We start from the raw sequence: 54,500 nt of genomic DNA, 5'->3' as shown, positions 1-54,500 counted from the left end.
CTGGGCGACCTGGGCGCCGCGATTGGCGCGCAGGGTCACCAGCCGCTCCAGGGCCAGCCGCTGCAGCACCTTGCGAATGCCGGTGCGGCTGATGCCGAAGGTTTCCGCCAGGGTGTCTTCCGGCAGCCGGGTGCCCGGGGTCAGGCGATGCTCGACGATGGCTTCGAGAATGTCCTGGTAGATCCGTTCGTCCCGGGGCGAGGCGGCAACGGCGAGCGGCGAGGGTACTGCACTCATGGGCTGACTCCGGCGATTTGCCTGAATTGTATACAAAGTCTCGGGCGACGACGATGGGCGAATGCGTTCCGCCCCGTGCGCCATGGTAGCGCCTCTCTGCCACCAAACGCCCCAGAGAAGTGCATCTGCGGTAACGCCTGCAGGCCTGGGTTAGAGCCTCTTTTCCTCAAAATTCTCTATCGAGCCAGGAGGTTAAGGACATTTTTCGGTAGCTGGCACGTTCTCTGCCTGGTGGATTGTATACAAAACAAGGCGAGCGCCGTATGCAGGTGCCCGCTACCACGGAGGAGGCGATTCATGAACCAGCAGATTCCCCCGGGCTACAGCCCGCGCCTGTACAACGAAGACCTCGGCCCGGTCGAGCAGAAATGGAGCTGGTACAACATCTTTGCCTTCTGGATGAGCGACGTGCACAGCGTCGGTGGCTATGTCTTCGCCGCCAGCCTGTTCGCCCTGGGGCTGGCCAGCTGGCAGGTGCTGATCGCGCTGCTGGTGGGGATCTGCATCGTGCAGGTGGTCGCCAACCTGGTCGCCCGGCCCAGCCAGCAGGCCGGCGTCCCCTATCCGGTTATCTGCCGGCTGGCCTTCGGCGTCTTCGGCGCGAACATTCCGGCGGTGATCCGTGGCCTGATCGCGGTCGCCTGGTACGGCATCCAGACCTACCTGGCCTCCAGCGCCCTGGTCATCGTGGTGCTGCGCTTCTTTCCCGCGCTGGCGGTCTATGGCGACAGCAGCTTCCTGGGCCTTTCCTACTTGGGCTGGGGCGGCTTCCTCACCCTCTGGTTCCTGCAGGCCTGCGTCTTCTGGGCGGGCATGGAGTCGATCCGCCGCTTCATCGACTGGGCCGGCCCTGCCGTCTATGCGGTGATGTTCCTGCTCGCCGCCTGGATCGTCTGGCGCGCCGGCTGGAGCAACATCAGCTTCACCCTGGCGGAAAAGCAGCTGACCGGCTGGGCGGCCTTTGGCCAGGTGATCGTCGCCATCGCCCTGGTGGTGTCCTATTTCTCCGGGCCCACGCTGAATTTCGGTGACTTCAGTCGCTACTGCCGCTCCATGCAGGATGTCCGGCGCGGCAATTTCTGGGGCCTGCCGATCAACTTCCTGGCCTTCTCCCTGGTCACCGTGGTGATCGTCTCCGGCACCCTGCCGGTGTTCGGCGAGATGATCCACGACCCCATCGCCACCGTGGCCCGTATCGACAACACCACCGCGGTGCTGCTGGGCGCTTTCACCTTCGTGACCGCCACCATCGGTATCAACATCGTCGCCAACTTCGTCTCGCCGGCCTTCGACTTCGCCAACGTGGCGCCGAGCAAGATCAGCTGGCGCGCCGGCGGCATGATCGCGGCCGTGGCCTCGATCTTCATCACCCCCTGGAACCTGTTCAACAACCCCGAGGTGATCCACTACACCCTGGATGTCCTGGCCGCCTGCATCGGCCCGCTGTTCGGCATCCTGCTGGTGGACTACTACCTGCTGCGCAAGGGCCGCATCGACGTCGATGCCCTGTTCGACGATTCCCCGCAGGGCGCCTACTGGTACAGCGGTGGCGTCAACTGGGTCGCGGTCCAGGCGCTGGTGGCCGCGGCCCTGATCGGGTTGTGCTTCACCTTCGTGCCCTGGTTCAAGCCGATCGCCAACTTCGCCTGGTTCACCGGCTGCTTCCTCGGCGGGCTGTTCTTCTATGCCCTGAGCCGGCGCAGCGCCAGCCCGCTGCCGAGCCGCGGCGTCGCCGCGGTGTGATTTGACCTGAGGTTCTGCACGACCGGCGCGGGCCACCCGCGCCGGTCGTTGCCGTTTCCGGCTAGACTAGGCGTTTTGCTCCAAGGCTTGCCGCCCATGCCCGCTCCTGTCATCAAGACGCCCTGCGTCGGCCTGTGCTCGACGATGTTCGGCGACCACGTCTGCCGTGGTTGCAAGAGATTCCACCACGAGGTGGTGAACTGGAATCTCTACGGCGAAGAGGAGCGTCGCGCCGTCTGGGCGCGCCTGGAGCTGCTGCTGGTGCAGGTGGTGTCGGCCAAGGTCGATGTCTTCGATGCGGGGCTGTTGCGCCAGCAGTTGCAGCAGCGCAGCATCCGCTTCCGGCCGGATCAGTCCGAGTATTGCTGGGCCTATCAGTTGCTGGCCCGGGGTGCGCGCCATATCCAGCAGCTGGACGCCTATGGGGTGCGCCTCCTGCCGGAATTTCGCGAGCGCCCGCTGGCCGAGTTGCGCGACGCCATCGACCGGGAATTCTTCCTGCTCTCCGAAGCCCACTACGACCGTTACATCGCCCCGCGCTTCCTGCTCGAAGGGGTCGACAGCCGCGTCTGAGCGTCAGCAGGCGAGCGGCGCTGCCCAGGCGCGCGCCTTTCTCTATAATGCGCGGCTTTTGCACGGGATTACGCTGATGTCCTTGCCCGAGATGAACGAATTCCTCGGTTGCCGTACGCCGGATGCCTGGGTCGAGGCCGCGCTGCAGGATCTGCCGACGCTGCTGCAGGACCACGCCAACAACGAGAAGAAGGCCGCCGGCGCCGCCTTTCACTACCTGTTCACCTATTCCAATCGCGCCGAACTGTCCTGGAAGATGTCGCGCATCGCCCGCGAAGAGTTGCGCCACTTCGAACAGGTGCTGCAGATCATGAAGCGCCGCGGCATCGAGCATCGCAACGTCAGCTCGGCACGCTATGCCGGCGCCCTGCGCAAGCTCTGCCGCAACCATGAGCCGCTGAAGCTGACCGACAGCCTGGTGATCGGTGCCTTCATCGAATGCCGCTCCTGCGAGCGATTCGGTGCGGTGGCGCCCCATCTGGACGCGGAGCTGGGCAAGTTCTACAGCGGCCTGCTGGCCTCCGAAGCCCGGCATTTCCAGGACTATCTCAAGCTCGCCTACCTCTATGGCGAGCGCGACGACGTCGACGCCAAGATCGCCGAGGTCCGCGCCCTGGAAGTGGAGCTGATCACCTCCAGCGATGGCGAGCTGAGATTCCACAGCGGTATTCCAACCGCTGCCTGAGTCGCGCTACTTGCAGGCCTTGGTCTGGCCCACGTAGGGATTGCCATGGCCCATGATGCAGGCCAGGCGCTGATTGCGCTGGCGCTCCCAGGCCTCGGGCGGGTACTGCTTGGTCCAGGCGGTGTAGAGCTGGCTGTCCTGCTTGGACAGCCGCAGGCCATAGCGGTCGCTCATGTAGAAATAGGTGCGGGCGACCATGCCGCGGATCTCCGGACGCGGCATGGCGGTCTTGGCCTTGAAGTCCACCACCATCTGGCAAGCGCCGTACTGGCTGGGTTTTTGCGGCAGCCAGCCAAAGGCGAAGTTGCTGCGATCGCCATTGACCTCGCCGACCACCGGCACCAGGTTGAAGAGATCGGCTTCGGCCTTCTGGTACACCGGGTCGCTGGCCGTGCAGTTCTTGCGACCGCCTTTCTGCCAGCACTGGCGCTGGTGACCGATCACCCACGCCGGCACGATGTGCTCCCACTCGATGCGGCTGGCGCGCTGGGCGCTCTTGCGCGGGACGTAGCCGCAGCTCTTCAGATCCACGGTCTTGCCGCTGTAGTGGCAGCCGCAATAGAAGTCCACGCCCTGCTTGGCATAGACCTTGGTCGCGACCACCTTGGCTTCGCTGAAGGTGCGGGGTGGCTGGGGTGTCGCCAGGGCGCTCAGGGAAGCCAGGCTCAGGCAGAACAGCAGGGCAGGGCGCAACGACATGGAGAATCCGTCCGAAAAAGCGCGGATACTACCGACCCGCCTGGGGTCGCGGTGTGACTGGGTTCACTGGAATCCGCCGCGCATTACCCGCTGGCTGAAGCGAAACACGATTCGATATCAATGACTTAGAGGTATGGCATGGCAGCCTGGGACATCTTCTGCACAGTGGTGGACAACTATGGGGACGCGGGTATCACCTGGCGTCTGGCCCATCAGCTGGTCGCCGAGCATGGACAGCAGGTCCGCCTCTGGATCGACGACCTCTATCCCCTGGCGCGGATCCAGCCGGGGGTCGATGGCACGGCCGAGCAGCAATGGCATCGCGGGGTCGAGGTACGCCTCTGGCGTGCCGACTGGACGCCGGCCGAGCCGGGCGACGTGGTGGTCGAGGCCTTCGCCTGCCAGTTGCCGGAAGGCTTCATCACCGCCATGGCGGGGCGCGCCGAGCGACCGCTCTGGCTCAATCTGGAATACCTGAGCGCCGAGGAGTGGATCGAAGGCTGTCATGCTCTGCCGTCGCTGCAGCCCACCGGCCTGAACAAGTACTTCTTCTTTCCCGGCTTTACCGCCAAGGTCGGTGGTCTGCTGCGCGAGCGTGACCTGCTCGAGCAGCGGGACGGCGTCCAGCAGGCGGCCGCGACGCGGGACGACTTTCTCGCCGGGTTGGGCGTCCGCCGGCAGCCGGGCGAGCGCCTGTTCTCGCTGTTCGCCTACGAGAATCCGGCGCTGATCGACTGGCTCGACGCCCTGAGCGCCGCTAACCGGCCGACCTGCCTGCTGGTGCCGGAGGGGCGGGTACTGGCCAACGTCGCCGCCTGGCTGGGCGTCGACTGGCTCAAGGCCGGCGACAGCCACGGCCGTGGCGCCCTGCGGGTGCAGGTGCTGCCCTTCGTCTCCCAGCAGCAATACGACCGCCTGCTGTGGTGCTGCGACTTCAATGCCATCCGCGGCGAGGACTCCTTCGTCCGCGCGCAATGGGCCGCGCATCCCTTCGTCTGGCACATCTATCCGCAGGAAGAGGACGCCCACTTCGTCAAGCTCGAGGCCTTCCTGGCGCGCTATGTGGCGTCCGGCACCCCTGAACTGGGCGCCGCGGTCAGTGCCCTGTGGCTGGCCTGGAACGGTCGTGGCGACCTGGCTGCGGCCTGGTCGGCGCTGGACGCACAGGTCGAAAACTGGCGTCTGCTGGCGCGTGACTGGAGCGATCGGATGGCTTCTCACAGCGATCTTGCCGCCAGCCTGGTGCATTTCCATACAGATTGGCTATCATATGGCGCCTCGAAATCCCGTTCTTCCATCCATACGGATAACCGCATGAAAACCGCACAAGAGTTCCGTGCCGGCCAAGTGGCCATGATCGACAACGCTCCCTGGGTCATCCAGAAAGCTGAATACAACAAGTCCGGCCGTAACGCTGCAGTGGTCAAGATGAAGCTGAAGAGCCTGCTCTCCGGCAGCGCGACCGAGACCGTCTTCCGCGCCGATGACAAGCTCGAGCCGGTGATTCTGGATCGCAAGGAAGTAACCTATTCCTACTTCGCCGATCCCCTGTACGTCTTCGTCGACGCCGACTACAACCAGTACGAAGTGGAGAAGGACGACCTGGGCGAAGCCATCGCCTTCATCGAAGACGGCATGACCGACGTCTGCGAAGCGGTGTTCTACAACGACCGCGTCATCTCCATCGAATTGCCCACCACCATCGTGCGCCAGATCGCCTACACCGAGCCGGCCGTTCGCGGCGACACCTCGGGCAAGGTCATGAAGACCGCTCGCCTGAACAACGGCTACGAGCTGAAGGTCTCCGAGTTCTGCGATATCGGTGACCACATCGAGATCGACACCCGTACCAACGAGTACAAGTCGCGCGCCAAGGTCTAAACCAGGCGTCTCGATCAGAAAGCCCGGCTTGCCGGGCTTTTTGCTGTCTGGGCTTTCGTCGCGGGCCGGTCTGGCCGGTCTCTCCAAATCCCTTTGCCGCTGGATAGAATTGCCGTGGAATCGCTGTTTACCTTGTTGATCGATGTCGTCCTTGGGGCGGTGCTGGGCGTGGTGGGTGGGCTGTTCGGCATCGGCGGTGGCCTCATCGCCATTCCGGTGTTGGCGCTGCTGTTCGGCCTCGACCAGCAACTGGCCCAGGGCACCGCCCTGGTGATGGTGGTGCCCAACGTGCTGCTGTCGGTCTACAAGTACAATCAGCGCAACCGCATCGACTGGCAGCGCGCCGCCTTGCTCGCGGCTGCCGGCATGGTCTCGGCTTTGGTGGGCACGGCACTGGCGGTGTCGCTGGATGCCCGCTCGATGCGCCACGGCTTCGTCGGCTTCCTGCTGCTCCTTGTGCTCTACAACCTCTGGCAGCTCTATCGCCGTGGCCAGCCACCGCTGACCACGCCGAGCCGTCTCGGCCTTGGCGTGCTGGGGCTGGTGGCGGGACTGGTCGGCGGGCTGTTCGGCGTCGGCGGGGCGGTGATCGCCACGCCCATCCTGGCGGGCGTGATGGGACTGACCCAGGTCGCGGCCCAGGGCATGTCCCTGGCCATGGCCTTGCCCACCACGGGCGTCACCCTGGCCAGCTATGCCTGGCATGGCGAAGTGGATTGGAGCGTCGGCATTCCCCTTGCCATCGGCGGCCTGCTCAGCGTGAGCTGGGGCGTGAAGCTGGCCCACCAGCTGCCCGAACGGCTGCTGCGCCTGCTGTTCTGCGGTTTTCTGCTGCTTTGCGCGGTGCTGCTGGCGCTGCGCTGACTACTGCCGAAAGCTCTCGGCGATATGCTCGGCGAGGGTGTCGATGATCGGCGAGGCGCTGCGTGGATTGCGCAGCAGTTCGATGGAACAGGAGGGCAGGTCGGGCATGCCGTCGGCTTCTCCCAGCCGGCGCAGTTCGCTCGGCAGCAGGCTCTCCAGCTGCGCGGTGACCGCCAGGCCTGCCTTGACGATGCCCAGCAGCGCGGCAAGGCTGGGGCTGCTGTAGGCCAGGCGATAGCCACGGTCGCGATTGTCCAGGGCGCGCCGGGCCCATTCGCTGAGAAAGCAGGAGGTATTGAACATCGCCAGCGGCAGCGGATCGCGCTGGTGGATGTCGAAACCAGGCGCCTCGGCCCAGACGAAGCGTTCCCGCCGCAACGGCAGACCGATCTCGTTGCCCGGTTCGCGGGTGACGATGGTCAGATCCAGATCCTGGCGCTGCAGCAGACCCGCGGTGGGCTCGCAGTGGACATCCACCTGCACCAGCGGGTAGGCCTTGGCGAAGCCCGCGAGGATGCCCGGAATGAACCTCATGACGTAGTCGTCAGGGGTGCCGATGCGCACCGTCCCCACCATGTGCGGCTCGCGCAGGGTGGTCATCACCTCCCCATGCAGCTTGAGGATCCGCCGAGCGAAGCCCAGCAGGACCTGGCCTTCCGCGGTCAGACGCACCTGGCGGCCGTCACGCTCGAACAGTCGCCGCTGCAGCACGTCCTCTTCCAGCTTGCGCATCTGCATGCTCACCGCCGACTGGGTGCGGTTGACCACCTCGGCCGCGCGGGTGAAGCCGCCCTGATCGGCGATGGCGACAAAGGTGCGCAGCAGATCGGTCTCTATGCTGGGGTAGTTCATGGCATCAGCTCGGTGAATGGATCGCATCAGAAAGATTCGTTGGATTGATGTTAAGTCGGCTTCCAGACTTGAGCCATACCCTCTGGAGAAGGAGATGCACCATGGTTCAGCTCATAGCTCACCGAGATTCGTCCGGGCGTTCCCCTGGTGTTGCGGGCGTCACCTCTCGTCTGCGGCAGGTCTGGGCCTGGTTGCGGCGGGCGATAGAGCTTTCCCGCCAACGCCGAGCGCTCTATCGGCTGGATGAAAACGCGCTGCACGACCTCGGCCTGAGTCGCGCCGATGCCTGGCAGGAGGCCGACAAGCCGTTCTGGCAGCAGCCCGCGGAGGAGCGCCGCCGCCGATCCTGCTAGGGTGAAAGATCCCTTCCTCTTTCAGGAGCTCGGATGGACAGCCTTTCCCTGCGCGAGGCCCGGCGTCTGGCCTTGCGCGCCCAGGGTTTCGGTAATCAACCCAAGGGTGGCGCGGGTCCCGCCGCCCTGTATCGCCAGGCCGCACGCCTGAACGTGCTGCAGATCGATTCGGTCAATGCGCTGGTGCGCTCCCATTACCTGCCGCTGTTCAGCCGTCTCGGCCACTATGCCTTCGCCGATTTCGATGCCCTGGCCTGGGGCCAGGGGCGCAAGCGCCAGCTCTATGAATGCTGGGCCCACGAGGCTTCGCTGGTGCCGGCCGAGGTCTGGGCCGAGCTGCGCTGGCGGCGCGATCAGGCGCGCCAGGGCATCGGCATCTATCGGCAGCTGGCGCGTTTCGCCGTCGAACAGCCGCAGGTCGTCGCCCAGACCCTGGAGGCGGTGGTGCAGCGCGGTGCCCTGGGCGCCGGCAGCCTGGCTCGGCGGGTCGAGCAGGCCGGTCCCTGGTGGGACTGGAGTCCGGGCAAGCTGGCGCTGGAGTGGCTGTTCGCCGCCGGTGAGGTGACGGTGGCCGGGCGGCGCGGCTTCGAGCGTCTCTATGACCTGCCCGAGCGGGTGCTGCCGGCGGAAATCCTTGCGGCGCCGGCCGTTGCGCCCGGAGCCGCCCGCCGCGCCTTGCTGCTGCGCAGCGCCCGTGCCCTGGGCGTGGCGAGCGAGGTCCAGCTGCGTGACTATTTTCGTCTCAGTCCGGCCGAAGCCCGCCAGGGCCTCGCCGAATTGCTGGAGGAGGGCAGTCTGCAGCCCCTCCAGGTGCAGGGCTGGTCGAAGCCGGCCTATGTCGCCGAGACGCCCAATCCCGGGCGCCCCGTGCGCGCCGCGGCGCTGCTGTCGCCCTTCGATTCGCTGGTTTGGGAGCGTGAGCGCACCGAGCAGCTGTTCGGCTTTCGCTATCGACTGGAGATATACACGCCGGCGGCCAAACGGGTCTATGGCTACTATGTGCTGCCCTTTCTCTACCGGGAGCGGCTGGCGGCGCGGGTGGATCTGCGCGCCGAGCGGGCGCAGTCACGGCTGGCGGTGCATGCCGTGCATCTGGAGGCGGCGGGGCTCGATGACGAGGGGTTGGATGCCCTGGCGGGGCGGTTGCGCGCCCTGGCCGACTGGCTCGGTCTCGCCGACCTGCAGTTGCACGGGCCGGCGGACGTCTTGCGCGAGGCGGTGGCGCGGCACTAGAGCGCGCCGCGCTCTTCCTTAGCGGCGAATGCCCTTGAGCGTCTCGGCGATCATGAAGGCCAGCTCCAGGGACTGGTCGGCATTCAGGCGCGGGTCGCAATGGGTGTGGTAGCGATCGGACAGGGCGTCTTCGGTGACCGGGCGGGCGCCACCGATGCATTCGGTGACGTTCTGGCCGGTCATCTCGATATGGATGCCACCCGCGTAGGTGCCCTCGGCCTGGTGCACGCCGAAGAATTCCTTGACCTCGCCCAGCACGCTGGCGAAATCCCGGGTCTTGTAGCCGGTAGAGGCCTTGATGGTGTTGCCGTGCATGGGGTCGGAGCTCCACAGCACCTGGCGACCCTCCCGCTCGACGGTCTGGATCAGGCGCGGCAGGTGATCGCCGACCTTGCCCACGCCCATCCGCACGATGAGGTTGAGGCGACCCGGATCGTTCTCGGGGTTGAGGGTGTCGATCAGGCGGATCAGGTCTTCGCTGGTGGTGGAAGGACCGACCTTGACGCCGATGGGATTGTTCACGCCGCGCAGGAATTCGACGTGGGCGCCGTCGGGCTGGCGGGTGCGGTCACCGATCCAGAGCATGTGCGCCGAGCAGTCGTACCAGTCACCGGTCAGGCTGTCGCGCCGGACGAAGGCTTCCTCGTAGTTGAGCAGCAGCGCCTCGTGGGCGGTGAAGAAATTGGTTTCCTTGACCTGGGGTGCGGTGTCCAGGCCACAGGCGCGCATGAAGGCGAGGGTCTCGTCGATGCGGTCCGCCAGCTGGTGGTAGCGGTCGGCCAGCGCCGAGTTGGCGATGAAGTCCAGATTCCAGCGATGCACCTGGTGCAGGTCGGCGAAACCGCCCTGGGCGAAGGCGCGCAGCAGATTGAGGGTCGCGGTGGACTGGTTGTAGGCCTGGATCAGGCGCTGCGGGTCGGGGATGCGGCTGCCTTCGGTGAAGTCGATGCCGTTGACGATGTCGCCACGGTAGGCTGGCAGGGAGACGCCGTCCTGGACCTCGTCGCCGGAGGAACGCGGCTTGGCGAACTGGCCGGCCATGCGGCCGACCTTGACCACCGGGCAGCCGGCGGCGAAGGTCATGACCACCGCCATCTGCAGGAGCACCTTGAAGGTGTCGCGAATCTTGCCGGCGGAAAATTCGAAGAAGCTTTCCGCGCAATCGCCGCCCTGCAGCAGGAAGGCCCGGCCCTGGGTGACCTCGGCGAACTGCCGGCGCAATTCGCGGGCTTCGCCGGCGAACACCAGCGGCGGATAGCCGGCCAGGGTGCGCTCGACATCGGCGAGACGGGCTTTATCGGGGTATTCGGGCTGTTGCTGGATGGGCAGGCCTCTCCAGCTGGTGGGGCTCCAGGGCGCGGACATGATTCTCTCTGAGTGGTGCGACGAAGCCTTCCATACTAACCGATGACGGGCGCAACGCTCGATAGACAGTGCCCATCGCGGCTACCATGGGCGGCTATAGAGGAGGGTGGTGATGGTCGAGACGGAAGTGTTGCTGGAAGAGGTCGTCGATGACCATGGCCGGATCCGGGTGGTGGAGGTGGGGCCTTATCGCTTCCTGGAGTTTGGCGAGGAGGTGGAACAAAGCTGCGTCTTCACCGCGGACCCCGCCTGGCTGGAATACGACTACAACCGCGCCATGCTGTTGGGCGCGCTCTGCCACCCGCAGCCGCGGCGGGCGCTCTTTCTCGGCCTGGGCGCCGGCACCCTGACCCAGGCCTGCCTCAAGTGGCTGCCCCTGGAGGCGGTGGAAGCCCTGGAGCTGCGTCCTGCGGTGCCGCGCCTGGCGCGCCAGCATCTGGGCCTCGACGAGGACCCGCGCCTGGCCATCCGCATCGGCGATGCCCTCGATCTGCTCGACAGCGCGGCGCCTGCCGATCTGATCTTCGTCGACCTCTATACCGATGTCGGCCCCTCCAGTGCCCACCTGGCCTGGCGCTTCCTGGAAAACTGCCAGGCCAAGCTCAACCCCGGCGGCTGGCTGATGATCAACCAGTGGAGCGCCACCGATGGCAAGCCCCTGGGCGCCGCACTGCTGCGCGGCCTGTTCCGCCATCATTACTGGGAGTGCCCGGTGGTCGAGGGCAATGTCATCCTGCTGGTGCCGGCCAGTCTGGAGCAGGAGCTGGACGAGGCGGGCACGCGGCAGCGCGCCCGGGATTTGACCCCGCGGATAGGGTTCGATGTGGAGGCCTATCTGGACAACCTGCGTGCGGCAACCTGACCACAAAAGTAGACCAAGGTTCTCTGGAGAAATGTCCAGGGTTCGGGTATCATTCGCCCCGGTCTTTTTGACCTTCCGTTCAGGAACTGCATTTTCCCGGTCCGCCGCCACGGCCACACCGGTCGTGCGTTCGCCCGACGGCGAACAATCCTAGACGCTTCACCCCTTTTTCATCCGCTATTTCGCAAAAAGCTCACACCTTGGCTGCCTGGGCGACTTCGGTCATTCGGATAAGCGCAGCTCTTGGCTTTGGGGTCTTTGCGAAGCACACGAGGCAAGACAATGACCCAGGACACCAGCGGTTTCGCTGCGCTCAATCTCAATCCCGCCATCCTCGCCGCCATCAAGGCCGTCGGCTACGAAGAGCCGTCGCCCATCCAGTCGCAGTCCATCCCGGTAATTCTCTCCGGCCACGACATGATCGGCCAGGCCCAGACCGGTACCGGCAAGACCGCAGCCTTCGCTCTGCCGCTGCTCTCGAAACTCGACCCGTCCCGCCGCGAACCCCAGATTCTGGTGCTGGTTCCCACCCGTGAACTGGCCCTGCAGGTGGCTACCGCCTGCGAAACCTATTCCACCGAGATGCCCGGCGTGAAGGTCGTGGCCCTCTACGGCGGCGCGCCCATGGGCCCGCAGCTGAAGTCCCTGCGCATGGGCGCCCAGGTTCTGGTCGCCACCCCCGGTCGTCTGTGCGACCACCTGCGTCGCGACGACAACCTGCTGGCCACCGTCCAGCACCTGGTGCTCGACGAAGCCGACGAGATGCTCAAGCTGGGCTTCATGGATGACCTCGAATTCATCTTCGAAGCCATGCCGGAATCCCGCCAGACCGTGCTGTTCTCGGCGACCCTGCCGCCGTCGATCCGCGCCATCGCCGAGCGTCACCTCAAGGAGCCGCAACACGTCCGCATCGCGGCCAAGACGCAGACCGTCGCCCGCATCGAGCAGGCGCACCTGATGGTCCACGCCGACCAGAAGCCGGCCTCGGTGCTGCGCCTGCTGGAAGTGGAGAACTTCGACGCCCTGATCGCCTTCGTGCGCACCAAGCAGGCGACCCTGGACCTGGCCGAGCTGCTGGAACGCCAGGGCTATCGTGTCAGCGCCCTGAACGGCGATATGCCCCAGGCCCAGCGCGAGAAGACCATCGAGTCGCTGAAGGATGGTTCGCTGGACATCGTGGTCGCCACCGACGTCGCCGCTCGCGGCCTGGACGTGGCGCGCATCACCCACGTCCTGAACGTGGACATGCCCTACGATCCGGAATCCTACGTGCACCGTATCGGTCGTACCGGCCGTGCCGGTCGTGAAGGTCGCGCGCTGCTGCTGGTCACCCCGCGCGAGCGCCGCATGCTGCAGGTCATCGAGCGCGTCACCGGTCAGCGCGTCGGCGAGATCCGCCTGCCCGACGCCGAAGCCGTGCTGGAAGCCCGTATCTCCCGCCTGGCCGATGGCGTGGGTTCGCTGCTGGCCGATGCTGACACCACCCATGGCGCCCTGCGTCAGGAGCTGTGCGAGCGTCTGCAGTGCGATCCCTCGACCCTGGCCGCGGCCCTGCTGGCCAAGCTGACCAGCGGCCGCGCCCTGGACATCGAGTCGGTCCGTCGCGAGCAGCCGCTCACCCCCGGCGCCGGCCGTGGCGAGCGTCCCCGTGGCGAGCGCAGCGAACGGGGCGATCGTCCCGAGCGTGGTGAGCGTCCGGACCGTGGCGAGCGTCGTCCGATGCAGCCGTTGCCGGAAGGCCGCGTGCGCTGCCGCACCGCCCTGGGCGCCCGTGATGGCGTCGCCGCCAAGAACCTGCTGGGTGCCATCATCAACGAAGGTGGCATGGATCGCGAGGCCATCGGCCGCATCCAGATCCGTGACTCGTTCAGCCTCGTGGAACTGCCCGAGGAAGGCCTGGAGCGTCTGCTGACCAAGCTCAAGGACACCCGCGTAGCCGGCAAGGCCCTGCGCCTGCGTCGCTATCGCGAGGATTGATCCCGAGGCTTTTGCCTGGCGATAAGAGGCCCCGGCGCTGCAAGGCGTCGGGGCCTTTTTGTTGCGCTGGAAGCCTGGTAAGACCAACCCTGTACTCACGCACGTATACGCTACGGGTCGCCGTTTCCCGGCGCCTGCGAAGGGACTGGTAGGTCGCCAAATCCACGGGAACGGTCTCAGGCGAGAACGGTGAGAGGAGCGGGGATTGCGAGCGCTGCTAAGGGCTAGCTGCCTCTGACAGCGAGATGTACCTGGTAATGTTCCAGAACGTACTGGACGTCTTCGGCGACTCTTCGCCGCTCGCCACAGAATACGAAAGTACCCAGGCCATCCTTGTGGCAGAAAAAGGCACCCGACGCTATGTCTCCCGGACGCGGTAGGGTCTTCATGCTCAATGTCGGAAGGCTTTCGATCGCTGCGAGCGTCAGGTGGGAGACATGGAGCGTTTCGCGGGACAGGTGCTTTTTCGGAAACATCATATAGGCCCAGGCTTCGCAGCGGCGGCTGGCCTGCAGGGATTCACAGAGGCCGAGTTGCAGGGCGAGGTGAAGCAGGCGCAGGTCCAGGCCATGAGCGAACGCTATCATCTCGGTCGTATGTCCGCCGCCCGGGCGGAAGGCGATTTCCAGCAATTCCAAACCAGCGCCTGCGTCGCCGAAGGCTTCGATGTGATAGACCCCGTCAGGGCAATCGAACGCAGCTATCACCCGTTCGGCGAAGGGACGCCAGAGCGCCTCGAGATCCTCCTGGGGAACTGAGAGATACCCCAGTGGTTGCTCGGCAAGGTAGTCGATGGGTTTCCCCAGGTATTCACCGGCACTGAGGAACGCCAGTTGCTTGCCGAGAACGATGGCATCGAGTTGATACAGAGGCTGGCTGTTATAGGTTTCGATGATGTACTGGTGTTCGCTCATGTCCTGGTAGCTGTCACCCGTATCGCGGGGGAGGCCGGAGAGCTCGCGGGCATCGGTGATGATCCTGACTCCCACGGCGCCCGCCAGCGATCGGGGTTTCAGAATGACCGGAAGGGTCGCCGCGCCGCTTTTCAGCTCGTCGAGGGTAAGTTCCTTGGCGGTGGGTATGTTGAACAGCTGGGCGATCTGTTTCATCCGCTTCTTGTCGCGAAAGCGCACAGCCATATCGAGCGTAAGCCCTGGCAAGCCCCAGCGTTCGTTGGCCCACGCCGCGACGTGCACCGCGAATTCGTCATTGGGAAGGACTGCGGTAATGGCGTAGGTGTCGGCGATTCGATCAAGGACGCTGTCAATTTCGCCATGGACGGCGAAGTCCCGGACCAGGAAGGTGTCGCTCCGCACCAGTTCCGCTCCAGCCTGGCCCAGCAGGTCCTCCAGGAGGTAGACGAATGTCCATCGCGCTAGCTCATAGGTGTCCCTGAGTCTGGCGACCACCTTATCGACATCCAGTTCGGAGGAAATGATCAATAGGGTGTTGGGCTGGTCAATTCTCATGATGAACGGGGCCTTTGGTCGTGGCGGATATCTGTGGGAGCAGCGGTCCCAGGCCGCTATCTACGGTTCAGCGTCAACAGCGACGCTGTAATGCCTGTTCAGGTAGTCGATGTCCTGAAGCACGAGATCGCGATCGCCGCAAAAGACGAATGAGCCCAGCGAGTCCTTGTAGCAGTAGAATTCTCCCGACGCGACGTCGCCGGCCTTGGGTATCGAATGGGTGCTAAGCGTTGGCAGATTTTCCAGGGGTGGTAAGGCCACCTCTGTGACGTAAAGCGGTGTGAGGGAAAGGTGCTTTTTAGGAAAGGTCATATAGCCAAAGGCTTGGGCCTTCCGCTGGATATCTAGTGAAGGTTCCAAGCCCAGTTGTGCCGCGAGATGGATTAGCTTCAGGTCCAGTCCGTAGACCATCTCTATCATCTCGACAATGGCCGCGCCGCCAGGTCGATAGGCGATTTCCAGCAGTTCTGCGCCAGCAAAGGCCTCTATGTGATAGACCCCGTCAGGCGCATCGAAGGCGGCTATCACGGCTTCGGTAAAATGGCGCCAGATATTCTCGATCATCTCCTCGGGAACCGCTATCACGCCGACCGGTTTTTCCTGCAGGAAATCCATGGGTTTGCCTAGATATTCGCCGACCGATAGGAAGGCCAGTGTTCCTTTACGGACGATACAATCAATATGGTAGATGCAGGCTGGATTATAGGTTTCGATAAGATACTGATGTTTGCTCATATCCTGATATTCAGGGTTCGAATCGATATCGATGGACGACATTTCGTCTGCTTCGGTAATGATCCGGACGCCTTGAGCGCCCGCCAGCGAACGCGGTTTGACGATGATGGGAAACTGCACCTGCCCAAGCTTGATTTCATCGAGCGTTATTTCTCTGGCGGTCCTGATTCCTGCGCGCTGAGCGATCTCTTTCATTTTCTTCTTGTCGCGAAACCTTTGCGCCTCTTCTCGGGTGATGCCTGGAAGTTGCCAGCGCTCATTTGCTGAAGCGGCTACGTAGAGCGAAAATTCGTCGAAAGCCACCGCGGTAGAAATGCTGTAGTGGCGAGCTATCTTATCAAGGGCTGCCTCTACCTCGGTGGCGATGGCGAAGTCAGAGACGAGAAAGTTTTCCGGGCGTTTCAATTCCTCTCGCGCCTCGCCCAGATAATCCTCCAGCAGAAAGACGAACCTCCAGGTCTGCAGGTCATACTTCGCCTTGAGCGCCGCTACGTTCAAGGCGACATCCAGGTCGGAAGAAACGATCAGTACCGTATGTTCGAGCTGCATTTCCAAATCCTGTCATGCTTGCGGCTATTGGTGCGCGCAGGGCCTCGGGCCCTGCGCGCTTAGAGCGCCCCACTGTTTCCAGATGGGCGCCGGAAGTCTTCAGATATAACTTTTCAGGCTTCCGCGCCGTTTGACATCCAGCGTGGCACAGTGGAAGGAGCCACCGAAGGTCTGAAAGTGCTTGAAGGGACAGAGGATGGTCTTGAAACCCCACTGGCGGAAGGCGTTGATCAGAGCCTCCTCGTCCTGCTCGACGACCACCGTTCTTTCGTCCAGCATCAGCACATTGATGTGAATCCACTTGGAAGTGATGTAAAGAGGATGGTCGTCGGGCAGGTTGGACGGCGGCGGAGTCAGGATTTCCCAATCTTTGAAGATGTCAGGAATCTGCGGTACCCAGCCCTTGTTGACGAGTACGCGGCCTGGCGCCAGCGGCAGTATCGTCGTGTCGATGTGCATGGGGCCTGGCTCTTCGAACTCATAGATATGGATGCGATAATCCGATCCGAGGGTTCTGCGCAGCCATTCGATGCCCTTGTTATTCGTTACATGGCTACGCTGGCCGATGATGTCGCGGCCCATCTTCATGAAGTCGGCAGCGTCAAATAGCGGTTCCACCTCAGTGATTATGGAGTTGAATGGAATCTCCTGATCGAAGTCATAATCCCTTTTCCAGATGTTTTCTTTCAGCATCGGCTTGGGGGCTGAGATCCATTCCGCACCTCTGCTGAAGTAATCGTTCAGGATGTCACGAAAAGCGAAGGTCTCGAAGTAACGGCTGCGCCAGGCCATGGGCACTTCAATGATCTTTTTGCCGATTGCGAAAAGGCAGTCCCTTGGCATGGCGGAGTAGAAGGTGCCACCTGTAGTGAAATGGGGAGTCACTATGGGCTGATGGTGATTGAACTCGTTTGGCCGTTTTACTCTTATGCCCTCGGCTTCCAGGATCCTGGCCAGCGTATTGACTTCCTGCCTGGCCTTGATGACCAGTTCTTCCGGAAATCGCTGTCCAGAGTATGTCTGGAAAAAGTCGCTCGACTCTCTGGGTATGATGGCTCTCAGACCGGTATCCCATTCAGGTACGCGGATGTCATCCATTATGCCAACTATGACCTCCTCCAGGGGATCCCACTCCGTATAGACTTCTACGGGGCTTTCCAGGTTGGAAAAGGATGACGGCTCTTCTGTTTGGAATTCCATGATAAATGGCCTTCGGCAGTAAATGAAGAGTATATGTTTGGCGAAAAAATAGTGGGTGGCAAGAGAGGCGGTTAGGAAGTTATATATTGTCGGATTATAAGATGACGGTATTCGTATGTGGTGGTCGGGTGCCGGTGCTAAGGGTGCGGGTGAGTGTACGCGCCTTCTGCTTAATTGATAGTTCTTGCTTGGGTGGTGATTTGTAGTGGATGTTCCTGATTACTGCTGCGTTTTTCTGAAATACCTGTGGTTGGCGGCTTGGCCTGGTTAGGCTAGTTCATATAACGAAGATACGCCGGTCCGCGCGATAGGTATTGGCATGCATGTAATAAGCAGGCCGAAAATTGATATGCTGATAGTATTTCTTTGGAAATCATGCTGCCGGCATGTTCATGGCTTATTAAAGTCGCTTCGCGAGATTCCACGTTGCGTGGAGGGGCTACGGGGCGCTATCGAAGGCCCACTGTGGAAGTTGCTCAGGAGGTTGGGCTGCACCTTGCCAGCATCGGTACCCTGTGACGCGAAGATACGCTGGTCAAGGCTGATCGCCGCCCGGCTGTGCCTTTCCTGCAAATCGGGATAGGCCGGTTCGCCAGCGGCACAAAGGGATATGCCTAATCACTGGAGTGCTCGTCCTAGAGTCACAGATAAGTCTTCGGCGTCGAATGCTCCTGGAAGGGGCAGGGCAGCCTGGGTATCGAAGGCCTGGGCCTTTCCAGCGGGGCCGCAGCAGCACGTTCGCTTCAGCTCAGACCGCCGTCTCTTTGCCGAGCCAAGATGCGATCTGTTGGGCGGCAATGAGTATTGCCAAGGGAGGGCGGGCTTGGCTGTGCTTGGTGGCTGTCAGCGATATATCAGCATCCTACCGGGCAGCGGTCCGGATGCCGCCTGCGCTAGCGGTCTGATTGCGCCCAGCCAAGGGCGCCGAGGTACGTCCAGATTCGGCCGCAGGGTCTGCGGTCGCTTTAAAGAATTACCTTGTCCTTGAGCTTTTCCGCTGCCAGCTGCAGCGCCTGGATGACCCGCTCCTTGTCGTAGTTCTGGATGTTGTTGGTATCCAGGTACATGGAGAAGCCCGGCAGTTCGTGCTCGACATAGCTGGGAGAGGCGCCCAGGTCGCGACGGAAGTCCACCACCTGATAGATCTGCACCGGCTTGCTGAAGCCCTTGACGGTGATCCAGCTCTTGTCGCGGCACATGATGGTTTCCTTGACCAGCGAGTAGGTCTCGTGGCTGATCAGGATCTCGCCGGCATCGGCGGCATTCTCCAGGCGGCTGGCCAGGTTCACTTCGCGACCGATGATGGTGTAGTCCATGCGCGTGCTGGAGCCGAAGTTGCCGACCGTGCAGTAACCGGTGTTCAGGCCCATGCGGATCTCCAGCGGCTTGTTGATGCCCTGGCTGCGCCACTGCTGGCGCAGGACCTTCATGTGCTTGCGCATGGCGATGGCCATGGAGACCGCAGCCACGGCGTCCTTCTTGGCGCCCTGGCTGTTGGCGTCGCCAAAGAACACCATCACGCAGTCACCGACGAACTTGTCGATAGTGCCACCGTATTTGACGGCGATCTTCGACATCTCGTTGAGGTAGTTGTTGAGCATGTCGGTGAGGGCTTCGGCCTCGAGTTCTTCGGACAGTTCGGTGAAGCCCTTGATGTCGGAGAAGAACACCGTGATCTTCTTGCGCTGGGTGCCCAGGGCGATGTGCTGCTTGCCGGTGAAGATGGATTCCCAGACTTGGGGCGAGAGGTATTTGGCCAGGTTGTGCGCCAGGATCGCCGACTTTTCCTGCTCGCGCTTGAGGTCGTCGTTGATCTGGATGAGGCGCTTGCGCTGGCGATGCAGGAAGTAGCCGGTGCCCCAGAGGTGCAGCATGGTGCCCACCACGCTGGTGACCGCCACCAGCAGCGGACTGGTGAGGTCGACACCCTGGAAGAAGGTGGCGCTGCCCAGCGCCGCGGCGCTGGTGGCGAACAGCAGGCACAGGCCGAGCAGGCGCGGGCCACCGCGCAGCATGCTGGTATAGCCGAGCATGAACAGCAGCATCAGGGTGGGCATCAGCGGGAAGCGCAACACCACCGCGGCCATGCCGACATGGATGGCGTCCAAGGCGGCGAGGATGATATCGGTCTGGGCGCCGCGATCGCGTCTGAGCTTGAGGCTCAGGGTCTGGGCCACATGGGGGTAGAGCAGGGCATAGGGGATCAGCCACAGGCCCACCGCATCGGCCTGGGTGTAGTACCCGGCGGTGACGCTGGCGGCAGCGATCAGATAGGCGAATACCCGGGCGTAGTAGACGCCCAGGCTGTCACCGGACGCAGCGAGGAACCGGTTGAGCGCAAACTTCATCTGTCGGGTCCGTTTCGAAAAAGGCGAGAGGTCGGGATAACTCCGTTCGCGACGATGAAAGCGGCCGGGTTTTCTAGCATTCGCGATCTTAGCCGACCGCCCCGGTAGCGGCCAAGAATGTCAGCCATTTCGCTGCTGTGACAGCCAAATTCGGCAGTCGTCCCTGGGGTACACTGCGGCATCTTTACAGGAGAGACGCTATGGATGCCCTCGAAGCCCTTTGCAATCGCGCCTCGGTCGGTCGCCTGACCGAACCGGGCCCCACGCCCGCGCAACTCGAGACCCTGCTGCGCGCCGCGGACCGGGCGCCGGACCACAAGCTGCTGCGCCCCTGGCGGCTGATCCTGGTGAGCGGCGCCGCCCGCACGGCGCTCGGCGAGCTCTATGCCGAAGCCCTGCGCCGGCGCGAGCCCGACGCCGATGCGGCGGCCCTGGACAAGGCGCGGCGCATGCCGCTGCGGGCCCCCCTGGTGATCGCCGTGGTCGCCACGCCCCAGGAACACCCCAAGGTGCCGGTCCAGGAGCAGATCATCACCGCCGGCTGCGTGGCGCATGGCCTGGTCAACGCGGCCTTCGCCCTGGGCCTGGGTGCGGTCTGGCGCTCCGGTGAGTTCAGCTACGATCCCTGGGTGCTGCAGGGGCTGGGACTGGCCGAGGACGAACAGCTGGTGGGCTACATCTACCTGGGCACGCCGGAGATGGCGCCGCGGATCCCGGCGCCGCGCGATCTGAGCGGCCAGGTCAGCCATTGGTCAGGACCGGTCTGAGCGGCAGGGTGACGGTGGCGAGAAAGCCGCCGTCCGGGTGATTGCTCAGGTGCAGCTCGCCACCATGGCGCTGGATGGCGCGGCGGGCGATCGCCAGCCCCAGGCCATAGCCGGTGGCGTGCTGCTGATCCGAGCGGAAGAAGGGCTCACCCAGCCGGGGCAGGTCGTCGACCTTGACTCCGGGGCCATGGTCACGCACCTGGATGCACACCTCGCCCGCGGCGGCTGTCGCCGAGATGACGATCGGCAGGGCGGGCGGGTTGAAGCGCAGCGCATTGCGCAAGAGATTGTCCAGGGCCCGTTCCAGCACATCGGGCCAGCCGTCTAGCCGCAGGGCGGCGGGAACGTCCAGCTCTACCCGCTGCTGCGGGGCGCTGAGCTGGGCATCCTCAACCAGGCCTTCCAGCAGCGGGTGCAATTCCAGCTGCTCGGGCGGACCGGGATCCGCTTCCTGGCGGGCCAGGGCGAGAATCTCGCCGATCAGGGTTTCCAGGCGATCGCATTCCAGGGTCAGGCGCGGCCACATGTTGCCCAGGTCATGGGGATCGGAGCGTTCGGCCAGCGCCAGGGCGATGCGCAGGCGGGCCAGCGGGGAGCGTAGCTCGTGGGACACGTCGCGCAGCAGCTGCCGCTGGCTGTCGATCAGGCGCTGCAGATGGGCGCCCATGCGATTGAAGTCTTCGGCCAGCACGCCCAGTTCGTCCTTGCGGCGGGCGAGGCGGGCGAGGGTGTCCTGCTGATAGGCGGTCTGCCCGAGATCATGGACCGCACGCCTGAGATGATTGAGCGGGCGAGTCAGGCTGAGGGTCAGCAGCAGGCTGAACAGGGTCAGTACCACCGTGGCGATGGCCAGCATGCCGACCGGCCAGAACAGGCTCTGGCGACGCCAGGCACCCAGCTCGGGGGTGGGCAGGTGGTAGATGAACAGGTAGGTCTGGCCGCTCGGGCTGGTGTATTCGTCGGTCAGGCGTCGCCAGGGCAGCGGCCGGTTGGGGTCGCGGGCGCCGGGGCCGGGGCGCTGCTGACGCTGCGGCTGGTCGAGATCCTGGTCGAAGATGCGCGGTGGCAGGGTGCCGCGCACCAGGGGCGAGCCGTTCTCGCCCAGCACCAGCACATCGATGCCGTAGCGGCCCTTGCGCTGTTCAAGCAGGCCTTGGGCGGCGGCGGGACCGTCGTTTTCATAACGTTGCACCCACTGTTCGGGGAGGTCGCGCAGGCCGGGATGCTGCGCGAGGATCCAGGAATCCTGGTCGGCCAGGTGGCCGAGCAGCATGGTCAGACCGACCGCGGACAGGATGGCCAGCCAGAAGGTGGCGAAGATGCGCCAGAAGAGGGAACGAAAAACCATGCAGTCGCCTTAGAAGCTGCTCAAAGTCTGCTGCGCGTCAGCCAAACGGCGTTGAAAATGCCTGCGGAATGCTCATTTACCACTCGTAAACTCCGCTTCCTCAGGCATTTTCGCCTTGTTTGTCTCTAGCTCGCGAGACTTTGGGCAGGTTCTTGGTCAGACGCTGCGCCGAGGACCATCGGCGCAGCGATCGGGGATCAGGAGGACTTGTGGTCCTGCTTCCACTGCTGGAACTCGGCCCACTCCTTGGCGCGATCCTCACGCTTCTTTTCCATTTCGTCGAAGCGCTTCTGCTGATCGGGCTTGAGCAGGGCGCGAATGGACTGACGGGTCTTGTCGCGACTGCCATCCAGCTGATCGTGCAGGGCCTTGCGCTGATCCTCGGGCAGCTTGTCGAGGTAGCTCTTGACGATCTCGCGCTGCTGCTGGCGTTCCTCGCCCATCAGCTTGCCGACCTGCTCGCGTTGCTCGGGGGTCAGCTTGAGGCCGCGCAGGGGGCCATCGCCACGCGGACCGCCATCCATCAGCTTACCGTGGGGCGGCGGGGTGATGTCGGTGCTGTCCTGGGTAGCGGCCAGGGTCAGGGTCGGCAGCAGGGCGGCGAACAGCACGGCGGGCATTAGTTTGCGCATCGGGAAATCTCCTTGGGATGACCGGTGCAACACCGGATGAGCCCAGTCTAGGAGCGGGGGAGTCAGTGGCGGTCAGCGGGGGTAAAGAGGGGGTAAAGGCTGCGCGGTGGGTTAGACGCTGTAGTAGTAGCCGCGGCCCCGCAGCGCCAGGATGCGCGGACGACCGTCGGCATGGCTGCCGAGTTTGCGGCGCAGATTGCTGACATGCATGTCCAGGCTGCGATCGTAGAGGGTCAGCTTGCGGCCCAGGGCCGCCTGGGCCAGGGCCTGCTTTTCCAGGGGTTCGCCCGGTTGCCGCAGCAGGGCTTCGAGGATGCGGCTCTCGGTGAGGGTCAGGGTGATCTCGGTTTCGCCGATGTTGGCGACGCCGCGCGCCAGACTCAGCGACAGGTCGCCCAGCTGCAGGCGGGCCGCGGGCTGGGCCGGATGACTGCGTCTGAGGATGGCTCGGAGGCGCGCGGTGAGTTCGCGCGGATCGCAGGGTTTGGCCAGGTAGTCGTCGGCACCCAGCTCCAGGCCGAGGATCCGGTCGAGCGGTTCGCCCCGTCCAGACAGCATCAGCACGGGCAGTTGCGGATGATCGCTGCGCAGCTGCTTGAGCAATTCCAGGCCACTGCCGTCAGGCAGCATCACGTCCAGCACCACCACGTCCGGCGTCGCCTCGCGCAACTGGCTGCGGGCGTCGCTGCCGGCATGACAGGCGGTGACCTCGAAGCCTTCCTGTTTCAGCCAGGCACCAAGCAGGTCGCACAGTTCCTGGTCGTCGTCGATCAGCAGTATCTGGCTCATGGGATCAGTCTCGCGGTTCATCCATGGGTTGCAGATGGCGCGCCAGATAGAGGCCCTGACCGAGCATGAACACCAGGGTCATCGCCAGACTGCCAAAGACCTTGAAGTCGACCCAGAAGCTTTCGTAGGTGAAGGCCACGTAGAGATTCGCGCAGCCGCAGACGATGAAGAAGACGATCCAGGCGATGTTCAGCCGCGTCCAGATAGGCGCTGGCAGGCGCACCGCGTGGCCCAGCATGCGCTGGATCAGCGGCTTGTCGCCGATGAAATGGCTGCCCAGGAAGGCCAGGGCGAACAGCCAGTTCACCACCGGCGCCTTCCATTTCAGGAAGGTCTCGCTATGGAAGGCCAGGGTCATGCCACCAAACACCAGGCAGGCGATCAGCGTCAGCCACTGACTCTTCTCCAGCCGGCGCTGGGTCGCGAAGATCGCGCCGTAGACCACCAGGGACGCGACGATCAGCACTGCGGTGGCACTGAAGATGCCGCCCAGGGTAAAGGCGTGCCCGGCGAACTCCAGCGGACGCGGATCGAGCTTGTAGACCAGGAAGAACAGGAGCAGGGGGATGAAATCGATGAATTGTTTCATTAACGCAGCCGATAGCAGTGCATCGCGGCATAATACCTGATGAAGCCGGAGGAGAAAGCCATGCGTATCGACCTGCACTGTCATACCACCGCGTCGGACGGCGCCTTCGCGCCCGCCGAGGTGGTCAGACGCGCCCATGAGCGCGGGGTGCAACTGCTGGCCATCACCGACCACGACACCCTGGATGGCTATGCCGAAGCCCTGGAAGCCGCGGACGACCTGGGTCTGCGTCTGCTGCCAGGAATCGAGATGTCCTGTACCTGGGGCGGGGCGACCCTGCATGTGCTGGGCTACAACTTCGCCCTCGAGGCGCCCGAATTGAACGCTGCGCTGGAGGCCCTGCACGAGGGACGCTGGGAACGCGCCCGGGAAATCGACCGGCGGCTGGCGGCCAAGGGCATGCCTGGTACCCTGGACGGCGCCCGGGCGGTGCAGCTGGCCCTGGGTGACAGTCGCAATGCGCCGGCCCGGCCGCATTTCGCCGAATACCTGGTGCAGGCCGGCTTCGTCGAAGACCGCGGCGATGCCTTTCGCAAGTGGCTGGGCGGCGGCAAGCTCGGCGACGTCAAGCAGCACTGGCCGACCCTGGCCGAAACCCTGGCGACCCTGAAGGGCGCCAAGGCATGGATCAGTCTGGCCCACCCGCTGGCCTATGGCTTCACCCGTACCAAACTGCGCAAGCTGATCGGCGAATTCGTCACCGGCGGTGGCCACGCCATCGAGGTGGTCAATGGCGTGCAGCCGGCGGAGCAGGTCGGCACCCTGGCAATTCTGGCGCGGGAATTCGGTCTGATGGTCAGTGCGGGTAGCGATTTCCATGCGCCGGCCGACTGGTCGGAGCTGGGGATGTACCGCCCGTTGCCCGAAGATCTGCCGCCCCTCTGGGCGCGCTTCAGTCAACCGCTGTACCCTCAGAATCGGGAACCCCAATGAGCCAGTTCATCGAGATTCATCCGCAGAATCCCCAGCCGCGGCTGATTCGTCAGGCCGTGGAAATCATTCAGTCCGGCGGTGTCATCGCCTATCCCACCGATTCGTCCTATGCCCTGGGCTGCCGTATCGGCGAGAAGAGCGCGGTGGAGCGTATCCGCCGCATCCGCCAGCTCGACGACAAGCACAACTTCACCCTGGTGTGCTGCGATCTTTCCGAGCTGGGCATCTATGCCAAGGTGGATACCAGCGCCTTCCGCCTGCTCAAGGCCTACACACCAGGGCCCTATACCTTCATCCTCAATGCCACCCGCGAGGTGCCGCGCATGCTGCTGCATCCCAAGCGGCGCACCATCGGCGTGCGGGTGCCCCAGCATCCCATCACCCTGGCGCTGCTGGAGGCGCTGGGCGAGCCGCTGATGAGCGTAAGCCTGATCCTGCCGGGGGATGACGAAGCCCTGGGCGATGCCTGGGAGATCCGCGAGCGTCTCGAGCATTTTGTCGACCTGGTGATCGAGGGCGGTCCGGGTGGCCTGCAGCCCTCCACCGTGATCAGCCTGGCCGACGACGAGCCGGAAGTGATCCGCGTCGGTGCCGGCGATCCCACGCCCTTCATGATCGAAGCATGAGCGAAGCCCTGGACCCCCAGCTGCTGGAGCCCGAGCAGCTGCGCCTGGCGCTGGTCTATGGCGAGGCCTTCACCGAACTGCCCCAGGACCTCTACATTCCGCCGGATGCGCTGGAGGTCTTTCTCGAAGCCTTCGAGGGGCCCCTCGACCTGCTGCTCTATCTGATCCGCAAGCAGAACATCGACATCCTCGACATTCCGGTCGCCGAGATCACCCGGCAGTACATGAGCTACGTCGAGCTGATGAAGGCGGTGCAACTGGAGCTGGCCGCCGAATACCTGCTGATGGCCGCCATGCTGGCGGAGATCAAGTCGCGCATGCTGCTGCCGCGCGCCGAAGGCCTGGAGGCCGAAGAGGAAGACCCGCGCGCCGAACTGATCCGCAGGCTGCAGGAATACGAGCGCTTCAAGAAGGCCGCCGAGGACCTCGACGACCTGCCGCGGGAGGGACGCAACTTCGTGGTGCCCAGCTTGCCGGCGCCCGAGGCGCGGGCGCGCAAGCTCCTACCCGAGGTGGAGCTGGGCGAGTTGCTGCTGGCCATGGGCGAGGTCCTGCGCCGCGCCGACCTGTTCGAGAGTCACCAGGTGACCCGCGAGGTGCTGTCCACCCGCGAGCGCATGAGTCAGGTGCTGGAGCGCCTCAAGGATGGCGCCTTCGTACCCTTCGTGGCGCTGTTCACCCTGGATGAAGGCCGGCTCGGGGTGGTGGTGACCTTCATGGCCATCCTCGAGCTGGTCAAGGAGTCCCTGGTGGAGCTGGTGCAGAACGAGCCCTTCAGCCCCATCCATGTCCGCGCCCGGGTCAGAGACACTGATGCGGAAGGGGTCGCTCAGGCGTAAGCCAGCGCTGCCGTCGCGGCCGCGCTCTTGCGCTTGCCGACCCGCAACCGGGCGCCTTCACCGGCCGCAGCCAGGGCCGCGGCTTCAGCCACGCTGGGACTGCCGGTGTGTTGCAAGGCGACCGCACTCGGCGCGGCGATGCCCTCCTGTTGCGCCAGACGTTCGGCGGAGAAGCCCTGCAAGGGCAGTTGCCAGCGCTGGGCCAGGTGTTGCAGTGCGTTTTCCTCCACACGGCGGTCCACCGTCGCCAGCGCCGTCAGGGCGTTGGGGTCGCAGCCGGCCTCCTGCAGCACTGCCAGGGCCAGCGCGGTCAGCTCCTCCACCGAACAGCCCCGGCGGCAACCCAGGCCCAGGACCAGCGCCATCAGGCCTGAGGCGCCTGGCGATGGAACAGCCAGCTGCAGGCGAGTCCCAGGAGCAGCCAGAACGGCAGGTTGCTGGCCAGCACGGCGATCTGGAAGTGCCGTTGCAAGGCCTCCGGTGCCAGGCTCGCCTGGGCGACGGGTTGGGGCGCACCCAGCAGATGGGGAATGAGCAGCAGCTCGAGGGCGGCGATCTTGAAGCCGGGATGGCGAGTGAACGCCAGGAGCGCGAGCGCCGCGGCAGTGGCACCGGCAGTGCCCAGCCACCAGGCTTGACGCAGGGTGAGATCCGCCGCGGCCGTGCCGGGTAGCTCCGGCGGCAGGCCGAGGCTGGGCGCCAGGCAAAAGGTGGCATAGCCGGCCAGGCCCCACAGCAGGCCCTGGTGCAGGCGGGTCGGGCCTCTTAGATTGAACAGGCCCGCCAGGATCAGGCCGAAGCCTACCGCCACCACCAGGTTACCGCCAAAGGTCGACAGGGTTCGCGGCCAGCCATCCGCCGGCGTCCAGGCTGCTTCTTCACCATGATGATGCTGTCCGGCCATGGCGGGCGCCTCGGTCTGGACCTCGTAGGTTTCCGCCTGGAGGATGAGCGGGGTCAGCCACAGGCTTTGCAGGGCACTCAGCAACAGGGCCGCAAGGAGGCCGGCCACGCCGGCACTGAAGGCAATACGCTGGAACATGGCGAACTCCTTTTAGTGGCAGGGGAAGCCTTCGCTATGGCGGGTATCGTGGGCGCCGTTGTGCAGCGCCTCGACATGGGAGAAACCGGCCAGAAGCACCAGGCCCAGGCCGAGCAGGCAGGCGAGCAGGGTGGCGGTCAGGCGCTGGGTGCGGGTACTGGTCTGGGGCAGGGCGGTGGTCGAGCGGGTAGCGGTCATGGCAGGGCCTCGGATTCCAAGCGGCAGGGACGCGCCGAGGCAGCGAGCCGCAGGCGGCCGCCGTCCAGCACGACCGCCCACCGCGGGTTGCTTGAAAGCAGCAGGCCGGTCTCCGGACTCACGAGGGTTGCAGGCTGCAACTACCAGGATCGCCTTCCCCAGACTTGCCGGCCGGGTGGCTCTGTGATCCTGCGCTCGTCTACCGTTGCGGGGGCAGTGCCGGACTCGGACCGGCTTCCCGTTTCACCGCGACCCATGGCGGAGTCGCGACACCTGAAGCAGCAGCGAGCAGACCACGCGCCTCGTCCGCCGGTCAAGTCTGGCCGATTGACACCCCGGCGGGGCGCTCGTAGCCTGTCGCGTTCCGAGGTGCTCTTGTCGGCAAGAGCTTGAAAGGGAACGCGGTGCGAAACCGCGGCTGCCCCCGCAACTGTAAGCGGCGTTTTTAGCCTCTCCACTAGAGCCTGTTCATAATTTGCTGCGCGTCGGCCAAACTGCGTTGAAGCTGCTTTCGGAATGCTCATTTACCATTCGTAAACTCCGCTTCCTCAAGCATCTTCGCCTTGTTTGACTCTAGCTCGCGAAATTATGAACACGCTCTAAGGCCACTGCTCACGCGGGAAGGCCGGAGCCGGGCGCCGCGAGCCAGGAGACCTGCCTCGCCACGTTTCGAACACGCAACCGGGCGGGGTGATCCGGGCTGCCATTGGGGCCTCGCCGCGGCGCGAGCGCCTGGCATGCCTGCCCGTCTTCTTTCGCTTTCTCTCTAATGGCAGCCCATGAAAACCCTGGCCAAGACCCCCGTCACCATCGTCACCGGCTTCCTCGGTTCCGGCAAGACCACCCTGCTGCGACACATGCTCGACCACGCCGAAGGCCGCCGCATCGCGGTGATCGTCAACGAATTCGGCGAGCTGGGCATCGACGGTGAAATCCTGCGCCAGTGCAGCATCGGCTGTACCGAGGAAGAGGCCCAGGGCCGCGTCTTCGAACTGGCCAACGGCTGCCTGTGCTGCACCGTGCAGGAAGAATTCTTCCCGGTGATGAAGGAGTTGGTGGCCCGCCGCGGCGACATCGACCATATCCTCATCGAGACCAGTGGCCTGGCCCTGCCCAAGCCCCTGGTGCAGGCCTTCCAGTGGCCGGAGATCCGCAACGCCTGCACGGTGGATGCGGTGATCACCGTGGTCGACAGCCCCGCGGTGGCGGCCGGCACCTTCGCCGCCCATCCCGAGCAGGTGGACGTCCAGCGCCGCCAGGACCCCAACCTCGACCATGAATCGCCGCTCCACGAGTTGTTCGAAGACCAGCTCGCCAGCGCCGATCTTGTGATCCTCAACAAGGCCGATGGCCTGGATGCCGAGGCCCTGGCGCGGGTACGTGCCGAGGTCACCGAGGAGTTGCCGCCGGCGGTCAAGGTGGTGGAAGCCAGTCGCGGCGTGCTGCCGCTGTCGGTTCTGCTGGGGCTGCAGGCCGAATCCGAGGCCCATATCGACAGCCGTCCCACCCACCATGACCTCGAAGGTCATGAAGACCACGATCACGACGAATTCGACTCCTTCGGCGTCCAGCTGCCCGAGGTGGCCGAGGCGACCCTGCTGGCGGCCCTGGCCGAGGTGGTCAAGACCCATGGTGTGCTGCGGGTGAAGGGCTTCGCGGCCATCGCCGGCAAGCCGCTGCGACTGCTGGTCCAGGGGGTCGGCACCCGCTTCGACAAGCACTTCGACCGCCCCTGGAAGACCGATGAGACTCGCAGCACCCAGCTGGTGCTGATCGGCCAGGAGTTGGACCAGGCGGCCATCACCGCCCAGTTGCGCGCCGCGGTCGCCTGACGCCAGATGCATCTGCTGCGTACCCAGCCGGGCGGCTTCGTCCCCGACGACGGCATCGCCCACCTGGCGCAGACGCCCGGTGAGATCGTCGTGCTCTGCAGTGGCGATTCGCACCTGGCTCTGCTGGCGGAGGCGACCCGTAGCCTGGACGAGGACTATCCGAGTCTGCGCCTGGCCAATCCCATGCAGTTGCAGAACCACGCCTCGGTGGACCTCTATGTCGAGGAGGTGCTGAGCCAGGCTCGGGTGGTGTTCATCTCCCTGCACGGCGGCCAGGGTTACTGGCGTTATGGCATGGAACGGCTGGCCGAGTTGGCCGCGCGGGGGCTGACCCTGATCGCGGTACCCGGCTGCGATCGGCCCGATCCTGAGCTGATGGCCCTGGGTACGGTGGCGCCGGACCTGGCCGAACGGCTGTGGCGCTATCTGCGCCAGGGAGGGCTGGGCAATGCCCGGGATTTCCTGCACTGCCTGGCGGCCGAATGCCTGGGTGCCCCTTACACCTACCAGCCGCCACGGGAATTGCCGCGGGTGGCGGTCTATCAGCCGGAAGGCCTGGGTCTGGACGGCTGGCGCCAGCACTGGCGACCGGATTGGCCGACCGCGGCGCTGCTGTTCTATCGCACCCATCTGCAGTCGGCCAACACCGCCTTCGTCGACGTCTTCTGCCAGCAGCTGGCCGCCGAAGGGCTGAATCCGTTGCCTATCGCCGTGGCCAGTCTCAAGGAGCCGGCCTGTCTGGAGGAGGTGGAGCGGCTGCTGGACGAGACCAGCGCCGCCCTGATCCTCAATACCACCGGCTTCGCCCAGTCCAGTCCGGAGCGGCCGAATCTGACGCCGTTCCGTCGCCCGGTGCCGGTGCTCCAGGCCATCTGCGCCCAGGACAATCACGAGCGCTGGCTGGAGAATCCCCAGGGTCTGGGTGCCCGCGACCTGGCCATGCATATCGCCCTGCCGGAATTGGACGGGCGCATCATTACCCGGCCGATCAGCTTCAAGGGCCTGGCCTGGCGCTGCGAGCGCAGCCAGAGCGACGTGGTCAACTACCAGGCCGATGGCGAGCGCATGGCCTTCGTCGCCCGCCTGGCGCGCAACTGGATCGAACTGGCACGGCGTCCTGCGGCGGACAAGCGCATCGCCCTGATCCTGGCCAACTATCCGACCCGCGATGGCCGCATCGGCAATGGCGTGGGCCTGGATACCCCGGCGGCAGCGCTCGGGGTGCTGCAGGCCCTGCAGACGGCCGGCTATCCGGTGGCCAATCTGCCGGACAGCGGCACCGCCCTGATCGAGCGCCTGCTCGGTGGGGTGACCAACGACAGCGCCCTGCGCGATCTGCGCCCGGCCTTGCAGAGTCTGGCGCTGCAGGACTACCAGGCGTTGTTCGCCGGGTTGCCGCTCAGCCTGCAGCAGGCGGTGACCGAGCGCTGGGGCGGACCCGAGACCGATCCCATGCACCGTCGCGGTCGGCTCATGGTGGCCGGGGTGCGCTTCGGCCTGACCTTTGTCGGCATCCAGCCGGCACGTGGCTACGACGTCGATCCGGCCGCGGTCTACCACGATCCTGCGCTGGTGCCGCCCCATGGCTACCTGGCCTTCTATTTCTGGCTGCGCGAGGCCTATGGCGCCCAGGCCGTGGTGCATCTGGGCAAGCACGGCAACCTGGAATGGCTGCCGGGCAAGGGCGTCGGGCTGTCGGCGGAGTGTTGGCCGGACGCCATTCTCGGACCGCTGCCCAACGTCTATCCCTTCATCGTCAACGACCCGGGCGAGGGCGCCCAGGCCAAGCGCCGCACCCAGGCGGTGATCATCGATCACCTGATGCCGCCGCTGACCCGAGCCGAGAGCTACGGGCCCCTGCGCGATCTGGAGCGCCTGGCCGACGAATACTATGACGCCAGCCTGCTGGATCTGCGGCGCGCCACCGAGTTGCGCGGCGAGATCCTGCAACTGGTGCGCGAGACCGCGCTGGATCGCGAGCTGGGGCTGGTGATCACCGACGATCCGGACAGCTGGCTGCCGCAACTGGACGCCTATCTCTGCGATCTTAAGGAATCCCAGATCCGCGACGGCCTGCATGTGTTCGGTGAATCCCCGACCGGGCAATTGCGTCGCGATACCCTGGTGGCGCTCTTGCGCATCCCCCGTGGCGATGCCCAGGGCGGCAATGCGAGTCTCTTGCGGGCGCTGGCCAAGGATCTGCAGCTGGAGTTCGATCCCCTGGCCGCCGACCTGGGCGAGCCCTGGCAAGGGGCGCGCCCGGCTTGCCTGGCGGCGCTGTCCGCCGAACCCTGGCGCACCCTGGGCGATACCCGGGAGCGCCTGGAATTGCTGGCCCTGGCGCTGGTCGCCGCGATGGTCGATGCCGAGCCCTTGCCGTTGGCGCTGGACGAATTGCCGGCGACCCGTCCGGTGCTGGAACACCTGGTCACCCAGGTGGCGCCGGCACTGGACGGCTGTGGCCCCGCTGAAATCGGCGGCCTCCTGGCGGCCCTGGACGGGCGCTTCGTGCCGGCCGGTCCCAGCGGCGCGCCCAGTCGCGGGCGGCTGGATGTCCTGCCCACCGGGCGCAACTTCTTTTCCGTGGACGTGCGCAACCTGCCGAGCATGACCGCCTGGCGGCTCGGCTGGCAGTCGGCCAATCTGCTGCTGGAGCGTCATCTGCAGGAGGAGGGCGACCACCTGCGCCAGCTGGGTCTTTCGGTCTGGGGCACGGCGACCATGAGGACCGGCGGCGACGACATCGCCCAGGCCATGGCGCTGTTGGGTGTGCGCCCGGTGTGGCAGACCGGCAGCGCCCGGGTCGAAGACTTCGAGATCCTGCCGCTGTCGCTGCTGGATCGTCCGCGGGTGGACGTCACCCTGCGCATCTCGGGTTTCTTCCGCGATGCCTTCGGTGGTCTGGTACGGCTGTTCGATGCCGCGGTCCAGGCGGTCGCTGCCCTGGACGAGCCGGACGATCTCAACCCCCTGGCCGCCCAGGTTCGCCACGAGCGCGCTGCCCTGGAAGCGGCCGGTACCGCTGCTGACCTCGCCCGGCGTCAGGCCGGCTGGCGCATCTTCGGCGCCCAGCCCGGTGCCTATGGCGCCGGTGTTCAGGGCGCGGTGGAAGAACGCCAGTGGCAGGATCGCAGCGAACTGGCCACGGCCTACCTCAACTGGGGCGGCTACGCCTATGGCGCCGAGGATGAGGGCACCACCGCTCGCGATGACTTCTCCCGCCGCCTCGGTCGGCTGCAGGCCGTACTGCAGAACCAGGACAACCGCGAGCACGACCTGCTCGATTCCAACGACTACTACCAGTTCCAGGGCGGCATGCTGGCCGCCGCCGAGACCCTGAGCGGCCAGCGGCGCGCCAGCTACTTCGGCGACCATGCCCAGGCCGATCTGCCGAAGATCCGCACCCTGAAGGAAGAGCTGGGCCGCGTGGTGCGCTCCCGGGCAGCCAATCCCAAGTGGATCGCCGGCATGAAGCGCCATGGCTACAAGGGGGCCTTCGAGATGGCCGCCACCGTGGACTACCTGTTCGGCTTCGGCGCCACTACCGAACTGGTGGAGGATCACCAGTACCGGCAACTGGCCGATGCCTATCTGCTCGACGCCGATACCCGTGACTTCGTCGAGCGCCATAACCCCGAGGCCCTGCGCGACATGACCGAGCGCCTGCTGGAGGCCCAGCAGCGCGGTCTCTGGCAACAGCCGGGCGACTACCGCGAAGCCCTCGAACAGCTGCTGATGGATATGGATGAAGCCTGAGATGACCGCCCCTGTCTTTCCCCTGGCCGCCGTGGTCGGCGCAGACAGCCTCAAGTTGGCGCTGTGCCTGAATGCCATCGATCCCCGTATCGGCGGTGTGCTGATCGAAGGTCCCCGGGGCATGGCCAAGTCGACCCTGGCCCGGGGCCTGGCCGATCTGCTCGGCGGCGGTCCCTTCGTCACCCTGCCTCTGGGCGCAAGCGAAGAGCGCATCGTCGGCACCCTGGATCTGGATGCGGCGCTGGGCGAAGGCCGGGCGCGCTTCGCGCCGGGCGTACTGGCGGCGGCCCATGGCGGCGTGCTCTATGTCGACGAGGTCAATCTGCTGCCGGATCACCTGGTCGACCTGCTGCTGGATGTGGCGGCCAGTGGGGTCAACCGGGTGGAGCGCGACGGCATCTCCCATGAGCACGCCGCGCGCTTTTTGCTGGTGGGCACCATGAATCCGGAGGAGGGCGAGTTGCGTCCGCAGTTGCTGGACAGGTTCGGCTTCGCCCTGGCGCTGGACAGCCGGCCGGCCCCCCGGGAGCGGGCGGAGATCCTGCGCCGGCGGCTGGCCTTCGACAGCGATCCGTCAGCCTTCATTGCGCAGTGGGAAGCGGCGCAGGGGGAACTGCGTCAGCGCTGCGCCGTGGCCCGTACACGGCTGGCCGACATTCCACTGGACGATGCCGCCCTGGAGGCCATCACTGCAGGCTGCCACCAGGCCGGTGTCGATGGCCTGCGCGCCGACCTGGTCTGGCTACGCGCGGCGCGCGCCCATGCGGCCTGGCGCGGCGCCACGGCGATCGAAAACGCCGATATCGCCGCCGTGGCCGAATTCGCCTTGCGCCATCGGCGCCGCGAACTGGCGGATGGTCCCTCATTAATACCACCCCTACAGGATGATTTGACTCCCACTACTCTGGAGCGAGAGCCTGGCGATCAACAGGAGCAGGGGGATGCCGAGACCGCGCAGGGCGAGGGCGATAGCTGGGGTGCCCTGGCGCCGGAGCCCACTGCAACGGGTCCCAGACGCCGATTGGGCGGGGCAAAAAAGCCCTAGGCATCCGATCATCCGGCACCCTGGATCGCGATGCCCGAAGCGGGACGGGCAAGGCCGCAGGCGGTCGCCAGGGCGCGCGTTCGCCGGGTACCGAAGGCCCTGTTGCCTGGGTGCCGACGCTGCTCCGCGGGCGTCCCCGTCGCGCGGTTGATCTCCTGCGGCAACCACGCCGGCAGCGTCCGGCCCAGCTTTGGCTGGTGATCCTCGATCACTCCGCGTCCACCCGCCGCCACGGTGCCCTGGCCCAGGCCAAGGGGCTGCTGGCCGACTGGTTCGAGCAGGCCTATCGCCAGCGGGTCAGGGTCGCGGTCCTGCAGACGGCGGGGGCGCGACCCGAATGGTCTTTCCAGGGCCAGCGTAGCGGGCAGGCCCTTCAGGCATGGCTGGAGCAGCTGGGCGCGGGAGGCGGAACGCCTTTGCTGGCGGGACTGGTGGAAGCTCAGGCCTGGTTGACGAGCCGTCGGCGGCAACACCCCGGCGAGGAATGCCAGCTGCTGCTGGTCACCGATGGACGTCTGCGTGAGCTGGAGGGGTTGGCCCTACCGGACTGTCCCATCCGGGTGCTGGATATCGAGTTGGGACCACTGCGCCTGGGACGGGCAGGGGAACTGGCTCGGCGCCTGGGCGCGGAATACCTTCACCTCGAGGAGGTACCGGTGGTCTAGCCACCGGTGCGGCGTAGGTCGGGTTGAGGCGGTCCCATCGTCGAAGCCCGACATCGGGGAACTCGAGCCTCGTTCTGTTGGGCTTCGCTGCGCTCAACCCAACCTACCAGAGAGCCTCAATGCCCGCCCTTCATCGCCTTGACCAGGGTATCCACGTTGTAGCGGAACATGGCGGCATAGGTGGGCGCCGGGCCGTCCGCCGGAGACAGGGCTTCGACGTACAGCTCGCCACCCGGCTGGGCGCCGCTGGCCTTGGCGATCTGCTGTACCAGGCGCGGATCGTTGGAGTTCTCGAAGAAGTAGGTGGCGACATGCTCCTGCTTGATCTGGCGGATCAGCTTGGCGACGTCCTGGGCGGACGCCTCGGCTTCGGTCGATAGCCCCAGCGGCGAGATGAAGGTCACGCCATAGGCGTCGGCGAAGTAGCCGAAGGCATCATGGGAGGTCAGTACCTTGCGTTTGGCCTTGGGTACCTGGCCGATCTGCTCGCGGGCATAGCGATCCAGGGCTTCCAGTTCGGCGATGTAGCGATCGCCGTTGGCCTTGAAGGTGGCCGCGTCCGCCGGATCCACCGCGGACAGCGCCTTCACCACGTTGCGGGTGTAGACGACCACGTTCAGCGGGTTGTTCCAGACATGGGGATCGATACCGCCATGGTCGTGATCATGGTCCGCGTTGCCATGTTCATCCTCGTCTTCCGCCATCTCGCGGGTCTTGATCCCCTCACTGAGCACCACCGGCGGGCGCGCCTGGCCGGAGGCCTTGATCAGGCGGTCCATCCAGCCTTCCAGGTGCAGGCCGCTCATGAACACCACATCGGCCTGCTTCAGCGCCTGGGCATCGGTGGGCGTCGGTTCATAGGCATGGGGATCGCCATTGGGACCGACCAGGGAGGAGACCTGCACCTGATCGCCACCGACCTGTTTGACCACGTCGGCGATCACGGTAAAGGTGGCGACGGCCTTGACCGGTGCGGCCTGGGCCTGGCCGGCAGCGGCGAGCAGGAGGGCAGCGCCCAGGGAGAACAGGGATTTCATGGTGACTCCTTTCAGTGGGTGAGGTGGGGGCGGGGGCGCAGTCGCCGGTAGAGACCCAGGCGACCGAACAGCAGGGACAGGAGGTAGCAGCCACCCGCAGTGAGGACGATGGCCGGACCCGAGGCGCAGCCAAGGTGGTAGGACAGCACCAGGCCGATCAGGCCGCTGAGGCTGGCGATCAGGCTGGCTACCGCCATCAGCCCGGGCAGGCTGTTGGCCCAGAAGCGCGCCGCGGTGGCCGGCAGCATCATCAGACCCACCGCCATCAGGGTGCCCAGGGCCTGGAAGCCGGCGACCAGGTTGAGCACCACCAGCAGCAAAAACAGCAGGTGATAGAGCGAACCGCGACCACCCACGGCGCGCAGGAAGCCCGGATCGAAGCACTCCAGCGCCAGCGGCCGGTAGATCACCGCCAGCACCAGCAGCGACAGGGTGGCGATGCCGGCGACCAGATAGAGCGCCGTGGCGTCGATGGCCAGGATGGTGCCGAACAGCACGTGCAGCAGATCCACGCTGGAGCCGTGCAGTGACACGATCAGCACCCCGGCGGCCAGGGACATCAGATAGAAGCTGGCGAAGCTGGCATCCTCGCGCTGGCTGGTGAAGCGGCTGACCAGGCCGGCGAGACCGGCCACCAGCAGGCCGGCGAGCATTCCGCCGATGCCCATGGCCGGCAGCGACAGCCCGGCGACCATGAAGCCCAGGGCTGCGCCTGGCAGCACGGCATGACTCATGGCATCGCCTACCAGACTCATGCGCCTGAGCATCAGCAGGACACCCACCGGACCGGCGCCCAGCGCCAGGGCCAGGCAGGCCACCAGGGCGCGGCGCATGAAGCCGAATTCGACGAAGGGTTCGACGAGAAATTGATAGAGGGTCATGCGCGTTCACAGACCGCCGCGTTGGCGTCCCAGCGTTCGGCGAGATTGCGCGCGCGGGCCAGATGCTCGCTGACCAGCACCTGATCGGTGTCGCCCCAGGCGATGGCCTCCCGGGCCAGCAGCAGGGTCTCGGGAAAGTGCTGGCGAACCTGCTCCAGGTCGTGCAGCACGGCGATTACCGTGCGGCCCTGGCCATGCCAGCGGCGGACGATGGTCAGCAGGTCCGCAGTGGTGCGCGCATCGATGGCGGTGAAGGGCTCGTCCAGCAGCAGCACGGGAGCGTCCTGCAACAGCAGGCGGGCGAACAGTACCCGCTGGAATTGCCCGGACGAGAGGGCGCCGACCAGGCGGTCCTCCAGGCCTTCGAGACCCACCGCCTGCAGCGCCCTGGCCGCTTCCTCCCGGTGGGCGGCGGTTACCCCGCGCCAGAGGCCCAGGCCGCGCCAGGCGCCCAGCACCACGGTTTCCAGCACGCTGAGGGGAAAGCTGCGGTCGATCTCGGCGGCCTGGGGCAGGTAGCCCAGACGGCGTTGCGGCACCGCGCGGGCGACCCGGCCACTGACGGGTCTCAGGGTGCCGGCGATGGCCTTGAGCAGGGTGGACTTGCCGGCGCCGTTGGGGCCGACGATGGCGGTGAGGCTGCCGGTCCGGAAGCAGCCGCTGAGATGATGGATGGCCGGATGTCGCTGATAGGCCAGGGTCAGGTCCTGGAGTTCGATGGCCGCGCTCATGGCAGGGCGACCGCCCAGAGCACGGCCAGCCACAGGGCGACCAGGGGAATGCTGGCGAGCAGCAGGCGGGCGGGTACGGAGAGCAGCAGCAGGGAAGCGCGCGGGGATGCCATGATCGAGCCTTGGATAACGTGCAAAAGTTATAACATAACAGATGCAGCGACGTCATCAGGGCGCGCGGGATGAATCACGCCAGGCGAGCAGGGTCGGGTTTTGCCGCAGAATGTTCCCTGCCCCATGCAAGAGGCAGGGTAGGGTGCGATCCTGTCAGGCCGCCTGGGTCTCCGCCATCCGCTCTTCCAGCCGTTGCAGGAAGTTGAGCAGCAGCACCTCTTCCTCCTTCAGCCCCTTGCGCTTGCGCGGTTTGGGCAGGGTACAGAGGTCACCGGCGAGGAAGGCATCCAGCACCCCGGGATGGATGTAGCACTTGCGGCAGACCGCCGGGGTATTGCCCAGGGTGCGGGAAACCGCCTTGACCATGTCCACCAGTTCCTTCTTGGCATCGGTCTGGGTCTCGCAGCGCAATTCGCGCAAGGCTTCCAGGGCAAGGGCGCTGCCCGCCCAGGTGCGATAGTCCTTGGCGGTGAAGTCGGCGCCGGTGAGTTCGTGCAGGTAGGCGTTGACGTCCGACGAGGTCACGGTATGGCGTTCGCCATCACCGTCCACATACTGGAAAAGGTGCTGGCCGGGCAGCTCCAGGCACTTCTTCACGGTGCGCGCCAGCCGCGGATCGCTGACCTTGATGTCGTGCTCCACCCCGCTCTTGCCGCGGAAGTGGAAGGCGATGGTGTTGCCATGCACCTCGGCGTGCCGGTTGCGCAGCGTGGTAAGGCCATAGGACTTGTTGCTCTTGGCATACTGGGCGTTGCCGACCCGGATCAGGGTCGCGTCGAGCAGGCTGATGACCGTGGCCATGACCTTTTCCCGACAGAGGCCGCGGCGGGCGAGATCCTCTTCCACCCGCTGCCGCAGCTTGGGCAGGGCCTGCCCGAAGGCCAGCATCCGCTCGTACTTGTCGGTATCGCGGATCTCGCGCCAGCGCGGGTGGTAGCGATACTGCTTGCGACCGCGGGCGTCGCGTCCGGTGGCCTGCAGATGACCGTTGGCGTCCGGACAGATCCAGACGTCGGTATAGGCCGGCGGGATGGCCAGCTTGTTGATCCGCTCGACTTCCGCCTGGTCGCGGATGCGCTCGCCAGCGGGAGTGAAGTAGGCCCATTTGCCACGCAGCTTGCGCCGGCTCAGACCCGGCTGGCTGTCGTCGACGTAGTTGAGGTCGGGCGGCAGGGGGGTGCAGAGGGCGGTACCGGTGTCGTCACGCTCATCGGCGGGGATGGGCAGGTCGGTCTGGGCGAGGCGTTGCATTACTTTCGAGGGTTTCGAGCGAGAGGTCATGACTGCACCGACGATTTCCTGGTCGAAACGGTGGACTCCAGGAAACAGGACCCGGTTCTCATGACAGCGCTCGAGCCGACCGACGCACAGTTGCGCGAAGCCTTGCTGGCCAAGGCACGGGCGCGCCGCCCAGGGACCACCTTCTGTCCTTCGGAAGTTGCGCGCGACCTTGCGGCGGACTGGCGACCACTGATGGAGCCCCTGCGCGAGGTGGCACGGGAGCTGGCTCGCGCAGGGCGGCTGAGGGTGACGCAGAAGGGCGAGGTCCTGGACACCGAAGCGCCCTGGCGCGGTCCGATCCGATTAAGCTTGGCTTAAGCGGCGTTTAAGTTTCGATTAATGGCCGATGGCTACTCTGGAACCCGTTCAGACAGCAACCAGAGGAATCACCATGAAAAAGCTTACCGCCCTCGCGACCGCCACCCTCCTGCTCACCGGTATGGGCGTTGCCCAGGCCCGCGATCTCGGCCCCGACGAAGCCCTCAAGCTGCGTGACAGCGGCAAGATCAAGAGCTTCGAGGTGCTCAACCAGGCCGCCATCGCCAAGCATCCGGGCTCGACCACCCACGAGACCGAACTGGAAGAAGAATACGGTCGCTACATCTATCAACTGGAACTGCGTGACCCCAAAGGTGTGAAATGGGATCTGGAACTCGACGCCACCACCGGCGAAGTCCTGAAAGATCAGCGCGACGACTGACCGTTGTCCTCGCCGGACTCTTGCTGCTCGGCAGCGTCTCGCCGCTGATCCAGGCCCGCGACCTGGATCAGGACGAGGCCCTCAAGCTGCGCAAGGAGGGGGTTATCCGCCCGCTGGAGACCCTCTTGCAGCGGGTCAACGAACGCTATCCCCAGGCTCGGCTGCTGGAAGCCGAACTGGAAGAAGAAGACGGTCAGTATCGCTACGAGATCGAGATCCTCGTCGGCGATGTCGTCCGCGAACTGGAAATCGGCGCGATGGATGGCGCCATCATGAAGGACGAGGTGGACGACTAGATGCGCCTGTTGCTGGTGGAAGACGATGTCGCCCTGGCCGACGAAATTTCGGCGTTCCTTGCCCGCCAGGGCTATGCCGTGGACTGGCTCGCCGATGGCCGCGACGCCGCCTGGCAGGGTGCTCAGGAGCCCTATGACCTCATCGTGCTCGATCTCGGCCTGCCGGGGCGGCCAGGGCTCGAGGTGCTCAGCGAGTGGCGCGCAAAGGCGCTGGCGACGCCGGTCCTGATCCTGACCGCCCGCGACAGCTGGGCGGAGCGCATCGACGGTCTCAAGGCCGGTGCCGACGACTACCTCACCAAACCCTTTCACCCCGAAGAGCTGGGCCTGCGCATCGCCGCCTTGCTGCGGCGGGTTCGCGGCGTGGCCAACCAGCCGCTCCTGCAGGCCGCCGGACTCGCGCTGGACGAGGCGCGCCAGTGCGTGGTGCGTGGCAGCGAAACCATCTCCCTGAGCGCCGCGGAATTCCGTCTGCTGCGCTGTTTCCTGCTGCATCCCGGACAGATCCTTTCCAAGACGCGCCTGAACGACCACCTCTACGACGGCGAGAGCGAGCGCGACTCCAATGTCATCGAGGTTCACGTCAATCACTTGCGGCGCAAGCTGGGGCGCGAGGTCATCGAGACGCGCCGCGGCCAGGGCTATCGCCTGGGCGGTGTCGATTGAGGTCCATCCAGGCCCGCCTCAGGGTCGGGCTGGTGGCCATTCTGCTGGTGGCGGGCCTGGTGCTGGTCCTCGGGGGCGCCTGGCTGGTGGACCATGCCTTGCGCCGCTACCTGGAGACCGGGCTGCGCGGCGAGACGGAAAATCTGCTCGCCGCCCTGGTACGTGGGCCCCATGGCCTGCAACTGGACGAGGGCCGCCTGGGCAGCCTCTACACCCGCCCGCTGTCCGGTCGCTATTTCCTCATCGAGATCCCGGCGCTGGATATCCGCTGGCGCTCGCGCTCCCTGTGGGACGCGCAACTGCAAGCGCCGCCCAGGAGTGGCCTGAGCGAGACCCTGGCGGACGGCCCCAGCGGCCAGCGATTGCTCACCTACCGCGCTGACTACCAGCGCTATGGCCAGACGGTACGGGTCGTGGTGGCCGACGACTACAACCCGCTGCTGACCAACCTGACGCGCATCCTCGCGTTCGGTGCCCTGCTGGGGCTGGCGACCCTGCTGCTGGTCCTTCTGCTGCAACGGCTGATCGTGCGCCGGGCGCTGCGCCCGCTGGACCAGGTGCGCGAGCAGATCGCCCAGCTGCATCAGGGGCGCCGTTCGACGCTGGACGCCGGCGTGCCCACCGAGCTTGCGCCGCTGGTGGAGGAGATGAACGCCTTGCTGCGCCATACCGAGGACGGCCTGAAGCGCGCGCGGCATGGCATCGGCAACCTGGGGCATGCGCTCAAGACGCCGCTGGCGGTGCTCACCAGCCTGGCCGAGCGCCCCGAACTCCAGGCACTGCCCGAGCAGCGCGAGGTCTTGCGCGAGCAACTGGCGCGTATCCGCCAGCGGCTGGAGCGGGAGTTGCGCCGCGCCCGGCTGGCCGGCGAGGCCCTGCCAGGCGCTCATCTGGATGCTGCCGAACTGCGCGAGCTTTGCCTACTGCTCAATCGCCTGCATGGCGAGCACCTGCGGTTCGACTGCCATCTGCCCGAAGGACTGCGCCTGCCCTGGGACCGGGAAGACCTTCTGGAGCTGTTCGGTACCCTGCTGGACAACGCCGGCAAGTGGGCGGATCGGCAGGTTCGGCTGGACGTGGCGCAGCGGGAAGAGGGTTATCTGATCCGGATCGAGGACGACGGCCCCGGCGTGCCGGAAGCGCAGCGCGCGGCCATCCTCGAGCGGGGTTCCCGGCTGGACGAGGCGGTGGCCGGTCATGGCCTGGGGCTGGGAATCGCCAAGGACATCGTCGAAGGTTGCGCTGGAACCCTCGCCCTTGAGACTTCCCGGCTGGGTGGGCTGGCGGTGGTCATCTGCCTTCCGGCGCCGGTGCGCACAGCGTCTACGAGGTGACTTCTCGGTCAAGTTCTGCAGCGCGATGCCGATAACGGCATCAGCTCTTGCGAACAAGGAGAACCTCGTGAGCCTCAAACTTAAAGTCACCTTGCTGGCGGTCCTGCCCGTCTGCCTGTTCACGCTCGTGCTGGGTGGTCTGTCTTACTGGGTCTTGCACGAGCAGGCGCTCAAGGACGTCGCCGATGCCCGCGAGCGGCTGATGGTGCAGAGTCGCAACGGCCTGCAGAACACCGTGGAAGCGGCCATGACCGTGGTCAAGCCGCTGTACGACAAGGCCTCCGCGGGTGATACCGAGGCGCGCCAGGAGGCCATCCGCCTGCTGTCCGCCATCAGCTACGGCAAGGATGGCTATATCTTCGGCTACGATTCCAACGTGGTCCGCCTGTTCAAGGGCAACGACCCGGCCGGGATCGGCAAGAGCTTCAAGGACAATCGCGATCCCAGCGGCGTCTACCTCAACCAGGAACTGGTCCGGGTCGGCAAGGATGGCTCGCATTTCAGTCGCTACAGCTCTTCGCTGCCGGGCAACAAGGACGTGCTGGTGCCCAAGCTCGCCTATACCGACTACCTGCCCAAGTGGGATCTGGTGATCGGTTCCGCGGTGAACCTGGATGGCGTGGAGGCCGAGGTCGCCGCCGTGGCCGACCAGGTCGCCAAGCGTACCCAGGACCAGCTCTGGCTGATCTTCGGTACCTCCGGCGTGCTGCTGGTGGTGATCGGTTTCGCCGCGCAACTTTTTGCCGCCCGGACCCTCAGGCCCCTGGCGCAGATTCGCGAGAACCTCGATGACATCGCCGCCGGTGAGGGTGATCTGACCCGCCGCCTGCCGGTCAACGGGCGTGACGAGATCGGTGAACTCGCCGCTGCCTTCAATCGCTTCGTCGATCGCATCCAGGGCACCATCGCCCAGGTCGTCGACATCACCCACCAGTTCACCGGTCTGCTTGACGATGTGGCCCAGCAGGCCCAGCGCACCGATCGCGACATGCAGCGTCAGCGCAGCGAAACCGATCAGGTGGCGACCGCCATCAACCAGATGTCCGCCGCGGCACAGGAGGTGGCGAGCAGCGCCCTGCGGGCCTCCGAAGCCACCCGCCAGACCGAGGAGAAGGGCCGGCTGGCCCGGGAGACGGTGGCCACCAGCGTGGCGCGCATCCACGAGCTGGTCGAGGAGGTACGCCAGAGCAGCGTCTCCCTCGATGGCCTCAAGCAGGACGTCGGCGCCATCGTCGGCGTACTGGACGTGATCCGCGCCATTGCCGAACAGACCAATCTGTTGGCACTCAACGCCGCCATCGAAGCGGCTCGGGCCGGTGAGGCCGGTCGCGGCTTCGCCGTGGTCGCCGACGAAGTACGCGCGCTGGCCAGCCGGACGCAGCAGAGCACCCAGGAAATCCAGGGCATGATCGATCGTCTGCAGCAGGCCACTGGCCGTGCGGTGGGTGCCATGGAGCGCTCGGGAGGCATGGGCGAGGCCACTACGGCCCAGGCCGAGCAGGCGGGGACAGCCCTGGCTGCCATCAGCGAATTGATCGCCACCATCAATGCCATGAACACCCAGATCGCCAGTGCGGCGGAAGAGCAGACAGCGGTGGCGGAGGAGATCAATCGCAGCGTCCATACCATCGCCGGTGCCGTGGACAGCATGGCCCAGGGGGCTCAACAGGGTGCCCAGAGTACCGCCGGCATGGTCGGTCTGGGCGAGCGGCTGGACGGATTGGTTCGCCAGTTCCGTGTATGATCGCCGGCGCGTCGGGTACTCCGGCGCGCCTCTTCAGGTCGAGTTGGGGGTGCTCACGGGAACCCCACGGCTTCCGAGGCTCTAAGCAAGGCCTGTCATCCTTGTTTGGAATCGCGAAAGCCAATGAAAAGTGCTCGGCTGGAAAACAAGACGTTCCTGATCCTGCTGGTGGTGGTCTCGCTGGCCTTCGTCTGGATCCTCACCCCGTTCCTGGGGGCGGTGTTCTGGGGCGCCATCCTCGCCATCCTGTTCGCACCGTTGCAGCGCTGGTTCGTCCGCCGCTTCAACAACAGGCGCAACCTCGGGGCGCTCTGCACCCTGTTCGTGATCCTGCTCATCGTCATCCTGCCGGTGGTGTTCATCGCCATTTCCCTGGTCCAGGAAGGCTCGCTGCTCTATCAGCAGATCAGCAGCGGTCAGCTCAACTTCGGCCAGTACTACCAGCAGATCTGGGGCGCCTTGCCGGATTCGGTACGCAGCGTCCTGCAGCGCTTTGGTGCCGGTGACCTGGACGGCATCCGCCAGAAGCTCTCCGCTGGTGCCATGCAGGGCAGCCAGTGGGTAGCCACCCAGGCCTTCAGCTTCGGGCAGGGCACCTTCCAGTTCCTGATCGGCTTCGGCGTGATGCTCTACCTGCTGTTCTTCCTGCTGCGCGACGGTTCCCAGCTGGTGGCGCTGATCCGCAAGGCCATTCCGCTGAGTGACATGCACAAGCGCAGCCTGATGGCCAAGTTCACCGCCGTGGTGCGCGCCACGGTCAAGGGCAACATCATCGTGGCCGTGGTGCAGGGCGCCCTGGGCGGCTTCATCCTCGGCGTGCTGGGTGTGCAGGGCGCGGTGCTCTGGGGCACCCTGATGGCCTTCCTCTCGCTGCTGCCCGCGGTCGGCTCGGCGCTGATCTGGGTGCCGGTGGCCATCTACTTCCTGGCCACGGGAGCGGTGATCAAGGGCGTGATCCTGATCGTCTTCGCCGTGGTGGTGATCGGCCTGGTGGACAACCTGCTGCGCCCCATCCTGGTCGGCAAGGACACCAAGATGCCCGACTACGTGGTGCTGATCTCCACCATCGGCGGCATGTCGCTGTTCGGCCTCAACGGCTTCGTCATCGGCCCGCTGATCGCCGCGCTGTTCATGTCGACCTGGGACCTGTTCAGCCACCGCGACGATATTTGAAGGACGACGTGCTCCAGGGGACTGGAGCACACGAACGGGCAGCGCGCGTCAGCCCTGGTCGGGCTCCGAGGGATAGCGGGTCGCGACCAGACTTTCCTTGACCTTGCGCAGGTGCGGCTGGAAATCCACGCCGCGCTTGAGCGTGACCCCGGTAGCCAGGATGTCCAGCACGGTGAGCTGGATGATCCGCGAGGTCATGGGCATGTAGATATCGGTGTCTTCCGGCAGCGGAATGTCCAGGCTGTGGGTGCAGACCTTGGCCAGCGGGGTGTTGCTGGCGGTGAGGCCGAGCACCGAGGCGCCGTTGTCGCGGGCCAGCTTGGCCACGTCCACCAGTTCGCGGGTGCGGCCGGTGTAGGAGATGATCACGAAGAGATCGCCGGTCCTGGCGATGGAGGCGAGCATCCGCTGCATCAGCACGTCCGAATGCGCCGACACCGCCATGTTGAAGCGAAAGAACTTGTGCTGGGCGTCGAGGGCCACGGGCGCCGAGGCACCCAGGCCGAAGAAGTGGATCTGCCGCGCCTGGATCATCAGATCGACCGCGCGATCCACCGTGCGGGCGTCCAGGCGCTGGCGGGCGCTGTCCAGCGAGGCGATGGTGCTGCTGAAGATCTTTTCCGCGTAGGCCTCGGGTTCGTCGTTGGCTTCCACCGCTTGGCTGACATAGACCGCGCCACTGGCGATGCTTTGCGCCAGCTGGATCTTCATTTCCGGATAGCCGCTCACGCCCAGGGAACGGCAGAAGCGGTTGACGGTGGGCTCGCTGACCTGGGCCGCCTGGGCCAGGGCGGCGATGGTGTAGCGGGTGGCCTGCCGGGGATTCTGCAGAATGACCTCGGCGACCTTGCGTTCTGCGCGGTTGAGTTCGCCGATACGGGTCTGGATGGTTTGCAGCAGGGTGCTGGCACGATCCATGAGAACTCCTAGTGGTTGTTGTGCCTCTATCCTAAGGCTATAAAAGGTGTGGGCAGGGCTTACCCCTGCGCCGTATTTTTTAATATAAAGACTACGCGAATCGCCCCGGCTCCCCTATGATGGTGCTGGAATATCTCAAACTTTAAGTAAAAGAACGAATATTTATGGCTGGCGTCCGAGTTCTACCCTGTACCCTGGCAATCTTCGGCGCATTGGGCGACCTGGCCCTGCGCAAACTTTTCCCTGCCCTGTATCAGCTGGATCGTGAAGGTCTGCTGCACGAGGATACCCGCATCATGGCGCTGGCGCGTGACCAGGGCGATGGGGTCAAGCAGCTGGAGCACATCGAGGAGCGCCTGCGCCACTATGTGCCCAAGGCCGATTGGGACGAAGCGGTATGGACCCGGATGCGTGGTCGTCTCGGCTATCGCGCCATCGATTTCCGCAATCGCGAAGACTATACGGGACTTGCCGAGGATGTGGGTGAGACGTCGCCGCTGATCGCCTATTTCGCCACCCCGGCGCTGGTCTACAGCGCCATCTGCGAGAACCTCGCCGCCGTCGGCCTGTGCGAGCGCACCCGGGTGGTGATGGAAAAGCCCATCGGCTACGACCTGGAATCCTCCAAGGTGGTCAACGATGCCGTGGCGCGCTTCTTTCCCGAAGACCGCGTCTATCGCATCGACCACTACCTGGGCAAGGAAACCGTCCAGAACCTCATCGCCCTGCGTTTCGCCAACAGCCTGTTCGAGACCCAGTGGAACCAGAACTACATCTCCCACGTGGAGATCACCGTGGCCGAGAAGGTCGGCATCGAGGGTCGCTGGGGCTACTTCGACCAGGCCGGCCAGCTGCGCGACATGGTGCAGAACCACCTGCTGCAACTGCTCTGCCTGACCGCCATGGATCCGCCGGCGGATCTTTCCGCCGACAGCATCCGCGACGAGAAGGTCAAGGTCCTCAAGGCCCTGGAGCCCATCACCGCCGACCAGCTCGCCAGCCGGGTGGTCCTGGGGCAGTACACCGCCGGCTACAGTGACGGCAAGCCGGTGCCGGGCTATCTGGAAGAGCCCAATTCCAACACCGAGAGCCGCACCGAGACCTTTGTCGCCATCCGCGCCGACATCCGCAACTGGCGCTGGTCCGGTGTGCCTTTCTATCTGCGCACCGGCAAGCGCATGCCGCAGAAGCTTTCGCAGATCGTCATCCATTTCAAGGAGCCACCGCACTACATCTTCGCTCCCGAGCAGCGCAGCCTGATCAGCAACCGCCTGATCATCCGCATCCAGCCGGACGAGGGTATCTCGCTGCAGGTGATGAGCAAGGATCAGGGCCTGCGCAAGGGCATGCAGCTGCGCAGCGGTCCGCTGCAGCTCAACTTCTCCGAGACCTTCAAGCACCTGCGTACGCCGGATGCCTATGAGCGACTGCTGCTGGAAGTCATGCAAGGCAACCAATCGCTGTTCGTCCGCAAGGACGAGATCGAAGCGGCCTGGAAATGGTGCGACCAGCTGATGGATGGCTGGTCGAAGATGGGCGATTCGCCCAAGTCTTATGCCGCCGGCAGCTGGGGTCCGCTGACCTCCATCGCACTGATCGCACGAGACGGGAGATCCTGGTATGGCGACGTCTGATCTGGGGCAGGGCGTGACCCTGCGCGAACTGCCTGACCGCGACGCCCACGCGGCGACGCTGGCCGAGACCGTCACCACCGCGCTGCGCGAAGCCCTGGCGGCCCGCGGCGAGGCGCTGCTGATCGTCTCCGGCGGTCGCAGTCCGGTGCCCTTTCTGGAGCGCCTGGCCCAGGCCGAGCTGGACTGGTCCAAGGTGCTGGTGACCCTGGCGGACGAGCGCTGGGTACCCGGTGACCATCCGGACAGCAATGCCGGCCTGCTGCGCAAGCACCTGTTCCAGGGGCCTGCCGCCGCGGCCGGCTTCGTCGACCTCTACAGCCCGGCCAGCTCCACGGAAGAGGGCATGGCCCTGACCGAAGCCCGGCTGCGCGACGCCCTGGCGACGCCCGATGTGCTGGTGCTGGGCATGGGTGACGACGCCCATACCGCTTCGCTCTTCCCCGGCAGTCCCGGCCTGGAAGAGGCCCTGGATCCGGCCAGCGAGCGCCTCAGCTTCCCCGGCGTGGCACCGTCCGCGCCCCAGACCCGCATTACCCTGAGCCGTGCCTACCTGAGCCGCGCGCGGCAACAGATCCTCGCCATCCAGGGCGCAGGCAAGCGACAGGTGCTGGAAACCGCTCTGGCCGAGGGCGACGAGCTGGCCACTCCGATCAAGGCGTTCCTGCGCGAACCCCTGGTCGTCTTTTGGTGCCCCTGACGAGGAGTTGAGTTTTGGACATGCAGAACAAGATCGCGACCCTAGATGCCCTGTGCGCCCGCGCGCGGATCCTGCCGGTGATCGTGATCAACGATCCCGCTGACGTGCTGCCGTTCGCCGACGCCATGGCTGCGGGGGGACTGACCGCCCTGGAAATCACCCTGAGATCGGCCCACGGGCTGGACGCGGTGCGCCTGCTGCGCCAGGAACGTCCCGAGCTGGATGTCGGTGTGGGCACCGTGCTGGACGTGCGGATGTTCGACGCCGCGGTCGAGGCCGGCGCCCAGTTCATCGTCACCCCGGGCACCACCGAGGAGATCCTCCAGGCCGGGGTATCGGCGCCCATCCCGCTGCTGCCCGGCATCGCCACGCCCTCGGAGATCATGCAGGCTTACCGCCTGGGTTATCGCCGCTTCAAGCTGTTTCCTGCCAACGTCTATGGCGGCGTGGATGCGCTCAAGGCCTTTGCCGGTCCCTTCGCCGAACTCAAGTTCTGCCCCACCGGCGGCGTCAACCCGGGCAACGTGAAGAACTACTTCCAGCAGCCCAACCTGCTGTGCGTCGGCGGCAGCTGGATGCTGCCCGGCGACGTGGTGAAGGCCAAGGACTGGAACCGCGTCGAGCAGCTGTGCCGCGACGCCCTGGCCACACTGGACTGACACTGCGGCCATCCGTCACCCGCCAGGCTAGTGCGGTGTCTCTGAAGTTCGCGCAAGAATTGGCGAGTGATTTTTTGGCTATGGCTAGGCGCCGGTACGAGTCATAGCAGGGCTATGGCGAGGAGTGGCAACGCCGCCATAGCCGAAAAAGCGCCGCCAAAATTGTGCAGTCAACTGCTGAGACACCACACTCGCTAGGCTGGCGCGAGCAGGGGCGCTATCATGCGCCCCTGTCTTTTTCCTGGCGCCCGTTCCGTGGCGCCTTTGTCGTCCACTACACCGGGAGGTGCCTGATGACCCTCGACAAGAATCCCCCAAACGAAATCCTCGAAGAAAGCGCACCCGCGCCGGCTGGCGAAAAGCTGCAGAAGGTGCTGTCGCGCCTGGGCGTCGGCTCGCGCCGCGACGTCGAGGCCTGGATCGGCGAAGGCCGCATCAAGGTCAACGGCGTGGTCGCGCCCCTGGGCCTGCGCGTCATGCCCAAGGACGCCATCGCGGTGGACGGTCGCCTGCTCAAGCGCGACCAGGCCGAGGAAGTGGTACGCCGCGTGCTGATCTATAACAAGCCCGAAGGCGAGATCTGCACCCGTGACGATCCCGAAGGCCGACCCACCGTCTTCGACCGCCTGCCCAAGCCCAAGCAGGGCCGCTGGATCAATGTCGGTCGCCTGGATATCAATACCACCGGCCTGCTGCTGTTCACCACCGATGGCGAACTGGCCAACCGGCTGATGCACCCGTCCTACCAGATGGACCGCGAGTACGCGGTACGGGTACGGGGCGAGGTGACCGAAGAGATGCTGCTGCGCCTGAAGAACGGGGTGATCCTCGAAGACGGCCCGGCGCGCTTCACCGACGTCCAGCAGGCGCCGGAGGGCGACGGCTTCAACCACTGGTTCCATTGCGTGGTGATGGAAGGTCGCAACCGCGAAGTCCGCAGGCTGTGGGAATCCCAGGGCCTGGTGGTGAGCCGGTTGAAGCGCGTACGTTTCGGTCCGGTGTTCATGACCAGCGATCTACCGGTCGGGCGCTGGCGCGAGATGACCCAGGGGGAGATCGACATCCTCGCGGGCGAAGTCGGCCTGCCGCCGGTGGCGCTGCCGTCCATGGGCGGCAAGACCAAGGAAAAGCTCGAGCGTCAGCAGCGCAAGACCGCGCGGCCGATCGATGCCGGTCGGGGTTCGCGCAACAAGCTCAACAAGACGGGCAAGACCGGCAAGCCCCAGGGGTCGGCCGTGGCCGAGCGTCCCAGCGAAATGGGCCGCAAGCCGGTCAGCAAGGGCCGTACCTCGCCGGGCATCGCCCCGCGTCGTGGTCCCAGTGGCGGCGGTACCGGCAAGGGCGGTCGCCGCTAAGCAGAGAGGTCGCCTGGTCCCAGGCGACCTCTAGGCCAGGCTGCAGAATCGATTGCGGCCTTCGGCCTTGGCCTGATAGAGGGCGCGATCCGCGCGCAGCAGCAGGCAGCGCGGAGACTCGACGTCGCGCAGGGTCGCCAGGCCCAGGCTCAGGGTGACCGGTAACGGGATGGCACCGGCGGTCTCCGACTGGGCTTCCACCGCCGCTCTCAGGCGTTCCGCCACGATATGCGCCGCTTCATGGCCAGTGGCCGACAGCAGTACACAGAATTCCTCGCCGCCAAAGCGAAAGACCATGTCCATGCTTCTCAGGCTGTTGCCGAGGGTGCGGGCGGTCTGGCGCAGCACGTCGTCACCGACGCTGTGGCCGAATCTGTCGTTGATGCGCTTGAAGTGATCCAGGTCCAGCATCAGCAGCGACAGCGGCTGCTGGGTGCGGCGGGCGAGTTCCAGTTCCCGCACCAGGGCACGATCCAGGGCGCTGCGATTGCCGACACCGGTCAGGGCATCGCGCAGGGCGTTGTTCTGGGCCTCGCGGTAGAGCAGGGCGTTGCGCAGGGGAAACAGCAGGCTGCCGAGCAGGTATTCCAGCGCCCCGAGTTCGCTGTCCTGGAAGCGCTCCTGACGGTAGAAGGTCAGATCGCCCAGACGCAGGTCCCCCTGGCTCAGGTGATAGTGCACCTGATGACCCTGTTCTTCGCCCAGGCCGATGGCCACGTCTTCCGCGGCATGTCGGTAGGTGAGGCCGGGCAGGTCCACCAGGGTATCCACCTCCTGCCGGAAGAGTTGCAGGACCCGTTCGAGCTCCAGCGAGGTCTGCAGGACGCTGAGCAGCCGCTGACGCAGTGCGCCCAGCACCGCCGGATCGCTGTCGCGGGCGGGGGCGGCCAGGTTGGCGTTGCGCTGCTGGCGAGCGCGATCGAGATTGATGGTGTTGGACGAGGGCGGGACCATGCCTGTTCTCCTTGGCGGATAGTCCCTCTACAGCGAGAAGCGTGCCAGTCTTTCAGCGCCATTAAAATCAATGACTTAGGCGTATGGTGGCGATTGGCCGTCTGTAAGTTGACGCCTGAAGGCCAGGCGAGTCGCTTTCGCGACCCGCTCGTGACGACTTTCCGACGCGGGGCCTACACCTTGAGCACCAGCTTGCCGAAGTTCTCGCCGGAGAACAGCTTCATCAGGGTCTCGGGGAAGGTATCCAGACCTTCCACCACATGCTCGCGGGATTTGAGCTGGCCGTCGGCCAGCCAGATCGCCAACTGCTTCTGCGCCTCGGCATAGCGAGCCGCGTGGTCGAGCACGATGAACCCTTCCATGCGCGCGCGATTGCTAAGCAGCGCCAGATAGTTCTGCGGGCCCTGCACCTTGTCGCTGTTGTACTGACTGATGGCGCCGCAGAGCACCACCCGTGCGCGGAAATTGATCTGCGCCAGCACCGCGTCGAGGGTCGGACCGCCGACGTTGTCGAAATAGACGTCGATACCGTTGGGGCACTCGCGCTGCAGGGCGGCCGCGAGGTCCGGTTCGGCCTTGTAGTCGATGGCGGCGTCGAAGCCGAGCTCCTCGATCAGATAGCGGCATTTCTCCGCGCCACCGGCGATGCCCACCACATGGCAGGCCTTGAGCTTGCCGATCTGGCCGACCATGCTGCCCACCGCGCCGGCGGCGCCGGAGACCACGATGGTCTGGCCGGCCTTGGGCTCGCCGACCTCCAGCAGGCCGAAGTAGGCGGTCAGGCCGGTCATGCCAAGCACGGAAAGGTACTGGGGCAGGCTGGCCTTGCTGGGGTCCACCTTGTAGAAGCCCTGGGGCTCGCCCAGGTAATAGTCCTGGATGCCGAGCATGCCATTGACGGTATCGCCCACCTTGAAGTCCGGGTGGGTGGACGCCACCACCTCGCCGACGCCCAGGGCGCGAATGACCTCGCCGATGCCGATGGGCTTGATATAGGACTTGCCCTCGTTCATCCAGCCGCGCATGGCCGGGTCGAGGGAAAGGTACAGATTCTTGATCAGCACCTGACCGGCGCCGGGTTCGCCGATCGGCTGCTCGACGCGCTCGAAGGTGTCGGCGGTGGGTTCGCCGGAGGGGCGCTTGGCGAGCAGGAATTGGCGATTGGTACGGGACATGGTGTTCTCCTGACGGGAAGGATCCACTTCCGACCCGTCAGGAGGGGCGCGGGTTCTAACGGCGGCGTGCGGTCAGTAGCAAACTGGCCAAAAGACCGGCGACCAGGCCCCAGAAGGCCGAGCCGATGCCGGCCAGCGTCAGGCCCGAGGCGGTGACCAGAAAGGTGATGAGTGCCGGTTCGCGCTGGCCGGGGTCGGCGAGGGCGCCGTGCAGGCCGTTCATGATGGAGCCGAGCAGCGCCAGGGCGGCTACCGAGATCACCAGTTCGCCGGGCAGCGAGGCGAACAGCGCTGCCAGGGTGGCGCCGAACAGCCCGGCGATGCCATAGAAGAGTCCGCACCAGACCGCCGCGGTATAGCGCTTGCTGGCGTCCTCATGGGCCTGGGGACCGGTGCAGATCGCCGCGCTGATGGCCGCCAGGTTGATGCCATGGGAGCCGAAGGGTGCCAGCAGCAGCGAGGCGAGGCCGGTGGTGGCGATCAGCGGCGAGGCCGGGACCGCGTAGCCATCGGTGCGCAGCACGGCGATACCGGGCATGTTCTGCGAAGCCATGGCCACCACGAACAGCGGGATGGCGATGCCGATGGTGGCGGCCAGGGAAAAGGTCGGGGTGGTCCATACCGGCACCGCCAGCTCCAGGCGCAGGCCGTGGAAGTCCGGCAGGCCCAGCCCGGCGGCCAGCAGCAGGCCAGCCACCAGGGCGACCAGCACGCAATAGCGCGGCCACAACCGCTTGGCCACCAGGTAGGCCAGGGCCATGCCCAGCACCAGCGCGGTCTGGTGCTGGGCCGCGGTGCAGATCTCGATGCCGATGCGAAAGAGGATGCCGGCCAGCAGGGCGGCGGCCAGCGCCGGCGGGACCCGGCGCAGCAGGCGGTCGACGCTGCCGGTGAGGCCGCAGAGGGCGAGCAGCACGGCGCACAGCACAAAGGCGCCGATGGCATCGCTGTAGGGCACCGATGGCAGGCTGGTGACCAGCAGCGCGGCGCCCGGGGTCGACCAGGCGATGACGATGGGGGTGCGGTACTTCAGCGACAGGCCGATGGTGGTCAGCGCCATGCCGATGGACAGTGCCCAGATCCAGGAGGAGATCTGTCCGCTGCTCAGGCCGGCATTCTGGCCGGCCTGGAACATCAGCACCAGGGAACTGGTGTAGCCCACCAGCATGGCGACGAAGCCGGCGACCACGGCGGCGGGCGAGGTATCGGCCAGCGGGGAAAGGCGTTGCGGAGCCGCGTGCATCGAAAAACCTCAGTGATGGCCGGACAGGATGGGATAGAGGGACAGCACCAGCAGCAGGGCCATGCTCCAGTTGAACAGCCGCAGCCGTGCAGGGCTGCTGAGCAGACGGCGCAGGCCCATGCCGAACAGCGTCCAGAGGCTGACGCTGGGCAGGTTGATCAGGGCGAAGAGCAGGGCGACCAGCAGCAGGTTGGCGGTGAAGTTCTCGGCGGGAATATAGGCGGTGACCGCGCCGATGGCCATCACCCAGGCCTTGGGGTTCACCCACTGGAAGGCCGCAGCCTGGAAGAAGCCGAAGGGTTTGCCGCTGCCAGACTCCCGCGGTGTGGGGGCAGAAGCGGTGGCCAGCTTCCAGGCCAGATACAGCAGGTAGGCGCCGCCAATGACCCGCAAGGCGATCTGCAGCGGCGGATAGAGCACGAACAGCTGACCCAGGCCGAGGCCGGTGCAGATGACCAGCAGCATGTGGCCCAGGCTGATGCCGAGCATGTGCGGCAGGGTCCGCCGAAAGCCGAAATTCACTCCCGACGCCAGCAGCATCATGTTGTTGGGGCCGGGCGTGGCGGAGGAGACGAAGGCGAAGAGCATGAAGGCGGAGAGCAGTTCGACGGTCATGAGGGGCATCCCTGGGCTTTGCGCCAGCTTAGCCAGGCCGCTCGGGCCGGTATCCGTACACCGAGGCCGCGAACCAGCGGTACAGTTTCTAGGAGTCGACCGAAGGGCTCGAACTGTCCTGGCTTTCGGTTTCGCTCTCCTGGCGACCGGCCAGGGCCTGATTGAACGCCAGCCAGCCCTCGGCCGCGTCCGCTCCCGCCGAAGCCAGCGCCGCCTGCACCAGGCGCATCTGCTCGCGTCTCAGGGTCTGCTCCAGGGCGGCGCCACCCCGGGTCAGGGATAGCCGTCGCTTGCGCTTGTCTGCGGCATCCGTCTCCATGGCCACCAGCTGCATCTCCAGCAACTGCCGCAGCGGAATGTTCAACGCCTGCTTGCTGACGTTGAGCACCTCCAGCAGCGCTTTGTTGCTCAGGCCCGGCTCGCGCGCGATGAAGAACAGGATGCGCTGGTGGACCCGGCTCAGGCCGCGCCGCGCCAGCATGTCGTCGGCCTTGGCGGTGAACGCCTGGTAACCGAAGAAGAAGGTTTCCATGACCAGGCGCTGCTGGGAGGTCTGATTTAGGTCAAGCATATTGACTTGTCTTTCCGGAGTGGATTAGGGTCGGTC

At 65.5% G+C, this 54,500-nt stretch carries 53 protein-coding genes, 2 pseudogenes and 2 riboswitches (1 of these 57 only partly in view); of the genes and pseudogenes, 30 read left to right on the top strand and 25 right to left on the bottom strand.

Annotated elements, in window-relative coordinates; genetic code table 11:
• Positions 1-237: the 5' portion of a GntR family transcriptional regulator gene (locus tag PSK12I2_RS0118375; protein ID WP_007158502.1), read on the bottom strand. It extends 468 nt beyond the left edge of the window; 237 of the gene's 705 nt are visible here — the first part of the coding sequence; its start codon is at positions 235-237; the stop codon falls past the left edge of the window.
• Positions 238-534: 297 nt separating this feature from the next.
• Here PSK12I2_RS0118375 and PSK12I2_RS0118370 point away from each other — a divergent pair, with 297 nt between their 5' ends.
• From PSK12I2_RS0118370 to PSK12I2_RS0118360, 3 genes are all read left to right on the top strand, one after another.
• Positions 535-1,980, top strand: coding sequence for an NCS1 family nucleobase:cation symporter-1 (locus PSK12I2_RS0118370; protein WP_027599520.1), 1,446 nt, complete (start codon positions 535-537; stop codon positions 1,978-1,980).
• Positions 1,981-2,076: 96 nt separating this feature from the next.
• Positions 2,077-2,553 (top strand): DUF1289 domain-containing protein, encoded by a 477-nt coding sequence (locus tag PSK12I2_RS0118365; protein ID WP_007158500.1) that lies wholly within the window; start codon positions 2,077-2,079, stop codon positions 2,551-2,553.
• A 73-nt stretch (positions 2,554-2,626) separates the two neighbouring features.
• Entirely contained in the window at positions 2,627-3,238 is a 612-nt protein-coding gene (locus tag PSK12I2_RS0118360; protein ID WP_169886934.1) for a tRNA-(ms[2]io[6]A)-hydroxylase, read from the top strand.
• Positions 3,239-3,244: 6 nt separating this feature from the next.
• On the opposite strand, the gene PSK12I2_RS0118355 is transcribed toward PSK12I2_RS0118360, so the two are convergent.
• Positions 3,245-3,937, bottom strand: a complete 693-nt coding sequence (locus PSK12I2_RS0118355) for an endonuclease (protein WP_007158498.1) — start codon at positions 3,935-3,937, stop codon at positions 3,245-3,247.
• 138 nt (positions 3,938-4,075) lie between these two features.
• On the opposite strand from PSK12I2_RS0118355, the pseudogene earP reads away from it, so the two are divergent.
• The 3 genes and pseudogenes from earP to PSK12I2_RS0118345 all read left to right on the top strand — a co-directional run.
• A pseudogene (earP, locus tag PSK12I2_RS25100) lies at positions 4,076-5,203 on the top strand (elongation factor P maturation arginine rhamnosyltransferase EarP); the annotation flags it as partial.
• Positions 5,204-5,251: 48 nt separating this feature from the next.
• Positions 5,252-5,818: an elongation factor P gene (efp, locus tag PSK12I2_RS25095; RefSeq protein WP_007158497.1), complete on the top strand. Its 567-nt coding sequence runs from the start codon at positions 5,252-5,254 to the stop codon at positions 5,816-5,818.
• 123 nt (positions 5,819-5,941) lie between these two features.
• Complete coding sequence (locus PSK12I2_RS0118345; RefSeq protein WP_027599518.1) at positions 5,942-6,682, top strand: sulfite exporter TauE/SafE family protein; 741 nt, start codon at positions 5,942-5,944, stop codon at positions 6,680-6,682.
• Here the strand turns inward: PSK12I2_RS0118345 and PSK12I2_RS0118340 are convergent, their stop codons facing one another.
• Positions 6,683-7,534 (bottom strand): LysR substrate-binding domain-containing protein, encoded by an 852-nt coding sequence (locus PSK12I2_RS0118340; RefSeq protein ID WP_027599517.1) that lies wholly within the window; start codon positions 7,532-7,534, stop codon positions 6,683-6,685.
• A 101-nt stretch (positions 7,535-7,635) separates the two neighbouring features.
• On the opposite strand from PSK12I2_RS0118340, the gene PSK12I2_RS0118335 reads away from it, so the two are divergent.
• Together PSK12I2_RS0118335 and PSK12I2_RS0118330 are read left to right on the top strand one after the other, a co-directional pair.
• Entirely contained in the window at positions 7,636-7,887 is a 252-nt protein-coding gene (locus PSK12I2_RS0118335) for a DUF1127 domain-containing protein (RefSeq protein ID WP_027599516.1), read from the top strand.
• Positions 7,888-7,920: 33 nt separating this feature from the next.
• Positions 7,921-9,120 carry a winged helix-turn-helix domain-containing protein gene (locus PSK12I2_RS0118330; RefSeq protein WP_027599515.1) on the top strand — a complete coding sequence of 400 codons (1,200 nt, stop codon included), beginning with the start codon at positions 7,921-7,923 and terminating at the stop codon, positions 9,118-9,120.
• A gap of 18 nt (positions 9,121-9,138) precedes the next feature.
• On the opposite strand, the gene PSK12I2_RS0118325 is transcribed toward PSK12I2_RS0118330, so the two are convergent.
• Positions 9,139-10,485, bottom strand: coding sequence for a class II 3-deoxy-7-phosphoheptulonate synthase (locus PSK12I2_RS0118325; RefSeq protein ID WP_007158492.1), 1,347 nt, complete (start codon positions 10,483-10,485; stop codon positions 9,139-9,141).
• A gap of 112 nt (positions 10,486-10,597) precedes the next feature.
• Here PSK12I2_RS0118325 and PSK12I2_RS0118320 point away from each other — a divergent pair, with 112 nt between their 5' ends.
• Both PSK12I2_RS0118320 and PSK12I2_RS0118315 read left to right on the top strand, forming a co-directional pair.
• Positions 10,598-11,347: a spermidine synthase gene (locus PSK12I2_RS0118320; RefSeq protein WP_027599514.1), complete on the top strand. Its 750-nt coding sequence runs from the start codon at positions 10,598-10,600 to the stop codon at positions 11,345-11,347.
• Between the two features lie 282 nt (positions 11,348-11,629).
• Positions 11,630-13,324 carry a DEAD/DEAH box helicase gene (locus PSK12I2_RS0118315; protein ID WP_007158490.1) on the top strand — a complete coding sequence of 565 codons (1,695 nt, stop codon included), beginning with the start codon at positions 11,630-11,632 and terminating at the stop codon, positions 13,322-13,324.
• 224 nt (positions 13,325-13,548) lie between these two features.
• Here PSK12I2_RS0118315 and PSK12I2_RS0118310 read toward each other — a convergent pair whose 3' ends face one another.
• The 4 genes from PSK12I2_RS0118310 to PSK12I2_RS0118295 form a co-directional block, all read right to left on the bottom strand.
• Positions 13,549-14,793, bottom strand: coding sequence for an acetyl-CoA carboxylase biotin carboxylase subunit family protein (locus PSK12I2_RS0118310; RefSeq protein WP_027599513.1), 1,245 nt, complete (start codon positions 14,791-14,793; stop codon positions 13,549-13,551).
• Positions 14,794-14,853: 60 nt separating this feature from the next.
• Positions 14,854-16,077, bottom strand: a complete 1,224-nt coding sequence (locus PSK12I2_RS0118305) for an acetyl-CoA carboxylase biotin carboxylase subunit family protein (protein WP_027599512.1) — start codon at positions 16,075-16,077, stop codon at positions 14,854-14,856.
• Between the two features lie 99 nt (positions 16,078-16,176).
• Entirely contained in the window at positions 16,177-17,277 is a 1,101-nt protein-coding gene (locus PSK12I2_RS0118300) for an amidinotransferase (RefSeq protein ID WP_027599511.1), read from the bottom strand.
• Between the two features lie 965 nt (positions 17,278-18,242).
• Positions 18,243-19,625 carry an adenylate/guanylate cyclase domain-containing protein gene (locus PSK12I2_RS0118295; protein WP_007158489.1) on the bottom strand — a complete coding sequence of 461 codons (1,383 nt, stop codon included), beginning with the start codon at positions 19,623-19,625 and terminating at the stop codon, positions 18,243-18,245.
• A gap of 200 nt (positions 19,626-19,825) precedes the next feature.
• Here PSK12I2_RS0118295 and PSK12I2_RS0118290 point away from each other — a divergent pair, with 200 nt between their 5' ends.
• A complete protein-coding gene (locus tag PSK12I2_RS0118290) occupies positions 19,826-20,392 on the top strand; it encodes a nitroreductase (RefSeq protein ID WP_027599509.1) in 567 nt (188 codons plus the stop codon).
• Here PSK12I2_RS0118290 and PSK12I2_RS0118285 read toward each other — a convergent pair.
• From PSK12I2_RS0118285 to PSK12I2_RS0118270, 4 genes are all read right to left on the bottom strand, one after another.
• A complete protein-coding gene (locus PSK12I2_RS0118285; RefSeq protein WP_027599508.1) occupies positions 20,367-21,740 on the bottom strand; it encodes a HAMP domain-containing sensor histidine kinase in 1,374 nt (457 codons plus the stop codon). The genes PSK12I2_RS0118290 and PSK12I2_RS0118285 overlap by 26 nt on opposite strands.
• Positions 21,741-21,937: 197 nt before the next feature.
• Positions 21,938-22,372 (bottom strand): Spy/CpxP family protein refolding chaperone, encoded by a 435-nt coding sequence (locus PSK12I2_RS0118280; RefSeq protein ID WP_007158486.1) that lies wholly within the window; start codon positions 22,370-22,372, stop codon positions 21,938-21,940.
• 111 nt (positions 22,373-22,483) lie between these two features.
• On the bottom strand, positions 22,484-23,161 hold the full coding sequence (locus PSK12I2_RS0118275; RefSeq protein ID WP_027599507.1) for a response regulator transcription factor: 678 nt from the start codon (positions 23,159-23,161) through the stop codon (positions 22,484-22,486).
• Between the two features lie 4 nt (positions 23,162-23,165).
• Positions 23,166-23,750, bottom strand: a complete 585-nt coding sequence (locus PSK12I2_RS0118270; protein WP_027599506.1) for a septation protein A — start codon at positions 23,748-23,750, stop codon at positions 23,166-23,168.
• Between the two features lie 60 nt (positions 23,751-23,810).
• On the opposite strand from PSK12I2_RS0118270, the gene PSK12I2_RS0118265 reads away from it, so the two are divergent.
• The 3 genes from PSK12I2_RS0118265 to PSK12I2_RS0118255 all read left to right on the top strand — a co-directional run bounded on the left by PSK12I2_RS0118265 (position 23,811) and on the right by PSK12I2_RS0118255 (position 26,148).
• The gene (locus tag PSK12I2_RS0118265; RefSeq protein WP_027599505.1) at positions 23,811-24,683 is read left to right on the top strand and encodes a PHP domain-containing protein; all 873 of its coding nucleotides are present in this window, start codon (positions 23,811-23,813) and stop codon (positions 24,681-24,683) included.
• Positions 24,680-25,309, top strand: coding sequence for an L-threonylcarbamoyladenylate synthase (locus PSK12I2_RS0118260; RefSeq protein WP_027599504.1), 630 nt, complete (start codon positions 24,680-24,682; stop codon positions 25,307-25,309). Before PSK12I2_RS0118265 ends, PSK12I2_RS0118260 begins: the two co-directional genes overlap by 4 nt.
• Positions 25,310-25,419: 110 nt before the next feature.
• Entirely contained in the window at positions 25,420-26,148 is a 729-nt protein-coding gene (locus tag PSK12I2_RS0118255) for a ScpA family protein (protein ID WP_169853965.1), read from the top strand.
• Here PSK12I2_RS0118255 and PSK12I2_RS0118250 read toward each other — a convergent pair.
• The 3 genes from PSK12I2_RS0118250 to PSK12I2_RS0118240 are packed head-to-tail and all read right to left on the bottom strand — an operon-like array spanning position 26,139 to position 27,388.
• Positions 26,139-26,513: a cobalamin biosynthesis protein gene (locus PSK12I2_RS0118250; protein WP_027599502.1), complete on the bottom strand. Its 375-nt coding sequence runs from the start codon at positions 26,511-26,513 to the stop codon at positions 26,139-26,141. The two genes, PSK12I2_RS0118255 and PSK12I2_RS0118250, sit on opposite strands and share 10 nt — an antisense overlap.
• Positions 26,513-27,190, bottom strand: coding sequence for a CbtA family protein (locus PSK12I2_RS0118245; protein WP_027599501.1), 678 nt, complete (start codon positions 27,188-27,190; stop codon positions 26,513-26,515). Before PSK12I2_RS0118245 ends, PSK12I2_RS0118250 begins: the two co-directional genes overlap by 1 nt.
• 12 nt (positions 27,191-27,202) lie before the next feature.
• Positions 27,203-27,388 carry a CbtB domain-containing protein gene (locus PSK12I2_RS0118240; protein ID WP_007158478.1) on the bottom strand — a complete coding sequence of 62 codons (186 nt, stop codon included), beginning with the start codon at positions 27,386-27,388 and terminating at the stop codon, positions 27,203-27,205.
• Positions 27,389-27,473: 85 nt separating this feature from the next.
• Positions 27,474-27,680: riboswitch (cobalamin riboswitch) on the bottom strand.
• A gap of 58 nt (positions 27,681-27,738) precedes the next feature.
• Positions 27,739-28,065, top strand: a riboswitch (cobalamin riboswitch).
• A 102-nt stretch (positions 28,066-28,167) separates the two neighbouring features.
• Between PSK12I2_RS0118240 and cobW the strand changes: the two genes are divergently transcribed.
• From cobW to PSK12I2_RS0118220, 4 genes are read left to right on the top strand one after another with little or no spacing between them, the layout of a single operon-like run.
• On the top strand, positions 28,168-29,220 hold the full coding sequence (gene cobW / locus PSK12I2_RS0118235; protein ID WP_027599500.1) for a cobalamin biosynthesis protein CobW: 1,053 nt from the start codon (positions 28,168-28,170) through the stop codon (positions 29,218-29,220).
• A gap of 6 nt (positions 29,221-29,226) precedes the next feature.
• Positions 29,227-32,976, top strand: a complete 3,750-nt coding sequence (gene cobN / locus PSK12I2_RS0118230; protein WP_027599499.1) for a cobaltochelatase subunit CobN — start codon at positions 29,227-29,229, stop codon at positions 32,974-32,976.
• A gap of 1 nt (position 32,977) precedes the next feature.
• Positions 32,978-34,021, top strand: coding sequence for an ATP-binding protein (locus PSK12I2_RS0118225; RefSeq protein ID WP_027599498.1), 1,044 nt, complete (start codon positions 32,978-32,980; stop codon positions 34,019-34,021).
• A 20-nt stretch (positions 34,022-34,041) separates the two neighbouring features.
• On the top strand, positions 34,042-34,686 hold the full coding sequence (locus tag PSK12I2_RS0118220) for a VWA domain-containing protein (protein ID WP_037007839.1): 645 nt from the start codon (positions 34,042-34,044) through the stop codon (positions 34,684-34,686).
• A 116-nt stretch (positions 34,687-34,802) separates the two neighbouring features.
• On the opposite strand, the gene PSK12I2_RS0118215 is transcribed toward PSK12I2_RS0118220, so the two are convergent.
• The 4 genes from PSK12I2_RS0118215 to PSK12I2_RS0118195 all read right to left on the bottom strand — a co-directional run bounded on the left by PSK12I2_RS0118215 (position 34,803) and on the right by PSK12I2_RS0118195 (position 38,700).
• On the bottom strand, positions 34,803-35,723 hold the full coding sequence (locus PSK12I2_RS0118215; RefSeq protein ID WP_027599496.1) for a metal ABC transporter substrate-binding protein: 921 nt from the start codon (positions 35,721-35,723) through the stop codon (positions 34,803-34,805).
• A gap of 11 nt (positions 35,724-35,734) precedes the next feature.
• Complete coding sequence (locus PSK12I2_RS0118210) at positions 35,735-36,604, bottom strand: metal ABC transporter permease (RefSeq protein ID WP_007158472.1); 870 nt, start codon at positions 36,602-36,604, stop codon at positions 35,735-35,737.
• Complete coding sequence (gene aztA / locus PSK12I2_RS0118205; protein WP_027599495.1) at positions 36,601-37,335, bottom strand: zinc ABC transporter ATP-binding protein AztA; 735 nt, start codon at positions 37,333-37,335, stop codon at positions 36,601-36,603. The genes PSK12I2_RS0118210 and aztA overlap by 4 nt, the downstream gene beginning before the upstream one ends.
• A 267-nt stretch (positions 37,336-37,602) precedes the next feature.
• Positions 37,603-38,700: a DNA topoisomerase IB gene (locus PSK12I2_RS0118195; protein WP_007158469.1), complete on the bottom strand. Its 1,098-nt coding sequence runs from the start codon at positions 38,698-38,700 to the stop codon at positions 37,603-37,605.
• 90 nt (positions 38,701-38,790) lie between these two features.
• On the opposite strand from PSK12I2_RS0118195, the gene PSK12I2_RS0118190 reads away from it, so the two are divergent.
• From PSK12I2_RS0118190 to PSK12I2_RS0118160, 8 genes and pseudogenes are all read left to right on the top strand, one after another.
• Positions 38,791-39,048 (top strand): DUF3253 domain-containing protein, encoded by a 258-nt coding sequence (locus PSK12I2_RS0118190; protein ID WP_027599494.1) that lies wholly within the window; start codon positions 38,791-38,793, stop codon positions 39,046-39,048.
• A 73-nt stretch (positions 39,049-39,121) separates the two neighbouring features.
• The gene (locus tag PSK12I2_RS0118185) at positions 39,122-39,430 is read left to right on the top strand and encodes a PepSY domain-containing protein (RefSeq protein ID WP_007158467.1); all 309 of its coding nucleotides are present in this window, start codon (positions 39,122-39,124) and stop codon (positions 39,428-39,430) included.
• Positions 39,431-39,450: 20 nt separating this feature from the next.
• A complete protein-coding gene (locus PSK12I2_RS0118180) occupies positions 39,451-39,726 on the top strand; it encodes a PepSY domain-containing protein (protein ID WP_007158466.1) in 276 nt (91 codons plus the stop codon).
• Positions 39,727-40,392 (top strand): response regulator transcription factor, encoded by a 666-nt coding sequence (locus tag PSK12I2_RS0118175; protein WP_007158465.1) that lies wholly within the window; start codon positions 39,727-39,729, stop codon positions 40,390-40,392.
• Entirely contained in the window at positions 40,389-41,726 is a 1,338-nt protein-coding gene (locus PSK12I2_RS0118170) for a sensor histidine kinase (protein WP_027599492.1), read from the top strand. Before PSK12I2_RS0118175 ends, PSK12I2_RS0118170 begins: the two co-directional genes overlap by 4 nt.
• 25 nt (positions 41,727-41,751) lie before the next feature.
• A pseudogene (locus PSK12I2_RS25620) lies at positions 41,752-42,612 on the top strand (cache domain-containing protein); the annotation flags it as partial.
• Between the two features lie 102 nt (positions 42,613-42,714).
• On the top strand, positions 42,715-43,470 hold the full coding sequence (locus PSK12I2_RS25615) for a methyl-accepting chemotaxis protein (protein WP_371099739.1): 756 nt from the start codon (positions 42,715-42,717) through the stop codon (positions 43,468-43,470).
• Positions 43,471-43,593: 123 nt separating this feature from the next.
• A complete protein-coding gene (locus tag PSK12I2_RS0118160; protein WP_027599490.1) occupies positions 43,594-44,643 on the top strand; it encodes an AI-2E family transporter in 1,050 nt (349 codons plus the stop codon).
• Positions 44,644-44,691: 48 nt separating this feature from the next.
• Here PSK12I2_RS0118160 and PSK12I2_RS0118155 read toward each other — a convergent pair whose 3' ends face one another.
• On the bottom strand, positions 44,692-45,561 hold the full coding sequence (locus PSK12I2_RS0118155; protein WP_007158461.1) for a MurR/RpiR family transcriptional regulator: 870 nt from the start codon (positions 45,559-45,561) through the stop codon (positions 44,692-44,694).
• Between the two features lie 164 nt (positions 45,562-45,725).
• On the opposite strand from PSK12I2_RS0118155, the gene zwf reads away from it, so the two are divergent.
• The 4 genes from zwf to rluB all read left to right on the top strand — a co-directional run bounded on the left by zwf (position 45,726) and on the right by rluB (position 49,906).
• Positions 45,726-47,195 carry a glucose-6-phosphate dehydrogenase gene (gene zwf / locus PSK12I2_RS0118150; RefSeq protein WP_007158460.1) on the top strand — a complete coding sequence of 490 codons (1,470 nt, stop codon included), beginning with the start codon at positions 45,726-45,728 and terminating at the stop codon, positions 47,193-47,195.
• Entirely contained in the window at positions 47,182-47,892 is a 711-nt protein-coding gene (gene pgl / locus PSK12I2_RS0118145) for a 6-phosphogluconolactonase (RefSeq protein ID WP_027599489.1), read from the top strand. The genes zwf and pgl overlap by 14 nt, the downstream gene beginning before the upstream one ends.
• Before the next feature lie 20 nt (positions 47,893-47,912).
• Positions 47,913-48,551 carry a bifunctional 4-hydroxy-2-oxoglutarate aldolase/2-dehydro-3-deoxy-phosphogluconate aldolase gene (locus tag PSK12I2_RS0118140; RefSeq protein ID WP_042134440.1) on the top strand — a complete coding sequence of 213 codons (639 nt, stop codon included), beginning with the start codon at positions 47,913-47,915 and terminating at the stop codon, positions 48,549-48,551.
• Between the two features lie 293 nt (positions 48,552-48,844).
• A complete protein-coding gene (gene rluB, locus PSK12I2_RS24110; protein WP_042133979.1) occupies positions 48,845-49,906 on the top strand; it encodes a 23S rRNA pseudouridine(2605) synthase RluB in 1,062 nt (353 codons plus the stop codon).
• A 30-nt stretch (positions 49,907-49,936) separates the two neighbouring features.
• Here rluB and PSK12I2_RS0118130 read toward each other — a convergent pair whose 3' ends face one another.
• The 5 genes from PSK12I2_RS0118130 to PSK12I2_RS0118110 form a co-directional block, all read right to left on the bottom strand.
• A complete protein-coding gene (locus PSK12I2_RS0118130) occupies positions 49,937-50,860 on the bottom strand; it encodes a GGDEF domain-containing protein (protein WP_027599487.1) in 924 nt (307 codons plus the stop codon).
• Between the two features lie 173 nt (positions 50,861-51,033).
• The gene (locus PSK12I2_RS0118125) at positions 51,034-52,035 is read right to left on the bottom strand and encodes an NADP-dependent oxidoreductase (RefSeq protein WP_027599486.1); all 1,002 of its coding nucleotides are present in this window, start codon (positions 52,033-52,035) and stop codon (positions 51,034-51,036) included.
• 55 nt (positions 52,036-52,090) lie between these two features.
• The gene (locus PSK12I2_RS0118120) at positions 52,091-53,278 is read right to left on the bottom strand and encodes a benzoate/H(+) symporter BenE family transporter (RefSeq protein ID WP_027599485.1); all 1,188 of its coding nucleotides are present in this window, start codon (positions 53,276-53,278) and stop codon (positions 52,091-52,093) included.
• A 9-nt stretch (positions 53,279-53,287) separates the two neighbouring features.
• Complete coding sequence (locus PSK12I2_RS0118115; RefSeq protein WP_027599484.1) at positions 53,288-53,893, bottom strand: LysE family translocator; 606 nt, start codon at positions 53,891-53,893, stop codon at positions 53,288-53,290.
• A gap of 88 nt (positions 53,894-53,981) precedes the next feature.
• Positions 53,982-54,464 (bottom strand): MarR family winged helix-turn-helix transcriptional regulator, encoded by a 483-nt coding sequence (locus PSK12I2_RS0118110; protein WP_027599483.1) that lies wholly within the window; start codon positions 54,462-54,464, stop codon positions 53,982-53,984.
• Positions 54,465-54,500: the final 36 nt, after the last annotated feature.

The organism is Pseudomonas sp. MOIL14HWK12:I2, assembly GCF_000510745.1.
Classification (GTDB): Bacteria; Pseudomonadota; Gammaproteobacteria; order Pseudomonadales; family Pseudomonadaceae; genus Chryseomonas; species Chryseomonas oryzihabitans.
This window is presented reverse-complemented; position numbering and strand designations above follow the sequence as displayed.

What these genes read in the sequence shown, in the direction of transcription:
- PSK12I2_RS0118370 (WP_027599520.1), top strand. Translation starts at nt 535, where the DNA reads ATGAACCAGCAGATTCCCCCGGGCTACAGCCCGCGCCTGTACAACGAA.
- PSK12I2_RS0118365 (WP_007158500.1), top strand. Translation starts at nt 2,077, where the DNA reads ATGCCCGCTCCTGTCATCAAGACGCCCTGCGTCGGCCTGTGCTCGACG.
- PSK12I2_RS0118355 (WP_007158498.1), bottom strand. Translation starts at nt 3,937, where the DNA reads ATGTCGTTGCGCCCTGCCCTGCTGTTCTGCCTGAGCCTGGCTTCCCTG.
- efp (WP_007158497.1), top strand. Translation starts at nt 5,252, where the DNA reads ATGAAAACCGCACAAGAGTTCCGTGCCGGCCAAGTGGCCATGATCGAC.
- PSK12I2_RS0118340 (WP_027599517.1), bottom strand. Translation starts at nt 7,534, where the DNA reads ATGAACTACCCCAGCATAGAGACCGATCTGCTGCGCACCTTTGTCGCC.
- PSK12I2_RS0118335 (WP_027599516.1), top strand. Translation starts at nt 7,636, where the DNA reads ATGGTTCAGCTCATAGCTCACCGAGATTCGTCCGGGCGTTCCCCTGGT.
- PSK12I2_RS0118330 (WP_027599515.1), top strand. Translation starts at nt 7,921, where the DNA reads ATGGACAGCCTTTCCCTGCGCGAGGCCCGGCGTCTGGCCTTGCGCGCC.
- PSK12I2_RS0118325 (WP_007158492.1), bottom strand. Translation starts at nt 10,485, where the DNA reads ATGTCCGCGCCCTGGAGCCCCACCAGCTGGAGAGGCCTGCCCATCCAG.
- PSK12I2_RS0118320 (WP_027599514.1), top strand. Translation starts at nt 10,598, where the DNA reads ATGGTCGAGACGGAAGTGTTGCTGGAAGAGGTCGTCGATGACCATGGC.
- PSK12I2_RS0118315 (WP_007158490.1), top strand. Translation starts at nt 11,630, where the DNA reads ATGACCCAGGACACCAGCGGTTTCGCTGCGCTCAATCTCAATCCCGCC.
- PSK12I2_RS0118310 (WP_027599513.1), bottom strand. Translation starts at nt 14,793, where the DNA reads ATGAGAATTGACCAGCCCAACACCCTATTGATCATTTCCTCCGAACTG.
- PSK12I2_RS0118305 (WP_027599512.1), bottom strand. Translation starts at nt 16,077, where the DNA reads ATGCAGCTCGAACATACGGTACTGATCGTTTCTTCCGACCTGGATGTC.
- PSK12I2_RS0118300 (WP_027599511.1), bottom strand. Translation starts at nt 17,277, where the DNA reads ATGGAATTCCAAACAGAAGAGCCGTCATCCTTTTCCAACCTGGAAAGC.
- PSK12I2_RS0118295 (WP_007158489.1), bottom strand. Translation starts at nt 19,625, where the DNA reads ATGAAGTTTGCGCTCAACCGGTTCCTCGCTGCGTCCGGTGACAGCCTG.
- PSK12I2_RS0118290 (WP_027599509.1), top strand. Translation starts at nt 19,826, where the DNA reads ATGGATGCCCTCGAAGCCCTTTGCAATCGCGCCTCGGTCGGTCGCCTG.
- PSK12I2_RS0118285 (WP_027599508.1), bottom strand. Translation starts at nt 21,740, where the DNA reads ATGGTTTTTCGTTCCCTCTTCTGGCGCATCTTCGCCACCTTCTGGCTG.
- PSK12I2_RS0118280 (WP_007158486.1), bottom strand. Translation starts at nt 22,372, where the DNA reads ATGCGCAAACTAATGCCCGCCGTGCTGTTCGCCGCCCTGCTGCCGACC.
- PSK12I2_RS0118275 (WP_027599507.1), bottom strand. Translation starts at nt 23,161, where the DNA reads ATGAGCCAGATACTGCTGATCGACGACGACCAGGAACTGTGCGACCTG.
- PSK12I2_RS0118270 (WP_027599506.1), bottom strand. Translation starts at nt 23,750, where the DNA reads ATGAAACAATTCATCGATTTCATCCCCCTGCTCCTGTTCTTCCTGGTC.
- PSK12I2_RS0118265 (WP_027599505.1), top strand. Translation starts at nt 23,811, where the DNA reads ATGCGTATCGACCTGCACTGTCATACCACCGCGTCGGACGGCGCCTTC.
- PSK12I2_RS0118260 (WP_027599504.1), top strand. Translation starts at nt 24,680, where the DNA reads ATGAGCCAGTTCATCGAGATTCATCCGCAGAATCCCCAGCCGCGGCTG.
- PSK12I2_RS0118250 (WP_027599502.1), bottom strand. Translation starts at nt 26,513, where the DNA reads ATGGCGCTGGTCCTGGGCCTGGGTTGCCGCCGGGGCTGTTCGGTGGAG.
- PSK12I2_RS0118245 (WP_027599501.1), bottom strand. Translation starts at nt 27,190, where the DNA reads ATGTTCCAGCGTATTGCCTTCAGTGCCGGCGTGGCCGGCCTCCTTGCG.
- PSK12I2_RS0118240 (WP_007158478.1), bottom strand. Translation starts at nt 27,388, where the DNA reads ATGACCGCTACCCGCTCGACCACCGCCCTGCCCCAGACCAGTACCCGC.
- cobW (WP_027599500.1), top strand. Translation starts at nt 28,168, where the DNA reads ATGAAAACCCTGGCCAAGACCCCCGTCACCATCGTCACCGGCTTCCTC.
- cobN (WP_027599499.1), top strand. Translation starts at nt 29,227, where the DNA reads ATGCATCTGCTGCGTACCCAGCCGGGCGGCTTCGTCCCCGACGACGGC.
- PSK12I2_RS0118225 (WP_027599498.1), top strand. Translation starts at nt 32,978, where the DNA reads ATGACCGCCCCTGTCTTTCCCCTGGCCGCCGTGGTCGGCGCAGACAGC.
- PSK12I2_RS0118215 (WP_027599496.1), bottom strand. Translation starts at nt 35,723, where the DNA reads ATGAAATCCCTGTTCTCCCTGGGCGCTGCCCTCCTGCTCGCCGCTGCC.
- PSK12I2_RS0118210 (WP_007158472.1), bottom strand. Translation starts at nt 36,604, where the DNA reads ATGACCCTCTATCAATTTCTCGTCGAACCCTTCGTCGAATTCGGCTTC.
- aztA (WP_027599495.1), bottom strand. Translation starts at nt 37,335, where the DNA reads ATGAGCGCGGCCATCGAACTCCAGGACCTGACCCTGGCCTATCAGCGA.
- PSK12I2_RS0118195 (WP_007158469.1), bottom strand. Translation starts at nt 38,700, where the DNA reads ATGCAACGCCTCGCCCAGACCGACCTGCCCATCCCCGCCGATGAGCGT.
- PSK12I2_RS0118190 (WP_027599494.1), top strand. Translation starts at nt 38,791, where the DNA reads ATGACAGCGCTCGAGCCGACCGACGCACAGTTGCGCGAAGCCTTGCTG.
- PSK12I2_RS0118185 (WP_007158467.1), top strand. Translation starts at nt 39,122, where the DNA reads ATGAAAAAGCTTACCGCCCTCGCGACCGCCACCCTCCTGCTCACCGGT.
- PSK12I2_RS0118175 (WP_007158465.1), top strand. Translation starts at nt 39,727, where the DNA reads ATGCGCCTGTTGCTGGTGGAAGACGATGTCGCCCTGGCCGACGAAATT.
- PSK12I2_RS25615 (WP_371099739.1), top strand. Translation starts at nt 42,715, where the DNA reads ATGCAGCGTCAGCGCAGCGAAACCGATCAGGTGGCGACCGCCATCAAC.
- PSK12I2_RS0118160 (WP_027599490.1), top strand. Translation starts at nt 43,594, where the DNA reads ATGAAAAGTGCTCGGCTGGAAAACAAGACGTTCCTGATCCTGCTGGTG.
- PSK12I2_RS0118155 (WP_007158461.1), bottom strand. Translation starts at nt 45,561, where the DNA reads ATGGATCGTGCCAGCACCCTGCTGCAAACCATCCAGACCCGTATCGGC.
- zwf (WP_007158460.1), top strand. Translation starts at nt 45,726, where the DNA reads ATGGCTGGCGTCCGAGTTCTACCCTGTACCCTGGCAATCTTCGGCGCA.
- pgl (WP_027599489.1), top strand. Translation starts at nt 47,182, where the DNA reads ATGGCGACGTCTGATCTGGGGCAGGGCGTGACCCTGCGCGAACTGCCT.
- PSK12I2_RS0118140 (WP_042134440.1), top strand. Translation starts at nt 47,913, where the DNA reads ATGCAGAACAAGATCGCGACCCTAGATGCCCTGTGCGCCCGCGCGCGG.
- rluB (WP_042133979.1), top strand. Translation starts at nt 48,845, where the DNA reads ATGACCCTCGACAAGAATCCCCCAAACGAAATCCTCGAAGAAAGCGCA.
- PSK12I2_RS0118130 (WP_027599487.1), bottom strand. Translation starts at nt 50,860, where the DNA reads ATGGTCCCGCCCTCGTCCAACACCATCAATCTCGATCGCGCTCGCCAG.
- PSK12I2_RS0118125 (WP_027599486.1), bottom strand. Translation starts at nt 52,035, where the DNA reads ATGTCCCGTACCAATCGCCAATTCCTGCTCGCCAAGCGCCCCTCCGGC.
- PSK12I2_RS0118120 (WP_027599485.1), bottom strand. Translation starts at nt 53,278, where the DNA reads ATGCACGCGGCTCCGCAACGCCTTTCCCCGCTGGCCGATACCTCGCCC.
- PSK12I2_RS0118115 (WP_027599484.1), bottom strand. Translation starts at nt 53,893, where the DNA reads ATGACCGTCGAACTGCTCTCCGCCTTCATGCTCTTCGCCTTCGTCTCC.
- PSK12I2_RS0118110 (WP_027599483.1), bottom strand. Translation starts at nt 54,464, where the DNA reads ATGCTTGACCTAAATCAGACCTCCCAGCAGCGCCTGGTCATGGAAACC.